Consider the following 57,671-nt stretch of genomic DNA (forward strand, 5'->3'; position numbering starts at 1 on the left):
GGGTGGGGCCTGGGCGGGCGCACCTGATGGTGGCGCTGCGCTCGGCGCGCGTGAAGGGCGCGAAGGCTCGGCTGTTCGTCGGCGTGGGGCTGGTGGCTGGCTCCAACGCGGACTCGGAGTGGCGGGAGACGGAGATGAAGAGCCTGGCCATGTTGCGGGCCTTGGGAGGCGGGGATGTCGTCCGACGCTAACCTCAACGTGCTGTGGGCGCGCGCGTTGCTGGAAGAGCTCGTGCGCGGTGGGGTTCGTCACGCGGTGGTGTGTCCGGGGTCCCGGTCATCGCCCCTGGCCCTGGCCTGTGCCGGGACGGAGGGGCTGCGCACGTGGTCCGTCATCGACGAGCGCAGCGCGGGCTTCTTCGCCCTGGGGCTCGCGAAGCAGTCGCGCGCGCCGGCCGTGGTGGTGGCGACCAGCGGCACCGCGGGCGCGCACTTCTACCCGGCGGTCATCGAGGCCGCGCTGTCTCACGTGCCCCTGGTGGTGCTGACGGCGGACCGGCCCCTGGAGCTTCAGGGCTGGGGCGCGCCGCAGACCGTGCCACAGGCGCGCTTCTTCGGAGAGCACGCGCGCTTCTACGCGGACCTCGGTCTGCCCGAGGCGCATGACGCGGTGTTGATTCACATGCGTGCCACCGTTGCCCGCGCGGTCGCCACCGCGTGTCGCGCGCCGCGGGGCACCGTGCAGCTCAACGTCCCGTTCCGCGAGCCGCTGGCCCCCATCGCCGAGCCCTTCCCCGAGTCATCCCTGAGCGCGCTCGCGAAGTCGGGCCGCGCCGGTGCGCCGCTGACGCGCATCGTGCCGCCCGAGCCGGTGCCGGACGCGGCCACCTTGGACGCGGTGCGCCGCCGGATTGCCGAGACACCTCGCGGCGTCATCGTGTGCGGGCCGCGCGATGAGATGGATGGATTCGCGGCGGCCATCAGCGCGCTGTCGCAGGCCACGGGATATCCCGTGCTGGCCGAGTCCACCTCGCAGGCCCGCTACGGCGGCGGCCCGCTCACGCTGTCCTATTACGACGCGATGTTGCGGCACGCGCCGTTCGCGAAGGCGCACCGTCCGGAGCTCGTGTTGCGCTTCGGGGGCGGGCTCACGCCGAAGGTGCCTCAGCAGTGGCTGGACGGCTCGGGCGCGGACATCGTCCTCTTCAGTGACGGCGGCGGGTTGTTCGACCCGGCGCACCGTGCGTCCACGGTGGTGGAGGGCTCGGCGGTGGCGGCCTGTGAGGCCCTGACGCGAGGGCTCGCGCGCGGCGCGGGGCCGTGGGCACGAGGCTTCCTGGCCGCGGAGCAACGGGTGCGCACGGCGCTGGAGGCCGCGTTCGCGGAGCAGCCCGACGTGCTCTCCGAGCCGCGTATCGCTCGCGAGGTGGTAGCGGCGCTTCCCGCGGGCGCGCCGCTCTTCGTATCCAGCAGCATGCCCATCCGTGACGTGGACGCCTTCGCTCCGGCGGGCACGGTGCCGCTGCGAGTGCTGGCCAATCGAGGGGCGAACGGAATCGACGGCATTGTCTCCAGCGCGCTCGGCATGGCGGCCGCGGCGGGCCGGCCCGCGGTGCTGCTCACGGGGGACCTGGCGTTGCTGCATGACGTGGGAGCCTTCGTCACCGCGTCGCGCACGCGAGTGCCGCTCACGGTGGTGGCGGTGAACAACGATGGTGGCGGCATCTTCTCGTTCCTCCCCATCGCGCAGGTCGCGCCGCGGGACACGTTCGAGACGCTCTTCGGTACGCCGCACGGTGTGGACCTGTCCCACGCGGCGGCGCTGGGGGGCGCCCGGCTCCACCGGCCGGAGACGCCCGTTGCGCTCAGGTCGGCCGTGCGCGAGGGCCTGGAGGGCGGTCTCCACCTGGTGGAAGTGCGCGTGGACCGCAACGCGAATGTGGATGAGCACCGGCGGCTGTTCGCTCGAATGGCGGCCTCACTGGGAGAAGGACCATGGGCGTGAAGCTGGCTTACGAGACGTGGGGTGAGGGCTCCCGGCCGCTCGTGTTGCTGCACGGCTTCACCGGCAGCCGCAGGGCCTTCGACGGGCTGCGTCCGCTCCTGGGCCGCGACGTGCGCGCGGTGGCGGTGGACCTCCCCGGTCATGGGGCCACGCCGCTGCCGGACCAGCGGGGGCGTGAGGCCTTCGTGGAAACGGTGGACGCGCTCGTCGCGCTGGTGGACTCGCTGGGGCAGGGGCCCGTGGACCTGCTGGGCTATTCGCAGGGGGCACGCGTGGCGCTGGCGGCGGCCGTGCGCGCGCCGGACCGCTTCGGCCGGCTCATCATGGAGAGCGGTTCGCCAGGGTTGCATCGGCGTCAGGAGCGCGCGGCCCGGCGTGAGGCGGACGGACAGCTGGCGGCCTTCATCCGTTCGCGAGGCGTGGACGCCTTCGTGGACCGCTGGGAGCAATTGCCGCTGTTCGATGGCCTGCGCCAGCTCCCGCAGGAGCGCAAGGACGCGCTGCGCTCACAGCGCCGCGCCTGCACGGCGGAGGGGCTCGCGGGCGCGCTCGAGTGTCTGGGGCTGGGCGTCCAGCCGGATTTCTGGCCGGAGCTGCATGCCCAGCGGCTGCCCACGCTGCTGCTGACGGGCGCTTTGGATTCGAAGTTCACGCAGATCGCCCGCCGCATGGCCACGGAGCTGCCGGTGGTCTGGCGCCACGCCTTCGAAGGCTGTGGCCACGCGCCGCACCTGGAAGCGCCGGAGGCTTATGCCCGTGAAGTCCTCGGGTTCCTCCAGACTCCCTGGTACGAGGCCCCGCAGTTCGACAGTCCCATGACCGCGCGCGAGGGAAGGGTGGCGTCGTGAGCACATCGGTTCCGGCGCCGGGCCCGCTGTCGGTGAAGCCCCGTCCCGGGGTGAAGCACTGGGTGATGGCGGCGCGTCCCAAGACATTGACGGCGGCGCTGGTGCCGGTGTTGGTGGGCACGGGGCTCGCGTTCGGCTCGGGCGTGGGGCGCCTGCTGCCCGCGCTGGCGGCGCTGCTGGGCGCGGTGCTCATCCAGATTGGCACCAACTTCATCAACGACTACTACGACTTCAAGAAGGGCGCCGACACGCATGAACGGCTGGGCCCTCAGCGCGTGACGCAGAGTGGCCTCATCGCGCCGGGCACCGTGCTGGCGGGCGCGGGCGTGTGCTTCGCGCTGGCCACGGCCGTGGGCCTGTACCTGGTGGCGGTGGGCGGCTGGCCCATCATCGCCATCGGCCTGGCGTCGCTGCTGTGCGGCTACGCATACACGGGCGGTCCCTTTCCCCTGGGCTACAATGGCCTGGGAGACGTGTTCGTCTTCATCTTCTTCGGCCTGGTAGCGGTGACGGGGACCTACTACGTGCAGGCGGGGACGGTGGACCCCGCGGCGTGGTGGGCGGCGGTGCCCGTGGGCGCCAGCGGCACCATGCTCATCGTCGTCAACAACCTGCGCGACGTGACGACGGACGTGAAGGCTGGCAAGCGCACCCTGGCGGTCCGTTTCGGCACGGGCGTGGGGAAGGCGGAGTACCTCCTCCTGCTGGTGCTGTCGTATGCCACGCCCTTCGCGATGTACGCGCTGAAGCTGGCCAGCCCCTGGGTGTTCCTGTCCCTGCTGAGCCTGCCCCTGGCGGTCCCCCCGTTGCGGCGGGTGTTGAATCAGGAGGGGGCCGCGCTGAATCCGGCGCTGGGGGCCACGGCCAGACTCCAGCTCGTGTTTGGAGTGCTGTTCGCGTTGGGCCTCTACCTGCGATGATGTGAGGCCATGCGGATTGCCCAGGTTTCGCTCATTCCCCTCCGGTTGGAGCTGCGCCAGCCCCTGAAGACGTCTCACGGGGTGCTCGCGGTGCGAGAAGGCTTCCTCGTCCGCGTCGTCGACGAGGAGGGGCGCGAAGGTCTGGGCGAGGCGATGCCGCTGCCCGCGTTCGGCACCGAGTCGCTCGAAGACTGTGGCGTGACGCTGAACGCCTGGCTGTCCGAGCTGAAGGGCCAGTTCCTGGGCGACTCGGTCCGAGCCATCGAGGACACGTTGTCGCCGTTCCCCCCTGCCGTGGCGCGAGGCGACGGCGTGCGCATCCGTGCACGTCAGGTGACGCCAGTGGGCGCCATGCCGGCCGCGGAACACGCGCTGGAGCTGGCGCTGCTGGACCTGCTCGCGCAACGCCAGGGTGTACCGCTGTGCTGGCTGCTGGCGGAGGAGGCGCGGACGGAAGTGGCGGTGAACGCGCTGCTGGGCGCCGACACCCCCGAGGCCCTGGCGGAAGAGGCCCGGCAGGCCGTGGCCGAGGGCTTCGGCACGTTGAAGCTGAAGGTCGCCGGCCGGCCGCTGGACGCCGACGAGGCGCGAGTGAAGGCTGTGCGCGACGCGGTAGGGCCGGACGTGAAGCTCCGGCTGGATGCGAACGGCGGCTGGTCCGAGCCCGACGCGAAGCGCGCCCTGGACCGGCTGGGCTGGTACGGCCTGGAGTTGGTGGAGCAGCCCACGCCGCCGGAGGACCTCGCGGCGCTCTGGCGTGTTCAGCGCCGCGCCCCCTGCACGGTGGCGGCGGACGAGTCCCTGGCTTCTCCCGATGCGCTCCGGGCGCTGCTGACGGTGGATCCGTTGCTGGGCGGTGGCCCGGCGGTAGGCGCGGTGGTGCTGAAGCCCATGGTGCTGGGCGGACTGTTGCCGTGCCTCGTGGTCGCGATGCGCGCGGCGCGGCTCGGAATGCAGGCCTATGTCACCAGCGCCATTGATGGCGTGGTGGCGCGGGCTGGCGCGGCACACCTCGCGGCGGCGCTGCCATCCGGAGCGCTGGCCTCCGGGCTCGCGATTGGGCGCTTGCTGGCGAAGGAGCCGGAAGGTCATCCGTACCATCCGCAGCGAGGCGTCATTCGCCTCTCGAGCACCCCGGGGCTCGGACTGAGCTCCGAGTCGCTGGTGTGACGGCTCGACGCATGGGAGCCCATGGATTGGCCTCCGTTGATGAAGCCCCAAGGTGACGGAATGTCGGTCCTGCTGTGTCCCATTCGAGTAGGCGCTCGTCATCAGCCCCAGGCGGAGGCCCTGACGTTCGCGGGCCGCTCCTGGTCCTACGAAGCGCTGGATGCGGAAGTCTCCCGATGGGTTGCCGCACTCGAGGCGGAGGGCGTCGGCGCTTCGGACAGGGTGGCGTCGCTCGCGACGAACCACGCCGCCTCCGTGTGCCTCTTCTGGGCGCTGGGCCGGCTGGGCGCGGTGTTGGCGCCGCTCAACGCCCGGCTCACGTCCGCGGAGCTGGCGCCCATGGTGGAGGACATCCAGCCCCGTTTGAGCCTGGCGCTGGGAACCCTGGTGGAGCGGCTCCCTGGAGCCCGGCCACTCGAGTCCTTCGCGGAGGCCGTCTCCACGGGGGCTTCCACGTGCCAGCCACTGGAGGCGTCGTCGCCCCGGGTCGTGCTCTTCACCAGCGGGACAACGGGCCGGCCCAAGGGCGCGGTCCTCACCGAAGGTAACTTCCGGGCGTCTTCACGAGCGTCGGCGGCCAACCTGGGGGCGCATCCAGCCCCGCGTTGGCTGGGCACATTGCCGCTCTTCCATGTGGGGGGCATCGCCATGCTCACTCGCACGGCCTACGAGGGAGGCTGCCTCGTCCTGCATGAACGCTTTGACGCCGATGCGGCCAACCGGGCCATCGACGGGGAGGGCGTGTCCCACGCGAGCCTCGTGGCCACGACGCTGGAGCGAGTGCTGGACGCCCGAGGTGACCGGCACATGCCGGACTCCTTCGCATGGGCGCTGATTGGCGGAGGTCCGGTGCCCGTGCCCCTCCTCGCACGAGCGAGGGCCGCGGGCCTGCGAGCCCTCCAGACGTACGGCCTGACGGAGGCCTGCTCGCAAGTCACGACCGAGCGCCCGGACAACGCGGACGGCCGCACCGCTGGCGCCCCGTTGCCGGGTGTCGAGGTGCGCATCGTCGGCATGGGGGGGGAAGTCCTCGGCGCAGGGGCGGAGGGCGACATCGAAGTACGCGCGCCCACGGTGATGGCCGGGTACTGGCAGCGTCCGGAGGCCACCCAGGAGGCGGTTCGCGACGGCTGGCTGCGCACGAAGGACGTCGGTGTGCTGGATGGAGAGGGGCGGCTCACCGTGCTGTCACGCCGCACGGACCTCATCGTCCGAGGTGGGGAGAACATCTACCCCGCGGAGGTGGAAGCGGTACTCGTCAACCACCCCGCCGTGCAGGAAGCCGCCGTGGTGGGCTTCCCGGACGACCGCTGGGGCGAACGGCCCGTGGCCTTCGTCGCGCCGCGCCCGGGGCAGCCGCACCCCGGGGAAGAGGAACTGGCGGCGTGGTGCCGACAGTCCCTGGCGGGCTTCAAGACGCCCGCGCGTTTCGTGTGGGTGGACGCGCTGCCTCGCAACGCCATGGGGAAGGTCGAGCGCACCGTCTTGAGACGGCACGCCCTCCGCTGACCCACGGGGGGGCGGGCGCCCTGTGTCAGCACTCCGAGGTCGGGTGGCCCCAGGGATTGGTCCGCGGGAACTGCCGCAGGACGGTGCTCAGCCGGCAGGTGGCCGACACGGTGGTGGCAGCCCCGGACTGACGGGAGGCCTGCGGGCCCCGGTGCTCGAAGGTGCCCAGTCGGGCCGCCTGCATCGCCAGCTGCTTTTCGACCTCCGGGGACCAACGGGAGAACTCAAGCCATTCCATGTGCGTGCTCCTTCGCGCCGCAGTGTTCGGGCACATCCGACCTCTTCAAGTCGCGAAAATCACGACGCCATGCGTTGACGCGGGCGGTCAGTGGCGATTTCCCGACAAGGGTCGCCGTCTCAACCCGCGGACGTGGTCGCCATCTTTCAAAAGCCACTCCGGGATGTCGTGTTCCCGCGAGGCCGCCTGCCCGCCGAGGAGGGGTCTGCATTTCCTGCGCGGACCTGGGACGCGTGGACATTCTTGCGCCGTCCGCGCCGCGCCCCCGGCGTGATTGCTGATACGGCTGCAACCTTTCACTCCCAAGGTCAAAACTCAAACATGCAAGGATTTCCACGCGCGACGTTGAAGGGTTGAAGAGACAACGCAGGGGGAGGGTAGGGAATGACGCCGGCTTCCGAGTGAAAACAGGACATTCCAGGTCGTGGCTGATTTTGATATCGAAATGACTCAAAGGCAGCTCAGCGCACGTACTCGCATCGGGAGGGAGAGATGGCTCCGGAGTCCGTTGATGTCATCATCGTGGGCAGTGGTCCGGTGGGAGCGATGGCGGCGAATCTCCTGGGACAGCAGGGGGTTCGGACGCTGGTGGTGGAGCGTGAAGTCACGCCTCATGGCCAGTCCCGCGCCATCAGCGTGGATGACGAGGGGCAGCGCATCTTCCAGTCCGCGGGGCTGGTGGGTGACCTGGGCGCGGGCTTCTATCCGTGCAAGCGGCTGCAGTACCTGAATGACTCGCTGCGCTCGTTGGCGGAGGTGGACTTCACCCGGCTGGACCGGCCGTTCGGCTACGTGCCCGCGGCCTTCTTCCAGCAGCCGCGAATGGAGGCGGTGCTTCGTCAGGGACTGAAGCGCTTCCCGCACGTGGACCTGTGGCTGGGCCACGAGGTGGAGTCCTTCGTCCAGGACGAAGACGGCGTCACCGCCCGCGTGAAGGAGGTCGCGGGGGAGCGTGCCGTCAACGTGCGCGCGCGCTTCCTGCTCGCGTGCGACGGCTCGCACAGCTCCATCCGCCGGCGGCTGGGCCTGAATCTCGTGGGGACGACGGCGCTGGAGCACTCGCTGGCCATCACCGTGAAGACGCCCTCACCCGAGCCCGACTTCACCAGCTACCTGTGTGGCCCCGTGCGCCGGGGATTCATCGCGCGCACCGCGCCGAACGAGATTCGCTTCGACATCATCCTGGAGCCGGATGCGGACCTGAAGGCGGCGCGCTCGCTCGAGAACGTGCTGCGGCTGATTGGCTACTACCTGGACCCGGATTCGGTGGAACTCGACTCCGTCAAGATCTTCTCGTACCACAGCCGCATGTCAGAGAAGTGGCGGGTGGGCCGCGTGTTCCTCCTGGGCGACGCGGCGCACCTGATGCCGCCCTTCCTGGGGCAGGGGCTCTGCGCGGGCCTCCGGGACGCGGCGAACCTGACCTGGAAGCTCGGGCTGGTGCTCGCGGGCGCGGCGGATGCGTCGCTGCTCGACACCTACGAGGAAGAGCGGCGTGGCCACGTGTCGGAGGTGATTCGCGGCTCGGACGCCATGGGCCGGGTGATGATGTCGGGCGGGCGGGTGATGGCTCGCGTCCGCAACGCGCTCATCCAGGTGATGTACCGGCTGCCGGTGACGGGCGACTTCATCCGCGACTACAAGGTGAAGCCGCAGATGCCGCTGCGCCGGGGCTTCATGCACGGCGCCCAACGCGAGAAGGGGGACGTGCCGGAAGGCTCCTACTTCCCCCAGCCGCGCGTGGAGCGGCCCGACGGGGAGACGGCGCTGCTGGATGACTGCCTGGGGGAGGGCTTCGTGGTGCTGACGCGTCCAGGCGCCTCCCAGGAGGTCCAGCGCGAGGCACGGGCCCTGGCGGACGAGCTCGGGGCACGCTGGTGGCAGGTGGCCGCGGCGGACCGCGCGGGAAATGGCGGGCCGGACACGCTGGTGGACCTGGACGGCCGGCTGGGCGCCTGGTTCGTGCAGTACGCGGCCGACCTCGTGGTGCTCCGGCCGGACCGCTACGTGTTCGGCATCGCAGGGGGTGGCAAGCGGGGCCACCTCCTGGGCTCGCTCAAGGGCCGCGTCCGCCCTCACTCACGCCCGAATGGCGCGGAGGTCCGGCGGGCGGGCTGAAAGGCGGGGGAACGGAAAAACAACAGGCGCCCGGGCCGGGGCGCCCTGCGACCGCGAAGTGGGGCGGCGGGGAGGCTCAGGCCGCGGCGGCGGACTGGACCAGCTTCCCGGCGCGCTCCACGCAGTCGCCCATGAAGCGCAGGTAGATGTCGAGCGCGCTGGCGCCCGTCTTGGCGATGATGGGCGCCTTGTCCGGCACCTGCGACAGGAGCTTGTTGAGCATCACCTCGTTGAGCGCGGTGTGACCCACGTCAATCTCCGTGTGCTCCTTGAGGAAGGACATGCCCTGGAGGATCTCCTCGCCACAGACGCGCTTGGCCTGCTCGAGAATCACGGGGCCGAGCACCGTCGACAGGCCCTCGATTTCGTACTCGATGGCCACCTGCGCGGCGGGCATCTCACCGGCGATGGTGTTCTCGTGAATCTCCCGGTACTCCTTCATCGCCTGCGTGGGCGGCTGGGCGATGAGCTCCTCGGCGTTCAGCTTGGGGTTGCGGCGCTCGTTCCACCGGGCCACCAGGTGCTTGGTGTCCTCGACCATCATCAGATGGTGGCCGGCCTCGTGCTTGGCGTGGGCGATGAGCTTCTGGCCCACGTCGTCCAGGCCCGCCTTCACGGTGGCCTCACCGGCGCGGCGAATCCACCCGTCCACCGGCTCCGTCATGTAGACGCCCAGCGAGTTCCAGGTGATGAGGAAGGCCTCGAAGAGCGCGGGGTCTGCCTTGTCGTCCAGCAGCACCTTCAGCCGGGGATCCGTCTTGATGCGCTCACGGGTGGCAGTCAGGTTCGGCGTGTACAGCTCCTCCACGAGTTGCTTGCTCATGTTCATTACCCCTGGCGAGAGTTGGGAGCGCTTCGGCGCCCGATGGAGACTTCACTGATGTGTTCGAGATAGTCGGGGATCAACTTCGCGGAGATGATCCACATGTACGGGTCCGGACCTGCGTGAATCCCGGCTTCCTGTACGTACTGCCCACCGTCGTCCTCACAGAGATAGTGGAACGAACGGCGGTGGCGGGCGGCGTACCAACGGCGTGCCGCGTCCACCAGGGCGACGTAGGTGGAAGGCCCCGCGTCGCTCAGGGGGAACAGCCGTGCCATGTCGAGCAGGCTGTAGAGGTTGGTGCCCTGCTGGCCCAGCTCCAGGACGGCGGCGGCCAGGGCCACGCCGTTGCGGCGCGCGATGAGGACCTCGCGCTCGCGCTCCAGGCCAAAGGTGTTCCACTGTCCCTGCACCGCGCGCATGTCGATGCGGTCGCGCGTGAAGTCGAGCGCCTCCACGTAGCAGGAGGGACGCGAGTGGGCGATGTGGTCCGTCAGCAGCGTCAGCTCGGCGGACGTGGCGGGGCTGACGGTGATGCCCTCGTGCAGCCGGCCCGTCAGCTCGGCCGTGTAGATGTCCATCATGTGGACCTTGCGCGTGAAGGCCAGCTCCGGGTTCGCCGCCATGTGGCGCTCGCCGTAGCGGACGTGCGCGCGCGCGATCCACGGGTTGAGGCCCTCCACGTAGGCCACGGCCCAGCGGAAGTCGGCGTCGCTCTGCGGGTGCTCGAAGCAGCGCACGTACAGGTCGTGCATGATGCGGCCCGGCTCCAGCCCCTTGATGGCGGGCTTGCCCGGGCGCTTCGCCACCTGGTGCCCCATCCAGGTGTGCCGGTACGACTTCATGATGGACAGCGTCGCCTCGGGGCCGCGCTCGGACGGCCAGACGGCCTGGCAGAAGAGCTGCGGAACTTCCGCGGCGCGCTTGGCCATGTGGCTGAAGGCTTGCTTCAGCGCGTCGAATTCCTGAGAGGACTTGTTCGCCAGGCTGAAGAAGCCAGACAGCGTGAAGACATCCCAGAGCCCCTCTTCCTGCACATCACTGGTGCAAGTGTTGGGATTGGTCGTCTGGGAGACGAAGCGCACCCAGCGCGCCTCGTCGGAGGAGTAGGGCGACACGCTCAGTCCACACAGCACGGTGCCGTCAGCGCGCGCGCTGGTGACGTAGCGGATTTCACCGCGCAGGCTGATGGACTGGCCGTCCGGCGTGTGGAGCTCGAGCAGGGGCGGCAGCAGGCCCGGGAACAGCAGGTCCTCCGGGCGGCAGCGGATGCACATGCCGGAGAAGGACAGGTCCAACACCGCGCGCTCCATCTCCCCCTGCTCGCGCCACAGCGGGTGGTGGAAGGTGACGCGCACGCCCTCGGGCGCGGGCGAGCGGCGGTGCCAGCGGTGACGGATGCGGAAGAGGACGTCGGGCAGCGGCGACGTGAAGCGCTGGCCGTCCGGCGTTCCCGCCTCCAGGCGCATGCGGTAGGCGCTGTTGTGGCCGATGACGTCGATGTCGTAGGGCGCCTCGCCCCAGTCGGTCACCGGGTCCTCGGCGTGCCACTCCAGTTGCTCCGTCTCCGCGTTGTAGCGCTCCAGCACCAGGCGGACGGTGCGGCCCATGCGGCGCAGCACACCCTTGTTGCCCGCGGTGCTGATGGCCAGGAGGATGGCGCGGATGCGCTCGGCCTCGTCGATGGTGTCCTGCACCGGAAGGGCAGACGCGGCCGGCTCCGCGACGCCACGCTTCAGCGCGTCCGCCAACAGTGTCAGGATTTGACGGCCCTGCTCCAGGGAGACGTTCGCCAACTGCAGCCCCACCGGGGCCCCGGCCGTCTCCGCGTCCGTGCGGATGAATGCGCCCCGGATGGGGCCCAGCGTCACGCCACAGCCGGTCAGATAGACAGGCAGGCCGCGCGCGTCGGAGGTGTCCACCTCACCCTTGGGCATCACCCACACCACGGTGGGGCTCAGCCGCGTCACCGCGCCAATGGCGCCATCCGGCGTGCCCACGGAGCAAGTGATGGCATCCGCGCCCGTCCCGTGCAGGGAGTAGCCCGAATCATCCAGCGCGGCCTCGGCGGGCGGCAGCGGAATCACGTTGAACAGCGCGTCACGGCTGCGGAACTCGACCGACCGACGGTCGGAGAGCGGGTTTCCCCCTTCCATAATCAGGCGCCCCCTTCTCCGGTGCTGAGGAACCCCTGATGCAGTCGTCGAAATTGCAAGCACGGTTGTTCCTCCCTGCTCCAGCGGTGCTGCGTTAGGCGGCGAATCGCTATAGGTCCGTATCATACGGATTTCCGAGGAACAGTCAAATCGGATTTGTGCAGTCAGGCTGTTTTCTGGCTGGCGGAATGGACGTCCGTGGGTCGTAGGTGACAGCAGTCCACTTCCAAGTCTTACGAAGCGATTCGCCGCGACGGCACACTCATACGGCCAAGATGCTGCGCGGCTGTAATGTCATAAGTCTGGCAGGCTGTGCGTACTTTCTCGCAGTGAAATGGCGTTCGTCAGACCCGCTCGTTAGAGTTTCCTCAGTCCAGCGAGCGGGAGGTGTGAGGGATGAGTGCTATCGTGAGCGCTGTGGGAGGAACGCAGGCCCTGGAGCAACCCCAGGCGCCTGTTCACGGCCGCGCCGCGGGCCTGATGTCGGTGGACTCGCCAGACGTACTCCGGGTGGATGTCGCGGAGGTCGTTGGTGGCGCCGTGGAGCTCCTCTCAGTCACGCGCCGCTTGCGAGGAGTGCAGGTTTCCCTGGAGCTTCCAGATGATCCGGTCCCCGCTAATGTTAGTCACCGGCGGCTGCAGCAGGTGCTGCTGCTGTTGCTGGCGCACGCGGCGGATGCATCGAACGGGCAGGGTGTTCGTGTGGTGGTGGATTCCGCTGACGACTTCGGGGACCTGCCGCCCCGCTTCCAGGTCGAGGTCGCGGGGGCGTCGCTGTCCTCGCGGGAACTCCAGGCTGTCTTCCTGTCACCCATGTTGGTGGGGCCGCTGCACCGCAAGCTGGCCCGGGCCCGGGAGCTGGCGGAGTCCATGGGTGGCACCTTGGAGGTGGCCCGCGGCGCGGTCGCCGGCATCACCGTGACGGTGGAGTTGCCCGCACCGGGGATGTCCAGCTGGTAGTCCGGGCGGGGCGCCAAGCCCGCCGCTGATCCACGACTTGAAGAGGAAGGGGAGGGCGGGCCGCCAGTGCCTGGCCCTCCTTTTTCGTTGGGCCGCCGGGGAGGCCGGACGCGTCGTTTCGTGCTCGCGCGGGGGCTGGCCGTTATTCCGCGCCCGGCCTTTGGCTCCGATAAGTCGATCCGCGTGAGCCCGTGGCCAAACTCCTTGACGTCTCGGGGCGGGTTCTCGACTATCCCCCGCCGATTCTTACACGGTCACACCTTCTCAGGAGCACATCCATGGCGCCCCCGTCATCCGGAGAAAAGATCTCCCTGCAGAGCGGCAAGCTGTCCGTCCCGGACAACCCGATCATCCCCTACATCGAGGGCGACGGCACCGGCCGCGACATCTGGCGTGCGTCCCAGGCGGTGTTCGACGCCGCGGTGGAGAAGGCCTACAAGGGCAAGAAGAAGATCGCCTGGTACGAAGTCCTGGCCGGCGAGAAGTCCTTCAAGGCGGTCAACAACTGGCTGCCCGATGAGACGGTCGAGGCGTTCCGCACCTATCTGGTGGGCATCAAGGGCCCCCTGACGACGCCGGTGGGCGGCGGCATCCGGTCGCTGAACGTGGCCCTCCGGCAGATGCTGGACCTGTACGTCTGCCTGCGCCCCGTGCGCTACTTCAAGGGCGTGCCCAGCCCGGTGAAGACGCCGGACAAGGTCGACATGACCATCTTCCGTGAGAACACGGAAGACATCTACGCGGGCATCGAGTTCGAGGCCGGCACGGCCGCCGCGGAGAAGTTCCTGGGCCTGCTGAAGCAGGAGTTCCCGAAGGAGTTCGGGAAGATCCGCTTCCCGTCCGACGTGGGCCTGGGCATCAAGCCGGTGTCCCACGAGGGCAGCGACCGGCTGATCCGCGCCGCCATCCAGTATGCCGTGGACCACAAGCGCAAGAGCGTCACGCTGGTCCACAAGGGCAACATCATGAAGTTCACCGAGGGCGCCTTCCGCAAGTGGGGCTACGAGCTGGCCGCCCGGGAGTTCGGTGACAAGGTCTACACCTGGGACCAGTGGGAGGCCACCAAGGCCGCCAAGGGCGAGGAGGCCGCCAACGCGGAGCAGAAGGCCGCGCTGGCCGCCGGGAAGATCCTGATCAAGGACTCCATCGCGGACATCACCCTGCAGCAGGTCCTCACCCGTCCGGATGAGTTCGACGTCATCGCGACGCTGAACCTCAACGGTGACTACCTGTCGGACGCGCTGGCGGCGCAGGTGGGCGGCATCGGCATCGCGCCGGGCGGCAACATCAACTACGTCACGGGCCACGCGGTGTTCGAGGCCACGCACGGCACGGCGCCCAAGTACGCCGACCAGGACAAGGTGAACCCGGGCTCGGTCATCCTCTCCGGTGAGATGATGTTCCGGCACCTGGGCTGGCACGAGGCGGCCGACCTGATGATCCAGGGCATGGACCGCGCCATCGCCAGCAAGACGGTGACCTACGACTTCGCCCGCCTGATGAAGCAGGAAGGGCAGAGCGGCGTTTCCGAGGTCAAGTGCTCCGAGTTCGGGCAGGCCATCATCAAGAACATGTAGTCCCCGGTCGGGGATCTGGAAGAGGCGAATCCATGGCTCAGAATGGCAAGAAGAAGATCGGCCTCATCGGCGGCGGTCAGATCGGCGGCAACCTGGCGCTGCTCGCCGTGCAGAAGTCGCTCGGTGACGTGGTGCTGTACGACATCCCGGCGGCCGAGGGGCTGGTCAAGGGCAAGGCGCTGGACATCAACCAGCTGGCCGCGGTCGACGGTTACGACTGCCGCGTGAAGGGCACCACGGACTGGAAGGACGTGGCTGGCTCGGACGTGATCATCATCACGGCCGGCATGCCCCGCAAGCCGGGCATGTCCCGCGAGGACCTGCTCGAGATCAACCTGAAGATCATGACGGACGTGGCGGGCAACATCAAGCAGCACGCCCCCAACGCCTTCGTCATCAACGTGGCCAACCCGCTGGACGCGATGGTGTTCGCGCTCCACAAGATCGCCGGTCTGCCCAAGCACATGGTCGCCGGCATGGCGGGCGTGCTGGACACCAGCCGCTTCAAGTGCTTCGTCGCCGAGGCGCTCGGCTGCTCCATCCGCGACGTGGAGGCCCTGGTGCTGGGCGGCCACGGCGACGACATGGTCCCGCTCGTCCGCCACAGCACGGTGGGCGGCGTGCCCCTGACGGAGCTGATCGCCAAGGACAAGCTGGACGCCATCATCAAGCGCACCCGTGAGGGCGGCGCGGAGCTGGTCGGTCTGTACAAGACGGGCAGCGCCTACTTCGGCCCCGCGGCGTCCGCCATCGCCATGGCGGAGAGCTTCCTGCAGGACCGCAAGCGCGTGCTGCCGGCCGCCGCCCTCCTGGAGGGCCAGTACGGCATCAACGGTTACTTCTTCGGCGTCCCCGTGCAGATCGGCGCGGGCGGCGTGGAGAAGATCCTCTCGGTCGAGCTGAACGACGGTGAGAAGGCCGAGCTGGAGAAGTCCTTCCAGTCGGTCAAGAAGACGGTCGACTCGGTCAAGCTGTAGTCGCTGGACAGTCACGTGCGGCCCGCTGGGGAAACCCGGCGGGCCCTGTGCCTGATGCTGTGGATGACGCGGGCTAATTGCCCCGGACGCCATCGTTGCAGCGCGTTTTCACCAAGTTAACTAGCCTGTAGAACTCGCACGGGACGTCCGGGCCCTGGCGCGCCACGTGGCGGGCCGGCTCAACCGAGCAGTGTCCGACGTCCGGCAGTCAAGGAGACGATGATGGCACCAGCAGCGCGGTTCACGGTGGTGGGCGGCGGCCTCGCCGGGCTGATGACGACGATCAAGCTCGCGGAGGCGGGCCACCAGGTGGATGTGCTCTCGCTCGTCCCGGTGAAGCGTTCCCACTCCGTTTGTGCCCAGGGCGGCATCAACGGCGCGGTGAACACCAAGGGCGAAGGCGATCACCCGGACATCCACGTGAAGGACACGCTGCGCGGCGGCGACTTCCTCGCGGAGCAGGTTTCGGTGAAGGGCATGTGTCATGCCGCGCCCGGCATCATCTACCTGTTGGATCGCATGGGCGTGACGTTCAACCGCACGCCGGAAGGTCTGCTGGACTTCCGCCGCTTCGGCGGCACGCTCCACCACCGCACGGCCTTCGCCGGCGCCACCACCGGCCAGCAGCTGCTCTACGCGCTGGACGAGCAGGTCCGCCGCTATGAGGCCGAGGGCAAGGTCACCAAGTACGAGTACTGGGAGTGGCTCGGCACGGTGAAGGACGACAACGGGCGCTGCATCGGCAGCGTGGCGGTCGACCTGCGCACCATGGAGATCCGCACCTTCCCGGCCGAGGCCGTCTGCCTGGCCACGGGTGGTCCGGGCATCGTCTTCGGACGCTCCACCAACTCCATCATCAACACCGGCACCGCCGCGGGCCGCGCCTACATGGAGGGCGCGCACTACGCCAACGGTGAGTTCATCCAGGTGCACCCGACGTCGATCCCGGGCGAGGACAAGCTCCGCCTGATGAGCGAGTCGGTGCGTGGCGAGGGCGGCCGGGTCTGGGTGCCCCGCAAGAAGGGTGACACGCGGGCGCCTCAGCAGATCCCGGAGGCGGAGCGCTGGTACTTCCTGGAAGAGAAGTATCCCAAGTACAAGAACCTGGTGCCGCGCGACGTGGCCACCCGCGAGATCTTCATGGTCTGCCGCGAGCTGGGCATGGGCATCAACGGCCGGGACGGCGTGTACCTGGACGTCACGCACATCCCCGCGCCGGTGCTGGACGCCAAGATCAAGGGCGTCATGGAGATCTACGAGAAGTTCGTCGGTGACGACCCGCGCAAGGTGCCCATGGTCATCTTCCCGGGCATGCACTACTCCATGGGCGGCCTGTACGTGAACTTCGAGGCCGACCCGAAGACGCTGACGCCGGCCGAGGGCAGCCCCAAGAACCAGTCCACCACCATCCCTGGCCTCTACGCCGCGGGCGAGGCGGACTACGCCTTCCACGGCGCGAACCGCCTGGGCGCGAACTCGCTGCTGTCGTGCATCTACTCCGGCATGATCGGCGGCCCGGCCATGGCGTCCTTCGCCAAGAGCCAGGGCACCAGCGCCGCGGCGATGCCGGAGAAGCACTTCCAGGCCGCCCGGCAGTACTGGCAGGACCGCTTCGCCACCATGCTCAAGATGAGTGGCACGGAGAACCCGTACGGGCTCGCCAAGGAGCTGGGCGACACCATGACGGAGAACTGCACCGTCGTGCGCTACAACGACCGTCTGAAGAAGACGATCGAGAAGATCCGCGAGCTCAAGGACCGCTGGAAGAACGTCAACGTGCTGGACACGGGCAACGTGGCCAACCGCGCGCTGTCGTACACCAACCAGCTGTGGAACATGTTCGAGCTGGGTGAGGTCATCGCGACCAGCGCGCTGCTCCGCGACGAGAGCCGCGGCGCCCACTACAAGCCGGACTTCTCGCTGCCCGAACCGAAGACGAAGGACCCGACGCAGGACCCGGAGTGGATGAGCCTGTGGCGCGCGCGCCACGAGAAGTGGGCGAAGACGACCGTCGCGACGTACAGCGAGGCCGGCCCGAAGATCCACTACGAGGACATCCCCACGCCCGTGCTTGACCCCGAGCCGCGCTGGTACGCCTGAGACGGGAACCACTCAACCGATTTGGAAGTGAAGGGTCGAGCCACATGGACACTGCACAAGCATCCGCTGTCACCACCAAGACCATCACCTTCCGCATCTGGCGGCAGGATGATCCCGCGAAGCCAGGTCACTTCGATGAGTTCAAGGTTCCCTATGTGAAGGGCGCCAACGTCATCTCGTGCCTGATGGAGATCCAGCGCAACCCCGTCACCGTGGAGGGCAAGCGCGTGGCCCCGGTGATCTGGGACGCCGCATGTCTGGAGGAGGTCTGTGGCAGCTGCGCCATGAACATCAACGGCCGCGTGCGCATGGCCTGCTCGGCGCTGATCGACAAGCTGGAGCAGCCGATCACGCTGGAGCCCATGAGCAAGTTCCCCGTGGTGCGTGACCTCACGGTGAACCGCGACCGCATGTTCGACGCGCTCAAGCGCATCAAGGGGTGGGTGCCCATCGACGGCACGCACAACCTGGGGCCGGGCCCGCGCCAGGCGCCCGTGGACCAGTCGGTGATGTACGTGCTCTCCACGTGCATCACCTGCGGCAGCTGCCTGGAGGCGTGCCCCCAGGTGACGCAGGAGAACGACTTCGTGGGCGCGGCGGCCATCAGCCAGGCCCGCCTGTTCAACATGAACCCCACGGGCAAGATGAACTCCGAGGAGCGCGTGCGCTCGCTCATGGGGCCCGGCGGCATCCAGGACTGCGGCAAGGCGCAGAACTGCGTGAAGGTCTGCCCGAAGGAGATTCCGCTCGTCACCTCCATCGCGGTGATGAACCGCGAGGTGACCAAGCTCACCATCAAGGACATCTTCTTCCAGGACGAGGCCCCCAAGGGCCACGGCAGCGGTCCGGGGTAGGGCGCTCGCCAGCGACTTCCCGGCGTTCTCTGGCTTCAAGCGGCCCCGGGCCGGCGTCCATTCGAGTCGCCGGGCGGGGCCGCCGCTGTTTGGGTGTCCGTGGAAAACCCTGCGGTGAAGGCAGGCTCATCTTCGCGGACATCCTTGATTATCTGCCGTGCACCCTGTCGGACGATGCAGGTGTACCGGGGTCAAACGGTCTTGCACTCCGTCCTTTTCTGCGCAATGAGGGCCCGGCGCTGACGCCTCTGTTCAGGCTGTCTCCCTCGTCTCCACCGGAGCCTCGATGAAGATCCACGAGTACCAGGGCAAGGAAATCTTCCGGAAGTACGGCGTGCCCACGCCGAAGGGCATCCTCGCCATTTCCGCCAACGACGCGGAGGCCGCCGCGAAGGAGCTCGGCACTCCTGTGGTCGTCGTGAAGGCACAGATCCACGCGGGCGGCCGTGGCAAGGGCGGCGGCGTGAAGCTGGCCAAGAGCCCCGCGGAAGCCAAGGAGCTGGCCAAGCAGATGCTTGGCATGAAGCTCAAGACCATCCAGACCGGGCCGGAAGGCCAGACGGTCCACAAGGTCTACATCGAAGAAGGTCTCGCCATTGGCCAGGAGCTGTACCTGGGCGTGACGCTGGACCGCGCCACCAGCCGCATCACCTTCATGGCCTCCCGCGAGGGCGGCGTGGAGATTGAAGAGGTGGCGGAGAAGCACCCGGAGAAGATCCTCCGCGAGTCGGTGGACCCGGCCGTGGGCTTCCAGGACTTCCAGGGCCGCAAGCTGGCCTTCGGGCTGGGCCTGACGGGCCCCACGGTGAACAAGTTCACCCAGTTCTGCTCGGCGCTGTACCGGATGTTCATCGACACGGATGCCTCGCTCGTGGAGATCAACCCGCTGGTCATCCTGAAGGATGGCGGCGTGGTGGCGCTCGACGCGAAGGTGACCTTCGATGAGAACGCGCTCTACCGGCACAAGGACCTGCTGGAGTACCGCGACCTGGCCGAAGAGGAGCCCCGTGAGATCCAGGCCAAGGAGTGGGACCTGGCCTACATCGCGCTGGATGGCAACATCGGCTGCATGGTGAATGGCGCCGGTCTGGCGATGGCCACCATGGACACCATCAAGCTGGTGGGCGGCAGCCCGGCCAACTTCCTGGACGTGGGCGGCGGCGCCAACAAGGAGAAGGTCACCGCGGCCTTCAAGCTCATCCTGGCGGACCCGGCCGTGAAGGCGGTGCTGGTCAACATCTTTGGCGGCATCATGAAGTGCGACGTCATCGCCGAGGGCATCATCGCCGCGGCGAAGGAGGTCCAGCTCAAGGTTCCGCTCGTGGTGCGCCTGGAAGGCACCAACGTCGAGAAGGGCAAGGCGCTGCTGAGCAACTCCGGCCTCGCCATCACCCCGGCGGACAACCTGCGTCAGGCGGCGGAGAAGGCCGTCGCTGCGGTGAAGTAATCCCGCGCACTCTTTCCTGAAAGAACGCCATGGCCATCCTCGTCAACGAAAACACGAAGGTCCTCTGCCAGGGCATCACCGGCTCGGCGGGGTCGTTCCACGCGAAGCAGATGCTCGAGTACGGCACGAAGCTCGTTGCCGGTGTGACTCCGGGCAAGGGCGGCACCACGTTCGAAGGCAAGGTCCCCGTGTTCAACACGGTGGCCGAGGCGGTGAAGGAGACGGGCGCGAACACGTCCGTGGTCTTCGTCCCGCCCCCCTTCGCCGCTGACTCCATCATGGAGGCCGCGGACGCCGGCGTAGCCCTCATCATCGTCATCACCGAGGGCATCCCGGTCAACGACATGGTGCGCGCCAAGCGCTACCTGCAGGGCAAGCCGGGCATCCGGCTGGTCGGCCCCAACTGTCCGGGCGTCATCACCCCGGGCGCGCTGTGCAAGATCGGCATCATGCCGGGCCACATCCACAAGCCGGGCCGCATCGGCGTGGTGTCCCGCTCCGGCACGCTGACCTACGAGGCCGTGCACCAGCTCACCCAGCTGGGCCTGGGCCAGTCCACCGCCGTGGGCATCGGCGGTGACCCGGTCAACGGCACGGACTTCGTGGACGTGCTGAAGCTCTTCAACGCGGACCCGGACACCGACGCCGTCATCATGATTGGCGAAATCGGCGGTGACGCCGAGGAGCGCGGCGCGGAGTACGTGGCGCGCGAGTTCACCAAGCCCATCGCCGGGTTCATCGCGGGCCAGTCCGCGCCCCCGGGCAAGCGCATGGGCCACGCTGGCGCCATCATCTCCGGCGGCAAGGGCACGGCGACCGAGAAGATCAAGGCCATGGAGGCCGCGGGCATCCTGATGGCCGCCAGCCCCGCTGAGCTGGGCACCACCCTTCAGGAGGCCCTCAAGCGGGGCGCTCCGAAGAAGCGCTAAACCCCAACGGAAACACGAGAAGGAGCCAGTCACATGGCCATCGAGCGTACGCTGTCCATCATCAAGCCGGACGGCCTGGAGAAGGGCGTCATCGGGAAGATCATCAGCCGCTTCGAGGAGAAGGGGCTGAAGCCGGTCGCCATCCGCCTGCAGCACCTGTCCCAGGCGCAGGCCGAGGGCTTCTACGCGGTCCACAAGGCCCGGCCCTTCTTCAAGGACCTGGTGCAGTTCATGATCTCCGGCCCGGTGGTCCTGATGGTGCTGGAAGGTGAGAACGCGGTCCTGGCCAACCGGGACATCATGGGCGCCACCAACCCCGCGCAGGCGGCCGAGGGCACCATCCGCAAGGACTTCGCCACCAGCATCGACAAGAACACGGTGCACGGCTCCGACAGCCTGGAGAACGCGAAGATCGAGATCGCGTACTTCTTCCGGGAGACGGAGATCCACTCCTACCCGTACCAGAAGTAGCCGGCCGGCCCTTCGCGGGGCCGCCGTTCCAGGCCCGGTGTCCGCGCTCTCAGAAGGCGCGGGCCCGGGCCGCTGTTCATTCAAGGGACACAACCGGATAGTGTCCACGAGGCGGGCAGGGGAGCATGGGCTCCTTTGACTTGCCGTGCCCAGGTGTGGGAAGGGACGCCCCTGGGCCCTCCGTTAAGCGCTACGACGATGTCAGAGACCTCCGCCACCTCCCTGCCAGTCACCGAGCCCTTGCCGGCTCCCGCGCCCGCCAGGCTGGTGGACGTGGCCAGCCTGTCCATGGAGGCGCTGACGCGCTTCGTGACCGAGGAGCTGGGTGAGCGCGCCTTCCGTGCCCCGCAGATCTACCGCTGGCTGCACCAGCGCGGTGCCACCTCGTTCGACGAGATGACGGACCTGTCCAAGGTCCTGCGCGAGAAGCTGCGGGCGCGAGCGGAGATCATCCCGCTGGTGAAGGACGTGGAGCTGCGCAGCATCGACGGCACCATCAAGTACCGGTGGAAGACGCGGGACGGGCGCTACATCGAGTCCGTCTACATGCCCTCCGAGGACCGCCGGACGCTGTGCGTGTCCACCCAGGTGGGCTGCGCCATGGCCTGCGGCTTCTGCATGACGGGCACCATGGGGCTCAAGCGCAACCTGACCCCCAGCGAGATCGTCGCCCAGGTCCACGCGGTGAACCGCGAGGTCCGCAAGAACGAGGGGCACGAGACGCTCCGCCCGCTCTCCAACCTGGTCTTCATGGGGATGGGGGAGCCGCTGCACAACTTCGAGAACCTGAAGACGGCGCTCGCCATCCTCCAGTCCCAGGATGGACCCAACTTCAGCCACCGTCACATCACGGTCTCCACCGTGGGCCTGGTGCCGATGATTGAGCGTTTCGGCAAGGAGACGGACGTCAAGCTGGCCATCTCCCTCAACGCCAGCACGGACGAGCAGCGCAGCAAGACGATGCCCGTCAACCGCAAGTGGAACATCGCGGCCTTGCTGGACGCCTGCCGGAAGTTCCCGCTGCGTCAGGGCCGCCGCATCACCTTCGAGTACGTCCTCATCAAGGGCTTCAACGACGCGGATGAGGATGCGCACCGGCTCATCGAACTGCTCAAGGGCATCCCGGTGAAGGTGAACCTGATCCCCTACAATGAGAATCCCGGCCTGGGGTTCCACACCACCGGCGAGGAGCGGGCGGAGGAGTTCCGCGCCATCCTCGCGGACGGCCACGTCGCCGCCTACATCCGCAGGAACCGGGGCCGGGACATCGCCGGCGCCTGCGGGCAGCTCGCCAATCGCGGCGAGACACAAGCCGGGGCCGATAGTACGACATAAGTTCCCGAACTTCCTTGACAATCCAACGGGAGCGGCGTTAAGAGCGCCACCCCTTTCCTAAGACGTTTCCTGTTCGTTGGAGAGCATTCAATGGCCGTTGTCCTCCGTCTTGCCCGCGCGGGCGTCAAGAAGAAGCCGTACTACCACGTGGTCGCCACCGATTCCCGCAACCCCCGGGACGGCAAGTTCATCGAGGCCGTGGGCGCGTACGACCCGAACCAGGAGCCGCCGAAGGTGGAGTTCAACGAGGAGCGCCTCAACTACTGGCTGAAGACTGGCGCGACGCCGTCTGAGACCGTTGCGGACCTGATCAAGGTCGCCGGTAAGGCCAAGCCCGCTCCCGCGGTCTGAGCCACGCCCGAGTGGACGTGGAGCAGCTTCTCAACTATCTGGCGCGGGCCCTGGTCGATCATCCTGACCAGGTCAGCCTGCGCATTTCCGAGGCGGAAGGGGCCCGGCTCTTCGAGCTGAAGGTCTCCGCCGAGGACGTCGGCAAGGTCATCGGCCGTGATGGGCGCACCGTGAATGCCCTCCGGACGCTGCTCAATGCCGCCGCACAGAAGTCCGGGCAGAAGGTCCGCCTGGAGATTCTCGACGACCGGCGCAATGCAGCAGGCGCTCCGGTCGCGCCGGACTCCTCGCAGTGACGGCCACCAGCCCCTATCTGGAGTTGGGATACGTCGCGCGCGCCCACGGGCTGCGTGGCGAGGTCGCCATTCGCGCATTGGATCCGGCGTCGGAGACGCTCGACACCGTCGTTCGCATCTGGGTGCGGACGCGCGCCGGTGTGGAGCGGGAAATGCGGCTGGAGGCGCTCCGGCCCACGCCCAAGGAGGACATCGTGGTCCTTGAGGGCGTGGCGTCGCGGAACGACGCGGAGGCGCTCGTGGGCGCCAAGGTGTTCGTCTTCCGCGAGGATCTGGAGCCGCCCGCGGAGGGTGAGTTCTTCCAGGGGGACCTGGTGGGGCTCGAGGCCGTGGACGCCAGCGGGAACGCGTTGGGCCGGGTGGAGGAGATCTGGACCACCGGCGAGGTGCCCAACCTGGTCATTCGCGCTTCCGGGCGCGAGGAGCTGGTGGTTCCCTTCGCCGACGAGTTCGTCCCCACCGTGGACCTCGAGGCGCGGCGCATCGTCATCCATCCGCCCGAATACGTGGAGGCGGGACGCAAGGGCGCCGAGTCAGGTGGAGGCCCGGAGGACGCGGAATGAGCCCACCGTATCCGGTGGAGATCCTCACGTTGTTCCCCGGCATGGTGACCGGTTACCTGGGGGCCAGCATCCTCGGGAAGGCTCAGGAGAAGGGCCTGCTGGCCACCACCATCACCGACATCCGCGAGTACGCCGAGGGCAAGCACCGCGTCACCGACGACGCGCCCTACGGCGGTGGCGCCGGAATGGTGATGAAGCCGGAGCCACTGGTCGCCGCGATTGAGGCGGCCAAGGCGCGGCATCCGGGCGCACGGGTGCTTCTCATGAGCCCCCGAGGGCCCACCTTCACCCAGGCCACTGCGCGTGAGTTGGTCCGTCACGAGGCGGGCCTCGTCCTGGTCTGCGGCCGCTACGAGGGCGTGGACGAGCGGGTGATGGCGCACCTCGACGGGGAGCTGTCCCTGGGGGACTTCGTTCTCACGGGCGGCGAGCTGGCGGCCATGACGGTGGTGGACGCGGTGGCGCGGCTGGTGCCCGGGGTGCTGGGCAACGTGGACTCGTCCGTCACGGAGAGCTTCGAGGAAGGCCTGCTGGAGCATCCTCAGTACACCCGACCGCCTGTCTTCCGGGGCGTCGAGGTGCCGGCTGCCCTGCAGTCCGGCGACCATGCTCGGATTGCCCGCTGGAGGCGCTGGAAGTCGTTGGTGCTCACCCATGAGCGCCGTCCGGACCTGTATGCCCGCGTGGTGTTGTCGAAGGCCGACCAGAAACTTCTGGCCCGGCGGGAGGAAGAGCTGTAACCCTGAGCGTTGCTAGCGGGTTGGATCAACAGGGCTTGTCCGACACCGCTCTCTCTGTTAGTACGGCCCGCTCTTCACGCGACCATCGCGTCAGTTCAAGTTTTCCGGAGTTTGTCATGCGCAACGCCGCCATTCAGCACATCGAGGCCAAGTTCCTGCGCCAGGATGTCACCGTGTTCAATACGGGTGATTCCGTGCGCGTCCACTGGAAGGTCAAGGAGGGCGAGAAGGAGCGCGTGCAGGCGTTCGAGGGCATCGTCATCCGGAAGACCAAGGGCAACCACCGCGCGACGTTCACGGTGCGCAAGCTCTCCTTCGGCGTCGGCGTGGAGCGCGTGTTCCCGCTGCACAGCCCCCGCTACGAGAAGATCGAGGTCCTGTCGCGCGGTGACGTGAACCGCAAGCGCCTGTTCTACCTCCGCGACCTCAAGGGCAAGGCGGCGCGCGTCGACGTCATCGAAGAGCCGAAGCCGTCCAAGAAGGCCGCCTCGGCCTCCTGAGCGCTTCCAGCGCCTGTGCAGTGAAAAGGAGCGTCCGATCCCGGACGCTCCTTTTTTCATTCGCGCTAACATGCGCGAGCCATGCAATTCGCCGAAGTCGCCGTCCAGAACGTCCGCGGTTTCTCCCCCGCGGGGCGCTTTGCCCTGAAGGCGGGATACCTCGTCCTCAAGCCGCCCTCGGCGGAGTCGAGTCCCCTGGCGGGCCTCTCCCTCGCGCTGCTCTTCGCGGATGGGCGTGGCACTGACGCCAGCTTCATCGCCGCCGGTGCGAAGTCAGGCAAGGCGGCCCTGACGTTCATCGGAGTGGATGGCGTGACGTACCGCGTGCTGCGCGACCTCGGCGGCTCCGGGACGTTGCACCGGATGAGTCCCACGACGCAGCAGCCGGAGCTCGTCTCGTCGGATGCGTCGGAGATCAGCCAGTTCCTTCGCGGACAGGCGGGGCTTCCACCCAAGACCACATTCGAGCAGGTGTACTGCCTCCAGCCCGGGCAGTTTCCCTCGCGGCGCCCGAGGAGGGCCGCTGCCGCCGCGGTGAAGGTGGACCCCAGGACGTCCGGCCGGTACCCGTCCCTGGCGTCCGCGTCCACCGTGTTGCCCGCGGAGGACATCCCCGCCGCCGAGGCGAAGCTGCGCGCGCTGGAGCAGGAGCTGGCAGCCAGCACGGAGGTGGACGGCCTTCAGTTCAAGGCGGACGGCGTGGCGTCCCAGCTCTTCGACGCCGAGCAGAAGCTGAAGGGTACCGAGGGGCTCAAGGTGGCCATCTCAGAGGCCCAGGCCGCCTGGCGCGCGGCGCCGACGCCCGAGTCCCTGGGGCTGCCTCAGGACATCGTGAACCGCCTGAAGCGCCACCCCAAGGTGATTGCCCGTCGTGACGAGGCCCTGGCGCGCCTCAACGCGGACCGGGAGAATGAGGCCGAGGCGCGTCCCGCGTCGGTGCCTCCCCTGACGAAGAACATGGGGTTCTGGGCTGGCCTGGGGGCTGGCGTGTTGTTCCTGGCGCTGGCAGTGGGGCTGGGTTTTGGGGTGGACCGGACCTTCCGCTACCTGGCGCTGCTGGACATCCCGGCCTTCGGCGTCGCCGCTTTCCTGGCGCTTCGCTACGTGGATGACCTGCAGAAGGCCACGCGACAAGGCAGCAAGGAGAGTCGCTTCGACATCCGGGAGAAGAAGATCCTCGAAGAGTACGAAGCGGAAGCCGCGCCGCTGCGCATGGCGCAGAAGGCACTCGACGTGGAGGAAATGGACGCCATCGCGCCGGCCCTGGAGCGCAAGGAGCTGCTGGCCGCGCGGGTGGCCGAACTGCAGGACCAACTACAGACGATGGAGTCGGATCCGGACTACCTCGCGGCGGCCGCCCAGGTTCAGTCGCTGAAGGCGGAGGCGGAGGCGCTCAACGAGGAGCTCACGCAGAAGGGGACGTACGTCCGCGACGTACGCGAGGTGGAGCGCGAGATGGGCCGGCTGAAGGAGTCCATTGCCCTGGCCAAGGCGCCGCCGCCGCCGGCCGCGCCGGGCCCAGATGGCTCCGTGCCCGTGGAGACGCTGGAGGATCCGTCGCCGGTGTTGCTGTCGCAGGCGGCGGACGTGTTCACCACGGACATCCTGTCCGTGCAGGCGATGCTGAAGGAGCGCTGCGTCCAGTACCTCACCGCGCTCACGGACCGGCGGTACCAGGGCATCGAGTGGGACCGCGAGGGCAAGGGCTTCGCCCTGGCCGCGGGCCGGCGGGTGCCGGTGGGCGAGCTCCCCGCGAAGGACCTGGACCTGTACTACCTGGCCCTGCGGATGACGGTGGTGGAGAAGGCGAGCGCCCGCGTGAAGCGTCCCTTCCTGCTGGAGGACGTCTTCACGGGAATGGAGGAGGTGAAGCTGCCCCTCATCGCCCGCATGCTGAAGCACCTGGGCACGCTGACGCAGGTGTTGCACGTCACCTCGCACCCGGGCTTCGCGCAGATGTCGGACGGGCCCGTTAACGTCTGAGGCGACGTGGCGGGTTGCCTCCAGGGGGGAGGTCCGTCAGGGGAGGGGTGGATGCGACGGGCGGCGCCGGCTGAGCGACGGGCGTATGGGAATGCGGGGGAGGAGGCGGCGGTGCGCTTCCTGGAGGCACAGGGCTGGCGGGTGCGGCATCGCAACTGGACCTGTCGCTTCGGGGAACTGGACGTGGTCGCTGAACGTGACGACCTGGTGTGCTTCGTGGAAGTGCGGATGCGCTCCACGGCCACCTGGGGCGACCCCTCCCACAGCGTGTCTTTCGCCAAGCAGCGCCGGGTGGTGAAGGCGGCGCTTCGGTACCTGTTCGCGCATGACTTGCGTGGACGGATGTTCCGTTTCGACGTGATTTCGGTGGTGGGGCGCGGGGAGCGCGCCACCCTAGAGCACATCCCTGGCGCCTTCGACGCGGGGATGTGAGAGGACGACGCCATGGCTGGAACGCTCTATCTGGTGGCGACGCCCATCGGGAACCTGGGGGACGTCACGTCGCGCGCGTTGGAGACCCTGCGCGCGGTGCGCTTCATCGCGTGTGAGGACACGCGGCACTCACGGGTGCTGCTCGACCACTTCGGCATTGGCGGGAAGGACCTGGTGAGCCTGCCTGCCTTCGCGGAAGGGCAGCGAGCCGGACGCATCCTGGACCGGATTGGGGAGGGGGAGGACTGCGCGCTCGTCACTGACGCGGGCAGCCCCGCCATCAGTGACCCGGGCGAGAAGCTGGTGGCCGAAGCGCTGGAGCGCGGATTGAACGTCGTGCCGGTGCCAGGCCCCACGGCGCTGGTCGCGGCGCTGAGCGCCTCTGGATTGCCCACGGGGCGCTTCCACTTCCTGGGCTTCCTCCCGCGCAAGGGCGCCGAGCGCCGGGCCATGCTGGAGGAGGTGGCGCAGCTGTCGGCCACCCTGGTGCTCTATGAGTCCCCACGCCGCCTGTCGGAGACGTTGCCGGACCTGCTCGACGCCTGGGGCGACCGGCGCGCGTGCGTGGCGCGGGAGCTGACGAAGCTGCACGAGGAGTTCGCCAGGGGCACCTTGTCCGAACTGGCCGCGCGCTATGCGGCGGAAGAGCCCCGCGGCGAGGTGGTGGTGCTGGTGGAGGGCCGCACCGGCGAGACGCGCTGGTCCGAGGAGGAATTGCGCCGGGCCTTGGAGGAGGGGTTGTCGCGCGGCGAGAAGCTCAAGGCGCTGAGCACCGAGCTGGCCCGCCGCGCGGGCTGGGCCGGTCAGGACGTCTACCGGCTGGGGCTCTCGTTGAAGCGCTGAGGCTCCTGGTGGGCGCCGTCATCGGCGCCCACCGGGCCGCGCTAGAAGCTGAACGTGGCGCTCAGGTCGAAGCGGAACGTGGTGCTCTCCACCGCGAGGAAGCGGCGAGACACCAGGTCATAGCGCCAGTCGAAGTTGGGGTTGAGGTCGGGCGAGCCGGGCTGCGTGTCCACGCCGCCGTCGTTGTTCGCGTCACGCCCCGGCTCCTCGGCGGTGAGGGCGTGGTTGGTGTTGTAGAGGAACATGCCGGACGCGCGAATCTGGAAGGCCTGCGACGCGTTCGCGGTGACGCCCAGCATGCCACCCACCTGGAAGTAGTCCTCGGAGGTGAGCAGCTTGCGCAGGGCGGCGCTCAGCTCGTTGTAGTAGCGGCCGCTGCCCACGTAGTTGCCAATGCCTCGGACGTCCAGGGCGAAGCGCTGTGACTTCGCCGGCCGGTTGAAGGGCACCAGCTCCACGCCGAAGAGCATGCCCGCGGTGTGGGGGGCGTTGATGCCCGTCTCCTTGCGGTTCCACGGGCCCGTGAAGCAGTTGTCCGGGGCGCCCAGGTTGTCCGGGTTGGAGTCCTTCTGGGCGCAATTGGAGTAGGCGCCCGGACCGCGCACGGGGATGGTGTAGTGCGCCTTGAAGTACGGCTCGGCCGCGCCGATGCGGCGCGAGAAGGCCGTGTAGAGCTGGTACTTGTGGACGCGGTCGCCAATGTTGCCGCGGCTGTCCGAGTTGGTGGTGTCCGCGGCCGCGTCACGCAGCTTCGCGGTGGGGGCCTCGTACTCCAGGCCGACAATCCAGGTGGGCTTCGTCTCGTCCTTCTCCTGGTTGAAGAAGGCGTAGGCCAGGCCGAAGCGCATGTTGCCCAGGCCGCCGCGGAAGCTCTCCTGCGGTACGTCGAACAGGGCGCTTCCCGGTGCCGAGCCCTCCAGGCACCCCGGGATGACGGAGCCGTTGGCGTTCAGGCAGTTGTTGGTGATGGTGGACGTCTCGGGCGACGAGTTGGACGTGAAGTCCCAACGCTCGTTCTGCGAGAAGACGACGGGCAGGGCGAAGGAGAACTCCAGGTCCCTGTAGAGGCCGACGGACAGCTCCAGGTTGAGCCGGGCGTCCACGCCCTTGTACCAGAGCTCCGACGCATCCCGCCGGCCCGCCGGTTGCCCGGCGGGGGCCAACTGCTCGCGGACGATCTTCGCGCGGTTCTGCGTGCGCTCGAAGCCGACGTCGATGAAGAGGTCGAACGGGTCGTCCTCCTCGAGCGACGACGCAATCCGGGTGATGTCCGCCGCGGTGGCCGCGAACGGCGCGCCCAGCGTCAGCGCGGCAAGTACGACGCGAAGCCTGTGCATCCGACCTCCGACGGCAAATCTCCCCGGCCTTCCGGCAAGCCCGGGGGGCTTCCAGCTAGCCGTGCCGTCGAAGGAGTGTCAAGAAACGGGTGGCTTTTACTTGCCGGCCACCACGGACCCGCTCAGCAACCCGTCCATCCGGCGCACCTCCGCCTCGAAACCCGTCCGGTGCTGCGCGGCCAGTGAGCGGCGGTAGGTCTTGTGCTGGTCGTAGGGGTCCAGAACCCGGTCATCCTGCGTCATGAGCTGGTAGTGGAGGTGGGGTGCGAAGCTGCGGCCCGTGTTGCCGCTCTTGGCGATGACTTGCCCCACGGAGAACCGGGTGCCCGGCTTGACGCTCTTGTCCACTTCGTCCAGGTGGAGGAAGAGCGCGCGGCGCCCCTTGCCGCCCGACTCCACCAACTCAATGCAGTTGCCGTTGCTGCTGAAGTTCCAGTTCTTCCGCTTCACCACGCCGTTGAAGGGGGCCTTGATGGGCGTGCCGACCGGGGTGCGGAAGTCCACGCCCTTGTGCTTGCGGCCGTCGCGAAGCAGGGACGTCACCTGCTCGTAGTCGTCGATGGGGGAGCGCTCCAGCCTCAGCTCCAGCTCGTCGCCGCCGGGCAGGTAGTACCGGGCATTGGGCTCGCCGTTGGCCTGGTAGCGGTACGCGCTCATCGTCTTGCCCAGCTTGGCGCTGGTGAAGCGCACCGCGTGCACCAGGGGCTCCTCGTTGGTGCGGCGCTGGTAGAGCACCTCCAGCGTGTCGCCGCGGAGAATCTCCCCGGGCACGGAGACCCACCACACCAGGGTGCGCGTCACCACCTGCGCCAGCGCCGGACCCACATCCGAGCCAGCGGCGTTGACGAGCGCGGTCTCCAGGGGGCCGTTGATGCTCACCGATACGCGCTCCAGGCCCGCGGCCTTCACCGGGTCCGTGGCCACGGGCGCCGGCGTGGGCGCCGCGGCGACGGTGCCCGCGTCGGGGACTGCGTCGGGCATCTGCGCCGCGGCCTCTTCCGTCGCCTGAACCATCCGCTGCTTCCACCACCACACCCCGCCGGCGGCACCGCCGAGGATGAGTGACACGGCGACCACCGTGCCGAAGGGACTGCGCTTCGGAGGGGCACCGAGTGTGGGAAGGTTCGGCCGCATACAAGCTCCCTGAGTTGGAATGGGTGGGCGGGCCCGGAACCGACGCGCGCGAAGCGGAATTCCGCTTCCTCGCGGTCTATTCGTCCGGACCGTCTTCCTGCCCGTCTGGTGTGGTGTCGCGCAAGCCAAACTCCTTCATCTTCGTCTGGAGTGACTTGCGGCTGATTTGAAGCAACCGGGCGGCCCGGGTGACATTGCCACCCGTCTCCTCGAGCTTCTTCACGATGAGGTCCCGCTCGAGCTCGGCGGCCTTCATCCGGACGATGTCCTTCAGGCCGACTTCCCCCGTGGGAACGTCGATGGAGGCCACCGCGCTGGCCAGGTTGGCGCTCGCCTGGACGCCCGTGCCCTGGCGGACCGGCTCTGGCAGGTCGCGGGCGGTGATGAGAGGCCCGTCCGCGAACAGGAGCACGCGCTCGATGAGGTTCTCCAGTTCGCGGATGTTGCCCGGCCACGCATAACCCTGGAGCAGGGCCATGGCGTCGTCGGCGATGCCTTCAATCTTCTTGTTGAGGCGCCGGTTGTACTTCTCCACGAAGTGCCGGGCGAGCATGGGGATGTCGCTGCGGCGCTCGCGCAGGGCGGGCAGGGAGATGGGGACCACCGCCAGGCGGTAGTAGAGGTCCTTGCGGAAGCGGCCGGCTTCAATCTCCGCCTGGAGGTCGCGGTTGGTGGCCGCCACGAGCCGCACGTCCACGCGCGTCGTCTTGATGCCGCCCACGCGTTCGAACTCGCCCTCCTGGATCGCGCGCAGCAGCTTCACCTGCATCTCCACCGGAATCTCGCCAATCTCGTCCAGGAAGAGGGTGCCCTCGTCGGCCAGCTCGAAGCGGCCAGGCTTGGACGTGACGGCGCCGGTGAAGGCCCCGCGCTCGTAGCCGAAGAGCTCGCTCTCCAGCAGCGTGTGGGGAATGGCGGCGCAGTTGATCTTGATGAACGGCTTGTCGCGGCGGCTGGAGGCGCCGTGCAGCGCGGTGGCGATGAGCTCCTTGCCAGTGCCGCTCTCCCCGGTGATGAGCACCGTGGACGGCGTGTCCGCCACCTTGTCGATGATCTTGTAGACCTCTTGGATCGTCGACGAGTCGCCGATGATGGCCGCGCGCGCCTTCACGTCCGGGCGCACGGAGCGGCGGGCACTCTCGTTCGTCTTCGCGGCCTTGGCGACGACGGAGGACAGCTCCGCCTGATCGAAGGGCTTGGTGATGTAGTCGAACGCGCCCGCCTTGATGGCGTCCACGGCGGAGTCCACCGTGCCATGCGCGGTGATGATGATGACGGGGACGTCCGGGTTGGCGGTACGGATGGTGCCGAGCACCTCCATGCCGCCCACCTTGGGCATCACCAGGTCCGTTACCACGATGTCCGCGCCGTTCTTGTGGAACTCGGCGAGCCCTTGCTCGCCGTTCTCCGCCACGGTGACGTCAAAACCGTCCCGGCGCAGCATCGCGGCGAGCACCTTGCGGAGGTTCGCCTCGTCGTCGATGACCAGGACCTTGGCCATGGTGGAAGTCGTGACCGCGGGCGACCGGAACTAGCGACGTTCCGTGGCGCCGGCGCCCTCCAGGGTGCAGATGGCGTCCGGGTGCTTGATGCGCAGCAGCAGCGCCTCCAGCACGCGGAACGGGTGGTTCATCCGCGACGCGCCCAGGTACGCCGCCACCATGTCCATGGACACCGCGAGGTCCATGTTCTCCCGGCCGGTGGACACCACCACGCCGGAGTCGCCGCGCAGGCGGTTGGACTGGTAGACGCCGTCCGACGCGAGCTGGCGGATGGTCTCAATCTCCAGGACGCCCGTCTTCTCGTAGATGCGGTGCAGCTGCGAGTACAGCCGCGGCGACAGGACGACGGCGTAGGGGCCGAAGTGGCCCTGCTCGTTGAGCTTGCGCGTGGCCTCGACGATGGCCTGGAAACCGCCACCCGGCGACGTCCAGTCACCCAGCGGCACCGTGAGCCGGCCGTTGGCCGTCATCAGGCCTTCGTAGCCCAGGCGCGCGTCGCCGTAGAAGATGAGTTCGTCTTCCTGCTGCGCGCACAGCGCGGCGGCGCCAGCGGCGGCCGACACGTCCAGCGGCATGTTGTGCGTGCGCGCGGCCTCGATGTCGCGCCAGTGCAGCAGGAAGTCCTTGTAGATGATGGGGATGGTCTTGAACTTGCGAGCATCGGTGAAGACCATCGCGGTCTCCTGCTCGCCGACGATGTCCACGGCGCCGGGGGAAACGCCCTGGAACTCGTCGTAGGGAACCGTCTGCACCCCGGCGCCCAGCGGCCCGTAGATGTCCAGGATGCGCCGGCCTACCAGCGAACGCCGGGCGACCTGGATGACGGTCTCGTTCAGACGCGCCCACTCCTCTTCGCGGAGCGGGTTCTCGGCATGTCCAAGGAAGTCAGGCATGAAATGTGGCTCCAGAGGCATCGACTAGAGAGGGGGGAGGAGAGCTTCAGCGACCGCCGCCGGAAGCACCGCCACCCCGGCGCAGTGAACCTACGGTGAGCGGGTGCGACTCCACGGCGGGCGGCGGCGCAGGCAGGCCGTACAGCAGCCGCTGGGGCGGTAGGGACGTTGGCGGCTCGGAGGGGAGCCGGCCGTTGCGGTCGTTGACGGAGAACGACGGGCCGTCCGCTGTGGGCACATGGACGGCGGCGGGGGCCTCGGAGGCCTGGAAATGACCGGGGACGAAGGGCTTGGCGAAGTGGTCGTTCTGACCACTGTCCAACATGCGAAGCATGTGGACGGCCTCGGAGACGTGCTCCTTCTCCTCGGCGGCCAGGTGCTGGAAGAACGCGCGGACCTCGGGGTTCGAGGAGGCGCGAGCGTAGGCTTCGTACTCGTTGATCGTCTCCAGTTCACGTGCCAGCACGAGGCGGATGCGCGCCACGTCGTCCAAGTCACTGTCGGGAGGGCCGGCCATTGGAACGGACCCTTGCAATCCAGGGGGTTCGGCGTCAAGCGAAACAGGGGGACGGGGTTTCAGGCTTCATGACACCGGACGGCCCGCGTAGAGTCCGCCGCTCTCGTGACCACGTCTTCGCCCGAGTCTCCACCCCCGCCGATCGCGCCGGTTGCGCCTCCTCGTCCCGAGCGTTCCGGAGGAGGTGCCGCGCTGGTGGCGGCCGGCATCCTTGCTTCCCGGCTGATGGGCCTGGTGCGCGAGCGCGTCTTCGCCCACTACCTGGGGAATACGGAGGTCGCGGCCGTCTTCAAGGCGGCGCTGCGCATTCCCAACTTCCTGCAGAACCTGTTCGGCGAGGGCGTCCTCTCCGGCTCGTTCATTCCCGTCTACGCGCAGCTCTTGGGCCGCAAGGACACGGAGACGGCGGACCGGGTCGCGGGCGCCGTCTTCGGCATCCTGTCCCTGGTCACTGCGGTGGTGGTGGCGCTGGGCATGGTGTTCACCCCGCTGCTGGTGGAGGCCATCGCGCCCGGCTTCCAGGGGCAGGAGCGGGAGCTGGCCGTCCACCTGGTGCGCATCCTCTTCCCCGGCACAGGCATGCTGGTGCTGAGCGCCTGGTGTCTGGGCATCCTCAACAGCCACCGGCGCTTCCTTCTTTCGTACCTGGCGCCCGTCGTCTGGAACCTGGTCATCATCGCCGCGTTGGTGGCCGCGGGCGGCCGCTACGAGGAAGAGGCGTTGGTTTCGGTGCTGGCCTACGCCGTGGTGCTGGGCAGCTTCCTCCAGTTCGCGGTGCAGGTCCCCTCCGTCCTCAAGTTGATGGGCCGCTTCCGCCCGACGCTGTCGCTGGCGGCCGAGCCCGTGCGGCAGGTGCTGAAGAACTTCGGGCCGGTCGTGGTGGGGCGCGGCGTGGTCCAGTTCAGCGCCTGGGTGGACACGGCCTTCGCGTCACTCATCTCCAATCGGGCGTTGTCCTCGCTGCTCTACGCACAGACCATCTACCTCATCCCGGTGAGCCTCTTCGGGATGGCGGTGTCCGCGGCGGAGCTGCCGGAGATGTCGCGCGCCACGGGGGAGGGCGCGGACGTAGCCGCCAGGTTGCGCCAACGCATCGACGGAGGCGCACGCCGCATCTGCTTCTGGGTCGTCCCGTCGGCGGCGGCCTTCCTCTTCCTGGGGGACATGGTGGCGGCGGCGTTGCTGCAGACGGGGCGCTTCGACGCGGCGGACTCGCGCTACCTCTGGTACCTGCTCATGGGGGCAGCGCTGGGGTTGGTGGCCTCCACGGTGGGGCGCCTCTATGCCTCCGCCTTCTATGCGCTGAAGGATCCGAAGACGCCGCTGCGCTTCGCGGTGGTGCGCGTGCTGGTGGGCACCCTGGGCGCATGGGTGCTGGGCCTGCGGCTGCCAGGATGGCTCGGTGTGCCGCAGCACCTGGGCGCGTTGGGCCTCACCCTGGCCAGCGGCCTGGTGGCCTGGCTGGAGGCGGGACTGCTGCGCCGCAAGCTGGTGAAGCAACTCGGACCGGTCGGCGTCCCGTCTGGGCTGCTGCCTCGCTTGTGGGGCGCCGCGGTGGTGGCTGGAGTGGTGGCGGTGGGCATCAAGGTGGGCCTCACCGCGCTGCTCGGGCCGATGCCCGGTGTGACGGCGGAGTGGGGGGGAGGCTTCCTGATGCCGCCGCGCCTGCACCCCGTTCTGGGCTTCGCAGCGGTGGCGCTCCCGTTTGGCGCTGTTTATTTCGGGATGTCCGCGGCCCTGGGCATCCCGGAGGCGGGAACGGTGTTGCGCAAAGTGGGGCGGAAGCTGCGTCTGGTGCGCTAACCACCTGGGATTGCTTGGCTCCCTGCCTGCCGAGCAGCCACTATTTGGCGTTGCAAGCATTGGGTCCGGGATGCTCTGACGGGGGGCCTCCGTTATGGACGGATCGTTGGCGTCAACGACATGTGCGTCATCTGGCTTCCTCCGGACATGGCGCGCGTGTAGAGTGCGCCGCCTTTTTCACCGGGGCCCAGCTTCTCGGGAAGCCAGGGTCGAATTCGCTTCAGGAAGGTCTCGCAGTGAGCGACGAGAAGAACGGTTCCAATTCTGGCGGGATGGGTCCCAAGAAGCCGAAGGCCACCTTCGGTGACGTGATGCTCGGCATCCCTTCCGGGGGAGCTCGCAGCGAGGGCGGTCGGGGCGAACAGCGTGGCGGTGGCCGAGGCGGCGAGCGCAGCGGCGGTGGCCGCGGTGAGCGCGAGCCCCAGCCGCGTCCGGCGGGTGGTGCGCCGCGCGACGATCGGGGGCCCCGTGGCGGGAGCGAGCGCCGTGGCGGTGGCGACCGTCGTCCGTCGGGCCCCATGGTCGTCGTGAAGCGGGCGTCGGGTGCCATCGAGACGCGCGGCCCGGTGGGGGAGGCTCCCGCCGAGGCGACCGCGACGGCCGAGGCGACGACCGCCGCCGCCGAATCCTCCGCCGCGACGCCGGCCCCCACGCCGCGTCCGGTCACGCCGACGCCGGCGCCGACCAGCGCGCTGTATGAGGAAGTTCCCGAGGCGCAGTCCTTCGCCGAGATGTTCGAGGCGCAGGCCAAGGAGGGTGGAACGCCCAGCCGCAAGGGCCTGCGCGTGGGCGAGAAGGTCCGTGGCACCATCTTCCAGCTCGGCGCGGATACCGCGTTCGTGTCCGTGGAAGGCGCTGCCAAGAGCGAGGCGATGATCGAGCTTCGCGAGCTGAAGGACGACGAGGGCATCCTGCGTTTCGGCGTGGGAGACACCATCGACGCGCACGTGGTGGAGGTGGGGGCCAAGGGCATCCTGCTCAGCCGCGCGCTGGCCAAGGGCAGCGCGAACCTGGCCCTGCTGGCCGAGGCCCGCGCTTCCGGCATGCCCGTCGAGGGCATGGTGCTGAGCGTGAACAAGGGCGGTGTGGAGGTCGCCATCGGTGACATCCGCGCGTTCTGCCCCATCAGCCAACTGGACCTGCGCTACGTGGAGAAGCCGGACCAGTTCATCGGCGAGAAGCTCCAGTTCCGCGTGAGCGAGGTCCGCGAGCGCAACGTCGTGTTGTCGCGCCGCTCGCTGCTGGAGGACGAGCAGCGGCAGCTGGCCGCGGAGACGCGCAAGAACCTGGCCCAGGGCAAGATCGTCAAGGGCAAGGTCACCGGCGTGCGCGACTTCGGCGTGTTCGTGGACCTGGGCGGCGTGGAGGGCATGATTCCCGTCTCCGAGCTTTCGTACACCCGCGTCGGTCACCCGAGCGACGTGGTGAAGGTCGGCGATGACGTCGAGGTCGAGATCCTTCGCATGGAGGCCGGCCAGCCCAACTCGCCGGACAAGTCCAAGCAGAAGGAGCGCATCACGCTGTCCATGCGCTCGCGCCAGGAGGATCCGTTCCAGAAGGCGCTATCCGAAATCAAGGAAGGCGACCGCCTCCAGGGCAAGGTCGTCCGCCTGCAGCAGTTCGGCGCCTTCGTGGAGCTGCGTCCGGGCGTGGACGGTCTGGTCCACATCTCCGCGCTCAGCGACCGCCGCATCGCGCACCCGCGCGACGTCGTGAAGGAAGGGGAGATCATCTGGGTGTCGGTGGAGAAGATCGACACGCAGGAGAAGCGCATCGGCCTGCGCCGCATCTCGGAGGAAGAGGCGCAGCGTCCTCCCGAGGAGCGCACGGCGCCCGCCGCGGAAGCCGCCGCTCCGGCGCAGCCCGCCGCGCCCCGTCCCAAGGTGGGCCAGGTCGTCATGGGCAAGGTGGACCGCATCGAGCCGTACGGCGTGTTCCTCGCGTTCCCGGGCGGCAAGGGCTTGCTGCCCGCCAGCGAGACGGGCACCGAGCGTGGCACCGACCTGCGCAAGCACTACTCGCTGGGCCAGGAGGTGAAGGTGGCCATCCTGGACATCGACGCGTCCGGGAAGATCCGCCTGTCCGTCACCGCCGCCATCCGCGCGGAGGAGCGCGCCGAGGTGGAGGCCTGGCAGAAGACGCAGCAGCCGCAGGGCGCGGGCAAGAAGGGCTTCGGCACCTTCGCGGATCTGCTCAGCAAGGCGCGCAAGTAATTCCCTGTCTCCAGCGCTGACTTCGTTGATGTGGTCAGCGCTGGAGAAAGGTGTTGACGCTACAGGCGAGGGACGGTACTTACCGCCTCGCCTCTCTCTGCCGCGGGGTGGAGCAGCCTGGTAGCTCGTCGGGCTCATAACCCGAAGGTCGCAGGTTCAAATCCTGCCCCCGCAACTCGTTGTTTTTCGAAACCTGGCTGGAGTCGCAGTCTGGTTTCGAGTAGTTGAGTCTCAAGACATGTCGCGGGGTGGAGCAGCCTGGTAGCTCGTCGGGCTCATAACCCGAAGGTCGCAGGTTCAAATCCTGCCCCCGCAACTCGTTGCACGTTGAGTCGCTGAACCCAAACATGTCGCGGGGTGGAGCAGCCTGGTAGCTCGTCGGGCTCATAACCCGAAGGTCGCAGGTTCAAATCCTGCCCCCGCAACTCAAGTCGGCCCGGTCATTCTCATGGAATGGCCGGGCCGATTTCTTTTGCACGTCTCGACACTGCGACCGTCCTCCGGCGCGGCTGCACTGCGTCCAGCCGAGCGCGTCGTGTTCGCTGGTGAAGGCGTACCCGGCACCACGGTCCATCTTCCTCGTAGGGGATTGCTCCCCACCGGTGATGCGCGGCTCACGCTGCCGACAACGACGAGGAGGAGTCCATGGACGCCGACATCACGCATGTCCTGCTGGTTGGGGGTACGGGGCGTTTTGGCGGCAGGTTGGCGTCGGCGCTGCTGGCGCGTCCCGGCATTCACCTGCACGTGTTGGTACGTCCGGGCGCGCGTAGCGACGCGCTGGTGAGCCTGGCGGAGCATGGGGTGACGTTGGTGAGCGGGACGCTGGATGACATGCGCTCGCTGGATACGGCCTTGGAGGGCGTGGACGCGGTGGTCTCCGCCGTGAGCGGGCCACCCGAAGTTCAAGTGGAAGGGCAGCTCCGGTTGCTGGACTCCGCGCGGCGGCATGGCGTCATCCGCTTCATCCCTTCGGACTACTCACTGGACTACACCGACGCGGACGCGGGGGACGCCTTCATGGATGCGCACCGCCGTGTCGCGGACGCCGTGGTGAAGAGTGGCGTGCCGTACAGCTTCGTCCTGTGCGGCGCGTTCATGGAGACGGCGCTGTCGCCGCAGGCGCAGGTGTTCGACTTCGAGCGCGGCGTTGTCTCGTACTGGGGCACGGGAGACGAGCCCTTCGACGTCACCGCGATGGCGGATGCGGCGCGATGGGTGGCGGAGGTCGTGGTGGATCCCCACGCCGCATGCCGGCGGTTGGAGTTCGTGGGGGACGTGGCGACGGTGAATGACGTGGCCGCCCTGTACGAAGCGCTGACCAGTCAGCGCCTGCGTCGTCTGTGCAGGGGAAGCGTGGAGGACCTTCGGCGGCAGCTCATGCGCGCGCGGCCCGAAGGCGTGTCCGTCCAGGTGTCTTCCGCGCAGCTGAGTCTGCTCGCTCAGCTTGCGGGGACGGGGAGACTGCGCGAACCGGCGAATGCCGAGTACCCGCAGCTCCGGCCCATGACGCTGCGCGACTTCCTTGAAGCACGGTGGTTGCTGTCGACATCCGCGCGGGCGACGTTGCCACTCGCTTCACAGCCGTAGCCCGCGCGCATCGCGGACACTCGGTGGTGTCAGCGCGCCTCGACGGTGGTGCGCTGCGGGCTCGGGTCGCACGCCAGCAGGGCGCACTGCGTCGCTGGCGCGCACTGAACATCACGGCAGCGCAGCTGTCCCCAGGGGTAGCCACGGGATGTGGCCGCGCTGTTTTTCTCCCCGGTGGCGGATTGCGCCGCGCTTCCTGAGTCCTTCGCGCCTCCGTTGCCGCGCGGCATGGACTCAGGTGTCGAGCCACCCAGGGCCATGGTGGCTTCGGCGCCCGGGAACGGGCGTTCCGCGGTTCCCAGGCACCCAGTCGCGCCAGGCACAAGTGCCCCAAACACCACTCCCCGGGCCCCTGCGCGTCCATAACCCGCGCTCATGGCTCCCCCATGTTCGACGCAACCTGCCGTAATTGCGGAATTCTGCGCTCCGTTGGAAAAAATGCGGCGTGTCGCCTTTTAACTTACATCCGATCGGGCACTAATCTCATCGCCAGGTGACAATTTGTCACTTGGTCGCCTTCTGAGCGTGACTGGGAGTTTCGGCGATGGGGCCGGAACCTTGGACCCAGGCTGTAAGGAGGGCGACTACCCCCGCCGTCGTAAATGGAGTTTCCCCACGTGAGAAGGTTGGTTGCCACGCTGTCCGGGCTTGCCCTGGTACTGTCCGGTACCAGTTCCGTCGCCCGGACGCTGCCGAACTATGATGCCCTCCAGGACGCGAAGCCCGCGGGTCGTGCCACCGCGGGATTCAAGCCGGTCAACAGCAGCCTGAAGGGGGCGCGGGTCGCCCACAAGGACTCGCTGACCGGTTCCCCGACGTTCGTCTGGACGCACCCGACCGCGGAGCAGACGAAGCGCCGCGGCGAGTACGCGAAGATGTCTCCCGCCAAGGCGGCGCTGGCGCAGATTTCTGCCCACGCTCCGCTCTACGGTCTCGCTTCGTTTGAGGCCGCGGGCGCGACGGTCACCAACGTCAGCACCAACACGCAGGGCGTGAAGGTCGTGACGCTGGCCCAGGAGTCCTCGGGAATCGAGGTCTTCCGCCAGTCGCTGAAGGTGCTGCTGAACAAGCACAATCAGGTGGTTGCCCTCTCCGGCAGCCTCTCCAAGCACGGTTCCGCGGAGATGCCCAGGGGCAAGGCGCGCTTCACCGTGCCCGCGACCGAGGCGATCGCCGTGGCCTACAAGGACCTCACGGGCGCCGCGCTGGATCGCAACCTGCTCACCCGCGTGAGCGACGCGAAGAGGGGCGACAAGTACTCGCACTACACGCTGGCCAGCTACGCGCGTCCGCTCGAGGAGGGGTTTGTCATCCCCGCCCGCGCGAAGCAGGTCTACTTCCCGCTGCCTGGCAAGCTGGTCCCCGCGTACTACGTGGAGATCAACACGGGCCGCGCGAACAGCCTGGACTCGGACTACTTCGCGTACGTCATCTCCGCCACCGACGGTCAGTTGCTGATGCGCAACGACCTGACGGCGCACGCGGAGTTCAGCTACCGCGTGTTCTCGGACACGACGCCGCCGTACACCCCGCACGACGGTCCGATTGGCAGCGGTGGTACGCCGCACCCGACCGGCAACCCGGACGGGTACCAGTCGCCGTACGTTCCGGCGAACCTGATCACCCTCGAGAGCCTCCCGTTCAGCCGGAACGATCCCTGGCTGCCGGACGGCGCGACGGAGACCACGGGCAACAACGTGGACGCGTACGCGGACATCACCGAGCCGGACTACTTCAACCCCGGTGACCTCCGCGCTTCCGTCACGGCTCCGGGCGTGTTCGACCGGGCGATTGACTTCGGCATCCAGCCGAACGCCAACAACGAGCAGATCGCCGCGGCGACGACGAGCCTGTTCTTCCTGAACAACTGGCTCCACGACTGGTACTACGACGCCGGGTTCGACGAGGCCTCCGGCAACGCCCAGCATGACAACTTCGGGCGTGGCGGCGTGGGCGGTGATCGTCTGCACGCGCAGGCGCAGGACCACAGCGGCACCGACAACGCCAACATGCGCACGCCGGCGGACGGTGCGTCGCCGCGCATGCAGATGTACCTGTTCTCCGGCCCGCGCAACTCGCGCCTGACGGCGAACGCTCCGGCGCAGGTCGCGGGTGACTACCAGGGCGGCGTCTCGTCTTCCTTCGGTCCGCAGACCTTCGAGGTCACCGGGGACGTGGTGGCGGCGCTCGACGCGGCCAACGCCGAAGGGCCGACTGACAGTGACGGCTGCACCGCGCTGACCAACGCGGCCGAGGTCGCTGGCAAGATCGCCATCATCAACCGCGGCACCTGCGGTTTCGTCGCGAAGGTGACCAACGCGCAGAACGCGGGCGCCATCGGCGTCATCATCCACGACAACGTCGCGGGGCCCACGATCGACCTGGGCGGCGACTCCACCGACATCACCATCCCCACGCTCCGCGTGAGCCTGGCTGATGGCAACGTGCTGCGCAGCGGCATGCCGGCGCTCAACGTCACCCTGTGGCGTGGCCCGACCGCGTGGATCGACGGCACCATCGACAACGCCATCGTGGCGCACGAGTGGGGCCACTACATCAGCAACCGCCTCATCGGGAACGCGTCCGGTCTGGTGAACAACCAGGGGCGCTCGATGGGCGAGGGCTGGGGTGACTTCACCGCCCTGCTGATGATGGTTCGCGCCGAGGACATCAACGTCCCGTCCAACGCGAACTGGAACGGCGCCTACGCCGCCGCGGGCTACGCCACGCGCGCGGACGCGGACTCCGAGTTCTTCGGTATCCGCCGTGGCACGTACTCGTCGGACCAGACCAAGAACGCGCTGTCGTTCCGTCACATCATGGACGGCGTGGCGCTGCCCACGGGCGTGCCGTTCAACGGAAACACGGGTCTGCCGAACTCGCAGGTCCACAACTCCGGTGAGATCTGGGCGACGATGCTGTGGGAGTGCTACACGTCGCTGCTCCGCGCGCATCCGTTCCAGGAGGCGCAGAACCGGATGAAGAGCTACCTGGTCAACGGGTACAAGCTCACGCCGTCCGCCCCCACGTACCTGGAGGCGCGTGACGCCGTCATCGCGGCGGCCTTCGCCAACGACCCGGCGGACGCCGAGCGGTTCTGGGCGGCCTTCGCCAAGCGCGGCGCGGGCGTCGGTGCCCAGGCTCCGGACCGCTACTCCACGAACCACGCCGGTGTCGTGGAGAGCTTCGAGGTCGGCTCGGCCGTTCAGATCGTGTCGGCCGAGTTCATCGAAGACATCGAGTCTGGCGCGTGCGACTTCGACGGCATCCTGGACAACGGTGAGACGGGCCGCATCGAGGTCACCGTGCGCAACGCGGGCTCGCAGCCTGCGTCCGCCGCCAGCGTCAACCTGTCCTCCGCCTTCTCGGGGCTCTCGTTCGGCAACGGTGGCCAGGCGAGCTTCCCGGTCATCCCCGTGTTCGGTGAGGCCAAGGTCTCCATCCCGGTCTCGCTCACGGGCGCGACGGGGCAGCAGGAGGTGGCCATCGACATCGCGGCGCGTGATGCGGGCCAGGCGATCCCCGGCGACGTCACGGACAGCATCGTCCTCACGACGCACTTCGACGAGCGTTTGAACTCCTCCAACATCGAGGACGTTCAGATCACCCCGTCCAAGCTGCCTTGGGAAAACGAGTACGACGAGGCCCTGACCCCGGCCGCGTTCAGCGTGGTCACGTTCGCGGACGGCAACCGCACGTTCTACGCGGAGAACACCGCTTCCTACGCCGACGTTCGCCTCATCTCGCCGGAGCTGCACGTCAGCGAGACCGAGCCCTTCGTGATCAACTTCATGCACGCTTGGGACTTCGAGGATGACTACGACGGCGCCACGGTCGAAATCTCCGAGGACGGTGGCCAGACCTGGGTGGACATCGGCGAGCCGATCCACAACTCGGTTCTTGAGACCTACCCGGGCAACCTGAACCCGCTGGCTGGCAAGCCCGCGCTGTCCGGCTTCAACCCTGAGTTCCCGGGCATGCTCCCCGCGACCATCGACCTGGGCACGGCCTACGCCGGCAAGACGGTGCAGGTCCGCTTCCGCGTCGGTACGGACGAGAGCGGCGGCTACACGGGCTGGCTGCTGGACGACCTCGAGTTCAACGGCATCACGAACACCCCGTTCGCCAGCATCGCGGCTGAGGATGGCGTCTGTGTGAACCCCTGGCCCATCGCCAACGCCGGCCCGGACCGGTCCATCGCGCCGGGTGAACTGGTGAGCCTCTACGGTTCGGCGGCCGATCCGGAGGGCCAGCCGGTGACCTTCTCGTGGGCGCAGACGTCGGGCCCCGCGGTCACCCTGGCGGGTGCCGACACCCTGACGCCGTCGTTCATGGGGCCGCAGGTCACCGCGTCCACCGCGCTGGTGTTCACGCTGACTGTCTCCGATGGCCTCAAGACGTCCACGGACTCGGTGACCGTGACGGTGGCGCCCCCCAACAATCCGCCCACCGTGAACGCGGGCCTCGACGGCATGGTCGAGGAGCGCGCTGAGTACACGCTGAGCGGCTCCGCCAGCGACGCGGACGGCCATACCCTCACGTACCTGTGGACCCAGGTCTCCGGTACGCCGGTGGCGGTGAAGGACTACACCACGCCGACGGCGACGTTCATCGCGCCCGAAGTCACGGTGGATGACACGCTGGTCTTCCGTCTGACGGTCAGCGACGGCATCGCCACGGCGAACGACACGGTCACCGTGACGGTCACCAACGCGAACCGCGCGCCCATCGTCTCCGACACGTCCGTGGCCTTCGCCGCGGGCACTGTCACCGTGACGGCCTCCGCGGTCGACCCGGATGGTGATGCGGTCAGCTACAGCTGGGAGCAGACGGGTGGTTCGACGGTCGCCATCAATGGCGCCGACACGTCCGCCATCTCCTTCGCCACCCCGGTCCCGGGCTCGTACGAGTTCACCGTGACGGCGACGGACGGCTCGGCCTCTGCCTCCAAGGCGGTGCCGGTGACCATCATCGATGGTTCTCTGCCGGCGAACTCGGCGCCGACCGTGAACGCGGGTATCGACGCCACGGCGAACGCTGGCGACACCGTGGCGCTCAGCGGCTCCGCGAGCGACGCCGAGGGTGACACGCTGACGTACCAGTGGGAGCAGATCGGTGGCACGCAGGTGACCCTGACGGGTGCCGACACCCTGACGCCGTCGTTCACCGCGCCGAGCACGGCCAACGGTGACACGCTGGGCTTCATCCTGACGGTCAGCGATGGCACCTCGACCACCAGCGACGTCGTGCGCGTCGTCGTGGCGGCGGACCCGGGGGCCAACCCGAGCAACACTGCTCCGGAAGCGGACGCGGGCGAGTCGGCCATCGTGGCGGAGGGCGCCACCGTGACGCTCAACGGCACGGCGACCGACGCTGACGGTGACACGCTCGTCATCGTCTGGACGCAGATCGGCGGCACGCCCGTGACGCTGTCTGACGCGTCCTCGCTGACGCCGACGTTCACCGCCCCGGCCTCCTCTGAGCCGCTGACCTTCCTCCTGCTGGTCAACGACGGTACGGCGACTGTCGTCGACGTGACGTCCATCAGCGTGACCGAGGAGAACGTCGCGCCGGTGGCGACCGCTCGCGCGGTGCTCTCTGGCAACCAGACGTCGGCCACGCTCGACGGCTCGGCTTCCAGCGACGCGAACGGTGATGTGCTGACGTTCCAGTGGACGCAGGTCTCCGGCCCGAACGCGACCATCTCCGGCGCGGACCAGGCGGTTGCGGTCGTCAACCTCCCTGACCTCGACGACAAGACGGCGTCGTTCTCGTTCCGCCTGACGGTGAAGGATGCCGCGGGCGCCGAGAGCAGCACCACCGTGCAGTTCTCCGCCCGCAACGGCGGTGACAGCGGTGGCTGCTCCGCGACGGGCGCGGGGGCTCCGGTCGGCATGATCGGCCTGGCGCTGCTCGGCCTGCTGCGCCGCCGTCGTCTGAACTGAGACGCGCGGGTCCTCCTCCTGCCTCTGGGTGGGAGGAGGCCTCCGCGGGGCCCGGATGAAGTGAGTGTCCGGGCGTCGCGGAACGCCGACTGAAGATGCACTTCCTGGCGGCCGGCTCCCGGATTCAAGGGGGCCGGCCGTCGACTTTTCCGGGCCGAGGGGCCGCGGACCTCAGAGGGGCCGCACGTGCTCCACGAGGCGTCCGGTGACCACCAACTCGTGCAACTCGTCGCCCATGCGCTCGCTCTCGGAGACCACCTGATTCCAGGCGCGCATGCGCTCGGCGTCCTTCATCCGTTCGAAGTCGACCCGGTCTGGGATCCGGCCGCCAGGAAGCCGGGCCACCAACTCCGGAGACGGGGCGATGAGCAGCGCCCGGCGGAAGTTCTGGGGCCGTGCCCGCCGCCACCGCAGCGACTTGTCGAACCAGCCCGGTACCACGTACGGGTAGAAGTGCGGGTACAACACCAGGCCCGTGCCCGGGCCGAAGTCCAGGTCCAGGTGATAGTCGACCACGCCGCCGTCGCGAAACACGCCCGTGGGCGCGCCGGGAATCCGCACGCCGCTGAAGAGCAGGGGGATGGAGCCTGACGCCAGCAGCGCCAGCCGCAGGTTCTCCCGCGTCAGTGGCAGGTGGATGGAGGGCAGGTCCTTGAGCCCGGCGAAGGGGCTGGTGTCCCCGGCCGTGTGGAAGATGACGCGCTCCATGTGGAGCCCCAGCGTCCGTCGGCTGACCAGGTTGCCGAGGGCGCAGAGCACGAGCCCGAAGAGCTGCGCCTGTGGGCCTTCCATTCCCACCGCCCCCCGGCACAGCGCGGTGACGACATGCAGCCGTGCCCAGGGGTGGCCCAGAATCTCCGCTTCACCGTCCTCGCCCAGCAGCGCATCCAGGATGCGCTCGCAGGTCTCGCTCACCTGGGTGGGCGAGGGCTTGGGCGGATAGCGTTGGTCGATGTACGCCGCCTCGAAGCGGCGCAAGGCCAGCACCGGGTCCTTCTGGGCCAGGCAGGCGAGCCGCCAGCTTCCAATGGAACTGCCGATGAGGTGGAGGGGACGCGATCGGTTCTGGAAGAGGCTGGCGAAGAGCACCCGGTCCAGTCCCGCCAGCACCAGCCACTTCGGACCGCCGGAGGCGCCGGGGACGACGTCCACGTCGTCTCCGCGCAAGCCTCGTTCGCGAATGAGCCGGAGCGCGTCCGGACCGGCCAGGAGCGTGAGGTGGGAGGCCATATCGACCCGCCAACCTAACGAAGCCCCACCGGGGTTGCGACTCTTCGCGTGCCGCCGGGGTGCTGTAGCCTCCCCTCCATGAAGAAGACCGCAGCCGCTCCCGGCTCCTCGGCGGGCCTCAGCCGCCGCACCCTCCTGCGCGGAACGGCCGCTGCCACGGCGCTCGCCTCGCTGGAGGTCCCCGCCCATGCGGCGCCGACGCCCGCGCGGCCCTTCGAACTGGCCGAGGCCACCGTGGTGGACCTCCAGGCCGCGATGAAGGCAGGCGAGCTCACCGCGCAAGGCCTCGCGGAGCGCTACCTCGCGCGCATCGCCGACTGGGACTCGTGCGGGCGCCTGCCGCTGCGCTCCGTCATCGAGCTGAACCCGGACGCGCTCGCCACGGCCGCCGCGCTCGACCAGGAGCGCCGCGAGAAGGGCGCCCGGGGCCCGCTGCACGGTATCCCGGTGCTCCTCAAGGACAACATCGCCACCGCGGACCGGATGCAGACGACGGCGGGTTCCCTGGCGTTGGTGGGCGCGCGGCCGCCTCGGGACGCGTTCATCGTGGAGCGCCTGCGCGCCGCGGGCGCGGTCATCCTGGGCAAGACGAACCTGAGCGAGTGGGCCAACTTCCGCTCCACGCGCTCGGCCAGCGGCTGGAGCGCGCGAGGGGGCCAGACGCGCAACCCGTATGCGCTCGACAGGACGCCTTCGGGTTCCAGTTCGGGGGCGGGCGCGGCCACGGCGGCCAACTTCTGCGCCGTGTCCGTGGGCACGGAGACGGATGGTTCCATCGTGTCGCCCGCGGCGGCCAGCGCGTTGGTGGGGCTCAAGCCGACGGTGGGGCTGGTGAGCCGCTCCGGCATCATCCCCATCTCCCACAGCCAGGACACGGCCGGGCCCATGACGCGCACCGTGGCGGATGCCGCGGCGCTGCTGAGCGTGCTCGCGGGCGTGGACCCTTCGGACGCGGCGACGGCGGTGAGCCGGGGCAAGGCCCATGCGGACTACACCCGGTTCCTCGACGTGGATGGGCTGAAGGGCGCTCGCATCGGCGTGCCCCGGGAGCGCTTCTTCGGCTACCACCCGGCCACCGACGCGCTCGTTGACGAGGCCCTGGCCCTGATGAAGTCCCACGGCGCCATCCTCGTGGACCCGGCGCCGATTCCCGCGGTGGCGCAGGTGGACGCCCCCGAGTTGGAGGTCCTCCTCTACGAGTTCAAGGCGGGGCTGGAGGCCTACCTTGCGACGTTGGAGGAGGGGATGGCCCCACGCACACTCGCGGAGCTCATCCGCTACAACGAAGCGCACGCGCCGTCGGAGCTGCCGTACTTCGGCCAGGAGCTCTTCCACATGGCTCAGGCCAAGGGGCCCCTGACGGACAGGGCCTATCTCAAGGCCCTCCAGGCCTGCCGCCGGCTGTCGCGCGCGCAGGGGCTGGACGCGGTGATGAAGAAGCACAAGTTGGATGCGCTGGTCGCGCCGACGCAGGCGCCCGTGGGGCTCATCGACCCCATCAACGGTGACCACTGGCTGGGCGGCAGCTCCACGCCCGCGGCTGTATCAGGCTACCCCTCCATCACCGTGCCCGCGGGGTTCGTGTACGGCTTGCCCGTGGGGCTGTCCTTCATCGGCGCGGCCTGGAGCGAGCCCATCCTCTTGAAGCTGGCTCATGCCTATGAACAGGCGTCGAAGCACCGCCGCCCACCCACCTTCCCGGAGACGGCGGACCTGCGGGTGCCCGCTGGCTCCGGAGGCCCACCCGCGAAGCCCTGACTCAGGGCTCCGGCGACGTGGCCCAGGGCGTGGTGGCCTGGAGCACGGCTTCTTGGAGTGCCTCCGTGCGCAGGTGCGCGATGTGCTGGTACGCCGGGTCCGCCACCATCTGTAGGAAGGCGGCGCGGCTGGGATAGCGGACCAGGAGCACCGCGTCCCACGTCTGTCCGGGCTCGGCCACCAGCGCCGTGGAGCCGTCTCCGGCGTAGAGGGGCTGGGCGCCCACCTTCTGGATGAAGGGCATTACCGCGCTTACATAGGCCTCATAGGACGCGCGGCCGCCTTCCTTGAAGCGCACCAGGTTCAGGATGACCACGGGGCCTCCCGGATCCTCCTGCATGAAGCGCTCAACGTCGGTGGGCTGAGGATCGACGGCCATGGTGCCTCCTCGGTTCGGGATGAAAGCTATTCCAACGTGCCAACGGAGCCGCCACCGGGCTGCTCGCGCTGGTGGTCGAGATACGCGGCGAAGCCTGCCTTGGATTGGATGCGGAAGGCGGAGATTCGGGCGAGCGCCTCGGGCGGGAAGACGTATTGCTCACACACGAGGCTGGCGCGGGTCGCGCCTTCCTGGCTGCCAGTGAAGGGCCGCACCTCGTGTTGGAGGTCGCCGCGGAAGTGCACCAGCAGGCCCTCGCGTGGGCGGATTTCACCCACGGGGGTGTCATTCTGGAGAAGGCGCAGCTCACCCCCCCGGGCGCGCTCGGGGACCTGGAGATACAGCACGCTCACGTGCCGGGGCGTCGCATCGGGGACGCCGCTGGGCTCCTGCAGCGTCGCGTCGATGTGTCGCCCCACGCCGCGCCCCGCATCGAGCAACAAGAGGTTGAGATAGAATGCATTGGGGACGGGCCGCTCCCGCCGCGAACCCCAGAGTCGCTCATGCCAAGGCAACAATCCTGTCGCATGGCTCGGGTCCAGCACGTGGGCCAGGTAGGGCACCAGAAAGGGGAAGCGGGCCTCCAACGTGGCGCGGCCCTCGTGCGTGAAGATGAAGGCAAACCCCCGGCTGGCCTGGAACGTCCCCATCAACGGACTGCGTGCCACGAAGCGCGAGCCGAGCAGGGCGGTCCGCAGCTCATGAAGCGCGCTGCGGGGCAAGGCCTCTCGGCGGGTGATGTATGCGCGCACGGGGAGACTCGGACTTCAGGGTGAATAAGAGAACCGTAGCAGTTTTACAGCCTACCTTATAGGTTGCAGCCTTGCCGATGCTACTCAACTCCTTGGAGACGGACCCATGAGCCAGCAACCTCGAGCCTCGCACGCGCCTCCGCCCGCCGCTCTGCAGATGACGCAAATGGTCTATGGCTTCTGGGTTTCCCGAAGCCTTCAAATCATGGCGGAGCTCGAGCTCGCGGATACCATCGGTGATGCGCCCAAGACGGTCGAGGAGCTCGCCGAGGCGAGTGGGACTCATGCGCCCACGCTGCGCCGGCTGTTGCGGTTGCTCAGCGGCCTGGGTGTGCTCGTGAAGGATGAGTCCACGCAGCGCTGGGCCCTCACGGAGCTGGGCGGAATGCTCCGCAAGGACAACCCCGGATCCGTGTATGGCTCGCTCCGGGCGCATGGACACATCCTGTCGTGGCAGGCGTGGGGAGACCTGGCCACCGCCTTGAAGACGGGCAAGCCCACGGTCGAGAAGTTCATGGGCGACACGTTCTTCAACTACATGACGACGCATCCCGACGTCGCCGCCATCTTCAATGGCAGCATGGCCGCGTACCAGACGCTGAACGCGCCCGCCGTGGTGAACGGATATGACTTCTCCTCCGCGCGCAGCATTGTCGACGTGGGCGGCGGTACGGGCATGCTGCTGACGCACATCCTCAAGGCCAACCCCGGCGTCCGCGGCACCGTCTTCGAAATGCCACACGTGGCGGAGGAAGCCCGCGAGCGAATCGCCGAGCAGGGGCTGTCGCCGCGGTGTGACGTCGTCGCTGGTGACTTCTTCGAGCGCATCGTTCCCGAAGGCAAGGACGTCTACATCCTGTCGCAGATCCTCCATGACTGGGATGACGAGCAGAGCCTGCGCATCCTCAAGGGCATCCGCGCGGCGATGCGTCCCGACTCGCGGTTGCTCATCGTGGAGACGGTGCTGCCCGGCGACAACGTGCCCCACTTCGGCAACCTCTACGACCTGGCCATGCTCGTGCTCGTGGGCGGCCGGGAGCGCACGGGGCCGGAGTACACGGCGCTCTTGGAGAAGGCGGGGCTGAGGCTGTCCAACGTCTTCCCGACGACGATGCCGCCCAGCGTCGTCGAAGCCGTGGTGGCCTGAGCCACCCATGGTCGCCGTGAGGCGGGGGCTCAGTGGCCTGCCCGCCTCCGCGGTGTCTCCGGCGCGCTGGGGCCGTGCTCTCGCGCTGGAGCCGCTTGAACTGCGTCTCGGGCCGGGCTGCTGGCCGGGGACGGGACTGCCGGGCTGGTTCCGCGTGAGGGGCATGCGCCTTGCGTCAGGGGAATCCCGCCCACCCCATGTGCGCCGTCCTCCTGTCGTGCTCAGGGTGGGGCCGCGCGGCAACGCAGGTGCCGCCTGGCCGCCCCCCCAGGGATGGGGCAGAAAAGCGCAAGGCGCGTTTTCGACGGGAATGACATTCGATTAGAGTGGTGCGCAAGCCGTATGAGCGCCTTTCTCGACACCATTCTGGCCTTCCCGACCGCCATCTTCACCATCGTCCTCGGCGTGGTGATGACCTACTGGCTGTTCGTCATCGCGGGCGCGGTCGGCATCGACCTGTTCGATGGGGACATCACGCTGGAGTCGGGCGGCAAGGCGCTGAGCGGGGCCATCGAGGGTGGGGGCAAGGCGCTGAGCGGCGCCATCGAGGGCGGTGGCAAGGCATTGGGTGGGGCCATCGAGGGTGGTGGCAAGGCATTGAGCGGGGCCATCGAGGGTGGTGGCAAGGCATTGGGCGGCGCGAAGGCGCTGGGCGCCCATGACTCGGATTTCGACGTCGACGGTGGCGGAGTCCTGGCGGCCATGGGCTTCGCGGGCATCCCCATCACCGTGTCCGTGAGCTTCGTGGTGTTCATCGCCTGGCTCCTGTCGGTGGTGAGCGCGCAGCCGCTGCACGAGGCGCTGGGCGGGATGATGCCGTCGTGGCTGCTGAGCAGCGGGCTGGGGCTGGCGTGCTTCGCGGCGGGGACGGTGACGGCGGGCTTCGCGGTCCGGCCCCTGCGGCCGGTGTTCGTGACCAGGCGCGCCCCGGGGCGCGACGCGCTGATGGGCCGCGTGTGCACCATCTCCAGCGGCAGCGTGACGGCCAAGACGGGCCACGCGACCTTCGAGGACGGCGGCGCGGGCGTCATCCTCAACGTCGTCTGCGCGAAGCCCAATGAACTCAAGCGAGGCCAGCCGGCGCTGATCCTCGCCTACGACGCCGAACGGCGCGTCTACGAAGTGGAGCCGGTCGACTGGCTGCTGCCGGAGGAGATGGAGCAGCTCCAGGATCCGGCCCGCGCAGCGGCGTTGGCTCGCGTGAAGGCACGAGGCTGAGTCTCACCGGTCGCGCCGAGGGGGCGACCGTCACATTCGACGCCGGAGGGCTTTTGCGGGGGATCTCCGGCGCCTGATACAAGGCCCGCTGTCATCATCAATCAGGAAATGGCCATGGACCCCATTACCGCGGTCGCTGCCGGCATCGGTGGCATCATCCTTCTCGGAGGCATCCTCCTCACCATCGTCCGGCTCTACCGGCAGGTGGACCAGGGCAAGGTGCTCATCGTCAACACGCTGAAGAACGAGCCGGTCGTCACCTTCACCGGCGCGGTGGTGTTCCCCATCATCAACCGGGCCGAGGTGATGGACATCTCCTTGAAGACGGTGGAAATCGACCGCCGTGGCAAGGAAGGCCTCATCTGCAGGGACAACATCCGGGGTGACATCAAGGTCACCTTCTTCGTCCGCGTGAACAAGACGCGCGAGGACGTACTGAAGGTGGCGCAGACCATTGGCTGCGCGCGGGCCTCCGACCAGGAGACGCTGGAGAACCTCTTCGAGGCCAAGTTCTCCGAGGCCCTCAAGACGGTGGGCAAGAGCTTCGACTTCGAGGAGCTCTACACCAAGCGCGAGGAGATCAAGGACCAGGTCGTCAACGTCATCGGCCGTGACCTCAGCGGGTACATGCTGGAGGACTGCGCCATCGACTTCCTGGAGCAGACCCCGGTCGAGATGCTGGACAAGGACAACATCCTCGACGCGCAGGGCATCCGGAAGATCACCGAGCTGACGACGAAGCAGAACGTCTTCACCAACGAGCTGCGCCAGGACGAGCGCATGGCCGTCACCAAGCGCAACGTCGAGGCGGATGAGGCCATCTTCGCCCTCGAGCGTCAGCGTGAAGAGGCCGCCGCGAAGCAGAAGCGCGAGATCGACAGCATCCAGGCCCGCGAGACGGCCGAGGCCGAGCGCGTGAAGCAGGAGGAGTACGCCAAGGCTCAGCTGGCGCGCATCAAGGCCGAGGAAGAAATCAACATCAACGAGCAGAACAAGGCCCGGCAGATCGAGGTCGCGCAGAAGAACCGCGAGCGCGTCGTGGGCGTGGAGACCGAGCGCGTGGAGAAGGACCGCGCCCTGGAAGCCATCAACCGCGAGCGTGAGACGGAGCTGCAGCGCATCGCCAAGGAGAAGGCGCTCGAAGGCGAGAAGAAGCTCATCGCCGACGTGGTGCGCGCCCGCATCGCCGTGGAGAAGACGGTGGCGGAGGAGGAGGAGCGCATCAAGGACCTGCGCGTGAAGGCCGAGGCCACCCGCCGCAAGGACGCGCTGCTCATCACCGCCGAGGCGCAGGCGCAGGAGAAGCTGGTCAAGGACATCAAGGCGGCCGAGGCCTCCAACGAGGTGGCCAAGTTCACCGCCAAGGAGAAGCTGACGCTGGCCGAGGCCGAGCTGGAGGCCGCTGACAAGACGGCGAAGGCGAAGGTCCGTCTGGCCGAGGGCGTCCAGGCCGAGGCCGCCGCCGAGGGGCTGGCCGAGGTCCGTGTGAAGGAGGCCGACGCGCAGGCGCAGGAGAAGCTCGGCATGGTCAACGTCCGCGTGAAGGAGGCCGAGGCGGGCGCCATCGAGAAGCAGGGCCACGCGGAGGCGAACATCGTCCGCGAGAAGCTGCTGGCGGAGGCCGCGGGTGCGCAGGAGAAGGGCCTGGCTCAGGCGCGCGTGCTGGAGGCGGAAGCCAGCGCCATCCAGAAGCGCGGCGAGGCGGAGGCCATTGCCACGCGTGAGAAGCAGCTGGCCGAGGCCGCTGCCATCCAGGAGAAGCTGCTGGCCGAGGCCCGCGGTCTGGCGGAGAAGGCCGCGTCCATGAAGCTGATGGACGGCGTCGGCCGCGAGCACGAGGAGTTCCGCCTCAAGCTCAACAAGGAGCGCGACGTGGAGCTGGAGGCCATCCGCGCGAAGAAGGACATCGCGCACGCGCAGGCCGAGGTGCTGGCCAAGGCGTTCGCCAACGCGAAGTTCAACATCGTCGGTGGCGACGGCCAGTTCTTCGAGCGCTTCGTCAAGGCGGTGTCGTTCGGCACCGCGGTGGACGGCGCGCTGGACCACGGCGAGGCGCTGAAGACGGCGCTGGGCGGCTACCTCAACGGCGAGAAGGACCTGCCGGCCGACCTGAAGGAGATTCTCTCCAAGCCGGGCCTGAGCAACGACGCGCAGAACCTGGCCGTGGCCGCGCTGCTGCACAAGATGGCGGCCAGCCCCGTGGCCGCGACCTCCGCCGGCCTCAAGGCGCTGGTGGAAGACGTGGCGCGTCCGGGCACGGTCGACAAGCAGGGCTGACAGTCCCAATGGGCCACCGCCGTGAGCAGGCGGCGGTGGCACGGCCGTAAGACGATCCTCACTCGGGCCTCCCCTCCGGGGTGGCGCCCCTCCGCTCGGGAGGGTGCGGGGGTGGGGGTCTTCGCATTTCCGGTGAACACTCATGGCAACTGACGGTGGCAAGGGCGCGGCGCCCGCGGGCGAGGCGGCGCTGGAAGGCGGCAGCTACGAGGTCATCCGTTCGCGGCTCCTGTCGCAGGCGGATGTGCTGGGCGCGAAGGCGACGGACCTCAACGGGCGGCGCAAGGCGCTCTTCGGTGGGACCGAGCTGACCGTCATCGGCAACGAGCGGGTGCGCACCGAGCACAACTGTGTCCCGTGCGACATCGCCAGCGTCGGCAAGTACCTGCTCTTCGGCTACAACGTCTTCATCGGTCTGAAGCGGGAGACGTCGGTGTCCGACGTGTTCTCCCTGCACAAGTTCGAGAAGACGGCCGACGGGTACGACTTCTCCGCGGTGCCCAGCTCCGAGGCCGGCGGGTTCCTGGCGGACCCGCGCTTCGTGAAGGACTTCGGCGAGCTCTACAAGTACTACAAGGACGCGAAGCTCCTTCAGATTCGCAAGCTGGACTCGCGCCTGCTGGCCGTCTTCCAGACGGGCCAGTCGCTGCGCGACATCAAGGTCTTCCGCTTCAGCCTGGACCTGGAGGGCCGCGCCACCTACCTGGACAACCAGGGCGAGCGCGACCACGTCTTCCCGCCGTCGCACGACTTCGAGTGGACGGTGGCCACGCGGGACAACTACGTCACCGGCCAGCACCCGCACGTCAACGTGCTGGACCAGGTGTTCGTGGAGACGGTGAAGGGCGACCTCACCATCAAGGTGGAGGACAACACCTCCACCGGCATGGGTATCTACAACGAGCCCGTGGACGACCCGGACCAGTCGCTGGACGACGCCGAGTTCGCCTGGGCCCAGGTGGGCACGCTCATCCTGCTGCGGGTGCTGCCGTTCCGGGAGAAGGCGCACCGCTACCTCGTCTTCAACTCGCGCACGCAGCACGTGGTGCGCATCGACGCCATGGGGCAGGCGTGCGTGCGGCTGCCGGAGGACCAGGGCATCGTCTTCCCGGGCGGCTATTACCTCCAGACGGGGGACTTCAAGGTCTTCGACGGCGCCGCGGCGTCGGAAGGCATGGAGTTCAAGCGCGCCATCCGCTCGCCCAACGGCGAGGACGTGCTCTACATCTTCCACCGGCGGACGGACGGCTGCTACGTCCTCTTCCCGTACAACCTGGTGCGCAAGGAGGTGCAGAACCCCCTGGTCGCGCACGGCATGAGCCTGTTCTCCGACGGGCAGCTCGTCATCTTCCGCTCCGCGTCGGATGAGCCCACGCGCGTCCACCCGATGCAGGTGTGGCAGACCCCGTTCGTATCCGCGGAGCACGCGGCGGGGACGCCGCCAGCCCCGGGCTACCTGGGCAAGGTGGGCAACGCGGAGCTGGTGCGCGGCATCTCCGACGCGCTGACGATTCAGCGGATCGCGAAGTCGGAGAAGCCCACCCGGCGCACGTATGAGGACCTGGTGTCCTCGGCCACCCGCGCGCTGGACGCGTACTACTGGCTGGGCCATGAGGAGACGGGCCTCCAGGAACCGGTGGAGACCCTGCGGCGCACCGCCGAGCTCATCATCGATGAGTTCGAGAAGGTGGTCGCGATGCAGAAGCGCGCCACCGAGGCGCTGGCGGCCGCGGAGGTGGAGCAGGAGACGCTCCTGCTGCGTGTCCAGCCAGAGAACCTCACGCACGCGGAAGCCTTCATGCAGGCGCTGGCGGACCTGCGCAAGCAGCGCGGGCACCTGATTACGTTGAAGGACATCCGTTACATGGACCTGGGACGCGTGGACGTCCTGGAGACAGCGGTGGTGGAGGCGTCCGACCGGGTCAGCACGGCCTGCGTGGAGTTCCTCCAGACGGGCGAGGCGCTGGCGCCGCTGGCCTCGCGCCTGGACGAGCTGTTGGCGCAGCTGGAGCCGGTGCAGACGTCCGTGGAGCTGGCGCCCCTGGGCGAGGACGTGGAGCGGACGGCCCACGGCCTGGAGGTCCTGGGCGAGGTCGTTGGTGGTCTCCAGGTCGGTGACCCGCTGGCCCGTGCGCGCATCCTGGAGGGCATCTCCGAGCTGTTCAGCCGCCTCAACCGCGTGCGCGCCAGCCTCGCGGCCAAGCGCAAGGAGCTGTCCGGCCGGGAGAAGCGCGCGGAGTTCGGCGCGCAGTTCAAGCTGCTGGGGCAGAGCATCGAAAGCTCGCTGTCGCAGGCGGACAGTCCGGAGCGCTGCGACGAGGCGATGTCCCGCCTCACCGTTCAGTTGGAGGAGCTGGAGGGCCGCTTCGGCGAGTTCGATGAGTTCCTGGGGCAGATCACCCAGAAGCGCGAGGAGCTGCTGGAGGCTTTTGGCGCGCGCAAGCAGTCATTGTTGGACGAGCGGCAGCGCCGCGCGCAGAGCCTCTTCGGGGCCGCGGAGCGCATCCTCCAGGGCGTGCAGCGCCGGGCCAAGTCCTTCAAGACGGATGACGAGCTCAACGGCTACTACGCCTCCGACGCGATGATCCTCAAGCTGCGCCAGCTGGCCGACCAGCTGATGGAGCTTCAGGACAGCGTCCGCGCGGACGAGGTGATGTCGCGCGTGAAGTCCGCCAAGCAGGACGCGCTGCGCGCCCTCCGGGACCGGCAGGACCTGTTCGCGGATGGCGACAACGTCATCAAGCTGGGGACGTACCGTTTCAACGTCAACACGCAGCCGCTGGACCTGACGCTGCTCCCGCGCGACGGCGAGCTGTACCTCCAGCTCACCGGCACGGACTACGCGCAGAAGGTGGAGGACGCGGAGCTGCTGAAGTACCGCGACCTCTGGGATCAGCACCTGGTCTCCGAGTCGCCGGCCGTCTACCGCTCCGAGTACCTCGCGGGCTGCCTCCTGGCGGATGCGGAGGATGGCAAGCGTGGCCAGTCGCTGGCTGCGCTGCACGAGGCGCTCATCAGCGGCACGCTGCTGGAGAAGGTGCGCGCGTACGCGGCCGACCGCTTCGACGAGGGCTACGAGCGCGGCGTCCATGATGCGGACGCGGTCTCCATCCTGGAGAAGTTGCTGGGCCTGCACCAGGGCGCCGGCCTGTTGCGCTTCGCGCCGGCGCCGCGCGCCTGGGCGGCGCTGTACTGGGCCTTCGACGCGGACGAGGCGGCACGCACCGTGTTCCAGCGGCGCGCGCGCAGCCTGGCGCGGCTGCGCACCACCTTCGCGTCCGGCGGCAGCATGGCGGAGGTGGGCGAGGCCCTGGGCGAGCGCATCGCCACGTTCCTCACCGCGAACGGCCTGGCGCATTCGCCGGCTGAGCCGCGGCAGGCGGGCCGTTACCTCGTCGAGGAGCTGGGCGCGGAGCACCCGCGCTTCACCACCAGCGGCGAGGCGGTGGCGCTGCGGGACGCGTTCCTGCATGAGCTCGACCGGCACGGGACGCGGTCCGCGTTCGAGGACGACCTGCGCGGCCTGGAGAAGGACCTGGGCGCCCGGCTGGAGCTCGCCCGGGTGTGGCTGGACGGCTACCTCGCGCAGCGCGAGGGCGGCCCGGGGGATTCCGTCCACGTGGCGCTGGAGACGGCGGTGCTGCTGCTCACCGGCTCCAAGCTGGACCGCGAGACGGCGGGCGCGCTGACGGCCACCGAGGTCTCCGCGCTGCTGGGCAACCATTCGCGCATCCAGGACCGGAAGCTGCCGCTGCGCCTGGACGAGTTCCTGGCGCGCCTGGGCGAGTTCCGGCAGGTGCGGGTGCCCCAGTACCAGGCGTACCGTGCGCTGCTGAGGGACTTGCTGGAGCGCGAGCGCCGAAAGCTGCGCCTGGAGGAGCTGACGCCGAAG

At 68.5% G+C, this 57,671-nt stretch carries 44 protein-coding genes and 3 tRNA genes (1 of these 47 running past the window's edge); 36 read left to right on the forward strand and 11 right to left on the reverse strand.

Features of this window, described 5'->3' with window-relative positions; translation table 11 throughout:
* The 6 genes from HNV26_RS06590 to menE form a co-directional block, all read left to right on the forward strand.
* On the forward strand, positions 1–191 hold a 191-nt coding region (locus HNV26_RS06590; protein ID WP_171452779.1), incomplete at its 5' end, for a chorismate-binding protein.
* The gene (menD, locus tag HNV26_RS06595) at positions 175–1,944 is read left to right on the forward strand and encodes a 2-succinyl-5-enolpyruvyl-6-hydroxy-3-cyclohexene-1-carboxylic-acid synthase (protein ID WP_171439669.1); all 1,770 of its coding nucleotides are present in this window, start codon (positions 175–177) and stop codon (positions 1,942–1,944) included. The genes HNV26_RS06590 and menD, both read left to right, overlap by 17 nt.
* Complete coding sequence (gene menH, locus HNV26_RS06600; protein ID WP_171439668.1) at positions 1,935–2,792, forward strand: 2-succinyl-6-hydroxy-2,4-cyclohexadiene-1-carboxylate synthase; 858 nt, start codon at positions 1,935–1,937, stop codon at positions 2,790–2,792. Before menD ends, menH begins: the two co-directional genes overlap by 10 nt.
* Entirely contained in the window at positions 2,789–3,712 is a 924-nt protein-coding gene (locus HNV26_RS06605) for a 1,4-dihydroxy-2-naphthoate polyprenyltransferase (protein WP_171439667.1), read from the forward strand. Before menH ends, HNV26_RS06605 begins: the two co-directional genes overlap by 4 nt.
* A gap of 9 nt (positions 3,713–3,721) precedes the next feature.
* Positions 3,722–4,882, forward strand: coding sequence for an o-succinylbenzoate synthase (gene menC / locus HNV26_RS06610; protein ID WP_171439666.1), 1,161 nt, complete (start codon positions 3,722–3,724; stop codon positions 4,880–4,882).
* 60 nt (positions 4,883–4,942) lie between these two features.
* Positions 4,943–6,391, forward strand: coding sequence for an o-succinylbenzoate--CoA ligase (menE, locus tag HNV26_RS06615; RefSeq protein ID WP_171439665.1), 1,449 nt, complete (start codon positions 4,943–4,945; stop codon positions 6,389–6,391).
* 25 nt (positions 6,392–6,416) lie between these two features.
* Here the strand turns inward: menE and HNV26_RS06620 are convergent, their stop codons facing one another.
* Positions 6,417–6,629 (reverse strand): hypothetical protein, encoded by a 213-nt coding sequence (locus HNV26_RS06620; protein WP_171439664.1) that lies wholly within the window; start codon positions 6,627–6,629, stop codon positions 6,417–6,419.
* A 492-nt stretch (positions 6,630–7,121) separates the two neighbouring features.
* Here HNV26_RS06620 and HNV26_RS06625 point away from each other — a divergent pair, with 492 nt between their 5' ends.
* A complete protein-coding gene (locus HNV26_RS06625) occupies positions 7,122–8,747 on the forward strand; it encodes a bifunctional 3-(3-hydroxy-phenyl)propionate/3-hydroxycinnamic acid hydroxylase (RefSeq protein ID WP_171439663.1) in 1,626 nt (541 codons plus the stop codon).
* Between the two features lie 76 nt (positions 8,748–8,823).
* Here the strand turns inward: HNV26_RS06625 and HNV26_RS06630 are convergent, their stop codons facing one another.
* Positions 8,824–9,570, reverse strand: a complete 747-nt coding sequence (locus HNV26_RS06630; protein ID WP_253816299.1) for a hypothetical protein — start codon at positions 9,568–9,570, stop codon at positions 8,824–8,826.
* Between the two features lie 5 nt (positions 9,571–9,575).
* The gene (locus HNV26_RS06635; protein WP_253816300.1) at positions 9,576–11,726 is read right to left on the reverse strand and encodes a hypothetical protein; all 2,151 of its coding nucleotides are present in this window, start codon (positions 11,724–11,726) and stop codon (positions 9,576–9,578) included.
* A 408-nt stretch (positions 11,727–12,134) separates the two neighbouring features.
* Between HNV26_RS06635 and HNV26_RS06640 the strand changes: the two genes are divergently transcribed.
* From HNV26_RS06640 to rsmI, 17 genes are all read left to right on the forward strand, one after another.
* Complete coding sequence (locus HNV26_RS06640) at positions 12,135–12,686, forward strand: histidine kinase (protein WP_171439660.1); 552 nt, start codon at positions 12,135–12,137, stop codon at positions 12,684–12,686.
* A gap of 278 nt (positions 12,687–12,964) precedes the next feature.
* The gene (gene icd / locus HNV26_RS06645) at positions 12,965–14,263 is read left to right on the forward strand and encodes an NADP-dependent isocitrate dehydrogenase (protein WP_171439659.1); all 1,299 of its coding nucleotides are present in this window, start codon (positions 12,965–12,967) and stop codon (positions 14,261–14,263) included.
* A gap of 32 nt (positions 14,264–14,295) precedes the next feature.
* Complete coding sequence (mdh, locus tag HNV26_RS06650) at positions 14,296–15,240, forward strand: malate dehydrogenase (protein WP_171439658.1); 945 nt, start codon at positions 14,296–14,298, stop codon at positions 15,238–15,240.
* Positions 15,241–15,462: 222 nt separating this feature from the next.
* A complete protein-coding gene (sdhA, locus tag HNV26_RS06655) occupies positions 15,463–17,340 on the forward strand; it encodes a succinate dehydrogenase flavoprotein subunit (RefSeq protein WP_171439716.1) in 1,878 nt (625 codons plus the stop codon).
* A 44-nt stretch (positions 17,341–17,384) separates the two neighbouring features.
* The gene (gene sdhB, locus HNV26_RS06660) at positions 17,385–18,194 is read left to right on the forward strand and encodes a succinate dehydrogenase iron-sulfur subunit (protein WP_090491458.1); all 810 of its coding nucleotides are present in this window, start codon (positions 17,385–17,387) and stop codon (positions 18,192–18,194) included.
* A gap of 286 nt (positions 18,195–18,480) precedes the next feature.
* Positions 18,481–19,641, forward strand: a complete 1,161-nt coding sequence (gene sucC / locus HNV26_RS06665) for an ADP-forming succinate--CoA ligase subunit beta (RefSeq protein ID WP_171439657.1) — start codon at positions 18,481–18,483, stop codon at positions 19,639–19,641.
* Positions 19,642–19,670: 29 nt separating this feature from the next.
* Complete coding sequence (sucD, locus tag HNV26_RS06670; protein WP_011553571.1) at positions 19,671–20,570, forward strand: succinate--CoA ligase subunit alpha; 900 nt, start codon at positions 19,671–19,673, stop codon at positions 20,568–20,570.
* Positions 20,571–20,603: 33 nt separating this feature from the next.
* Positions 20,604–21,041, forward strand: coding sequence for a nucleoside-diphosphate kinase (gene ndk / locus HNV26_RS06675; protein WP_011553572.1), 438 nt, complete (start codon positions 20,604–20,606; stop codon positions 21,039–21,041).
* Positions 21,042–21,239: 198 nt separating this feature from the next.
* Positions 21,240–22,376 (forward strand): dual-specificity RNA methyltransferase RlmN, encoded by a 1,137-nt coding sequence (rlmN, locus tag HNV26_RS06680; protein WP_171439656.1) that lies wholly within the window; start codon positions 21,240–21,242, stop codon positions 22,374–22,376.
* Between the two features lie 90 nt (positions 22,377–22,466).
* Positions 22,467–22,727, forward strand: coding sequence for a 30S ribosomal protein S16 (gene rpsP / locus HNV26_RS06685; RefSeq protein WP_011553574.1), 261 nt, complete (start codon positions 22,467–22,469; stop codon positions 22,725–22,727).
* An 11-nt stretch (positions 22,728–22,738) separates the two neighbouring features.
* Positions 22,739–23,023 carry a KH domain-containing protein gene (locus HNV26_RS06690; protein WP_171439655.1) on the forward strand — a complete coding sequence of 95 codons (285 nt, stop codon included), beginning with the start codon at positions 22,739–22,741 and terminating at the stop codon, positions 23,021–23,023.
* Positions 23,020–23,586 carry a ribosome maturation factor RimM gene (gene rimM / locus HNV26_RS06695; RefSeq protein ID WP_171439654.1) on the forward strand — a complete coding sequence of 189 codons (567 nt, stop codon included), beginning with the start codon at positions 23,020–23,022 and terminating at the stop codon, positions 23,584–23,586. Before HNV26_RS06690 ends, rimM begins: the two co-directional genes overlap by 4 nt.
* Positions 23,583–24,326, forward strand: coding sequence for a tRNA (guanosine(37)-N1)-methyltransferase TrmD (gene trmD / locus HNV26_RS06700; protein ID WP_171439653.1), 744 nt, complete (start codon positions 23,583–23,585; stop codon positions 24,324–24,326). Before rimM ends, trmD begins: the two co-directional genes overlap by 4 nt.
* A gap of 116 nt (positions 24,327–24,442) precedes the next feature.
* Positions 24,443–24,826, forward strand: coding sequence for a 50S ribosomal protein L19 (gene rplS / locus HNV26_RS06705; protein WP_141593865.1), 384 nt, complete (start codon positions 24,443–24,445; stop codon positions 24,824–24,826).
* A gap of 81 nt (positions 24,827–24,907) precedes the next feature.
* Positions 24,908–26,809, forward strand: coding sequence for an ATP-binding protein (locus HNV26_RS06710; protein WP_171439652.1), 1,902 nt, complete (start codon positions 24,908–24,910; stop codon positions 26,807–26,809).
* A 51-nt stretch (positions 26,810–26,860) separates the two neighbouring features.
* Entirely contained in the window at positions 26,861–27,241 is a 381-nt protein-coding gene (locus HNV26_RS06715; protein ID WP_171439651.1) for a YraN family protein, read from the forward strand.
* A gap of 12 nt (positions 27,242–27,253) precedes the next feature.
* Positions 27,254–28,084: a 16S rRNA (cytidine(1402)-2'-O)-methyltransferase gene (gene rsmI / locus HNV26_RS06720; protein ID WP_171439650.1), complete on the forward strand. Its 831-nt coding sequence runs from the start codon at positions 27,254–27,256 to the stop codon at positions 28,082–28,084.
* Positions 28,085–28,125: 41 nt separating this feature from the next.
* Here the strand turns inward: rsmI and HNV26_RS06725 are convergent, their stop codons facing one another.
* From HNV26_RS06725 to encB, 5 genes are all read right to left on the reverse strand, one after another.
* Positions 28,126–29,421, reverse strand: a complete 1,296-nt coding sequence (locus HNV26_RS06725; RefSeq protein WP_171439649.1) for a hypothetical protein — start codon at positions 29,419–29,421, stop codon at positions 28,126–28,128.
* Positions 29,422–29,517: 96 nt separating this feature from the next.
* Positions 29,518–30,684: a peptidoglycan DD-metalloendopeptidase family protein gene (locus tag HNV26_RS06730; RefSeq protein WP_171439648.1), complete on the reverse strand. Its 1,167-nt coding sequence runs from the start codon at positions 30,682–30,684 to the stop codon at positions 29,518–29,520.
* The gene (locus HNV26_RS06735; protein ID WP_171439647.1) at positions 30,632–32,056 is read right to left on the reverse strand and encodes a sigma-54-dependent transcriptional regulator; all 1,425 of its coding nucleotides are present in this window, start codon (positions 32,054–32,056) and stop codon (positions 30,632–30,634) included. Before HNV26_RS06735 ends, HNV26_RS06730 begins: the two co-directional genes overlap by 53 nt.
* Before the next feature lie 30 nt (positions 32,057–32,086).
* Positions 32,087–32,950, reverse strand: a complete 864-nt coding sequence (gene encA / locus HNV26_RS06740; protein ID WP_140791576.1) for an encapsulin nanocompartment shell protein EncA — start codon at positions 32,948–32,950, stop codon at positions 32,087–32,089.
* 46 nt (positions 32,951–32,996) lie between these two features.
* Positions 32,997–33,467: an encapsulin nanocompartment cargo protein EncB gene (encB, locus tag HNV26_RS06745; RefSeq protein ID WP_171439646.1), complete on the reverse strand. Its 471-nt coding sequence runs from the start codon at positions 33,465–33,467 to the stop codon at positions 32,997–32,999.
* A gap of 105 nt (positions 33,468–33,572) precedes the next feature.
* Between encB and murJ the strand changes: the two genes are divergently transcribed.
* From murJ to HNV26_RS06780, 7 genes are all read left to right on the forward strand, one after another.
* On the forward strand, positions 33,573–35,270 hold the full coding sequence (gene murJ / locus HNV26_RS06750; RefSeq protein WP_171439645.1) for a murein biosynthesis integral membrane protein MurJ: 1,698 nt from the start codon (positions 33,573–33,575) through the stop codon (positions 35,268–35,270).
* Between the two features lie 272 nt (positions 35,271–35,542).
* Positions 35,543–37,483, forward strand: coding sequence for a S1 RNA-binding domain-containing protein (locus HNV26_RS06755; protein ID WP_171439644.1), 1,941 nt, complete (start codon positions 35,543–35,545; stop codon positions 37,481–37,483).
* A gap of 101 nt (positions 37,484–37,584) precedes the next feature.
* Positions 37,585–37,658, forward strand: a tRNA-Met gene (locus HNV26_RS06760).
* A gap of 67 nt (positions 37,659–37,725) precedes the next feature.
* Positions 37,726–37,799, forward strand: a tRNA-Met gene (locus HNV26_RS06765).
* A gap of 35 nt (positions 37,800–37,834) precedes the next feature.
* A tRNA-Met gene (locus HNV26_RS06770) sits at positions 37,835–37,908 on the forward strand.
* Between the two features lie 220 nt (positions 37,909–38,128).
* On the forward strand, positions 38,129–39,073 hold the full coding sequence (locus tag HNV26_RS06775) for an aromatic alcohol reductase (protein WP_171439643.1): 945 nt from the start codon (positions 38,129–38,131) through the stop codon (positions 39,071–39,073).
* 602 nt (positions 39,074–39,675) lie between these two features.
* A complete protein-coding gene (locus HNV26_RS06780; RefSeq protein WP_171439642.1) occupies positions 39,676–45,018 on the forward strand; it encodes a myxosortase-dependent M36 family metallopeptidase in 5,343 nt (1,780 codons plus the stop codon).
* Between the two features lie 171 nt (positions 45,019–45,189).
* On the opposite strand, the gene HNV26_RS06785 is transcribed toward HNV26_RS06780, so the two are convergent.
* Entirely contained in the window at positions 45,190–46,248 is a 1,059-nt protein-coding gene (locus HNV26_RS06785) for a patatin-like phospholipase family protein (RefSeq protein ID WP_171439641.1), read from the reverse strand.
* Positions 46,249–46,326: 78 nt separating this feature from the next.
* On the opposite strand from HNV26_RS06785, the gene HNV26_RS06790 reads away from it, so the two are divergent.
* Positions 46,327–48,006 carry an amidase gene (locus HNV26_RS06790; RefSeq protein ID WP_171439640.1) on the forward strand — a complete coding sequence of 560 codons (1,680 nt, stop codon included), beginning with the start codon at positions 46,327–46,329 and terminating at the stop codon, positions 48,004–48,006.
* A gap of 1 nt (position 48,007) precedes the next feature.
* On the opposite strand, the gene HNV26_RS06795 is transcribed toward HNV26_RS06790, so the two are convergent.
* Both HNV26_RS06795 and HNV26_RS06800 read right to left on the reverse strand, forming a co-directional pair.
* Positions 48,008–48,385: a DUF1330 domain-containing protein gene (locus tag HNV26_RS06795; protein ID WP_171439639.1), complete on the reverse strand. Its 378-nt coding sequence runs from the start codon at positions 48,383–48,385 to the stop codon at positions 48,008–48,010.
* A gap of 26 nt (positions 48,386–48,411) precedes the next feature.
* Complete coding sequence (locus HNV26_RS06800; protein ID WP_171439638.1) at positions 48,412–49,137, reverse strand: 2OG-Fe(II) oxygenase; 726 nt, start codon at positions 49,135–49,137, stop codon at positions 48,412–48,414.
* A 106-nt stretch (positions 49,138–49,243) separates the two neighbouring features.
* Between HNV26_RS06800 and HNV26_RS06805 the strand changes: the two genes are divergently transcribed.
* The 4 genes from HNV26_RS06805 to HNV26_RS06820 all read left to right on the forward strand — a co-directional run.
* Positions 49,244–50,284 (forward strand): methyltransferase, encoded by a 1,041-nt coding sequence (locus HNV26_RS06805; protein ID WP_253816301.1) that lies wholly within the window; start codon positions 49,244–49,246, stop codon positions 50,282–50,284.
* 342 nt (positions 50,285–50,626) lie between these two features.
* Positions 50,627–51,502, forward strand: a complete 876-nt coding sequence (locus HNV26_RS06810) for a hypothetical protein (protein WP_171439637.1) — start codon at positions 50,627–50,629, stop codon at positions 51,500–51,502.
* Between the two features lie 114 nt (positions 51,503–51,616).
* Entirely contained in the window at positions 51,617–53,779 is a 2,163-nt protein-coding gene (locus HNV26_RS06815; RefSeq protein ID WP_171439636.1) for a hypothetical protein, read from the forward strand.
* Positions 53,780–53,921: 142 nt separating this feature from the next.
* On the forward strand, positions 53,922–57,671 hold the 5' portion of the coding sequence (locus HNV26_RS06820; protein WP_171439635.1) for a DNA repair ATPase. The gene runs 1,818 nt beyond the window's last position; only the first 3,750 of its 5,568 coding nucleotides appear in the window; it begins with the start codon at positions 53,922–53,924; its stop codon lies off the right edge, out of view.

The organism is Myxococcus xanthus (genome assembly GCF_013116825.1).
GTDB lineage: Bacteria > Myxococcota > Myxococcia > Myxococcales > Myxococcaceae > Myxococcus > Myxococcus xanthus_B.

Coding starts and splice junctions, on each gene's coding strand:
- HNV26_RS06785 (WP_171439641.1), bottom strand. CDS start 46,248: ATGGCCTCCCACCTCACGCTCCTGGCCGGTCCGGACGCGCTCCGGCTC.
- encA (WP_140791576.1), bottom strand. CDS start 32,950: ATGCCTGACTTCCTTGGACATGCCGAGAACCCGCTCCGCGAAGAGGAG.
- HNV26_RS06735 (WP_171439647.1), bottom strand. CDS start 32,056: ATGGCCAAGGTCCTGGTCATCGACGACGAGGCGAACCTCCGCAAGGTG.
- HNV26_RS06775 (WP_171439643.1), top strand. CDS start 38,129: ATGGACGCCGACATCACGCATGTCCTGCTGGTTGGGGGTACGGGGCGT.
- rpsP (WP_011553574.1), top strand. CDS start 22,467: ATGGCCGTTGTCCTCCGTCTTGCCCGCGCGGGCGTCAAGAAGAAGCCG.
- HNV26_RS06790 (WP_171439640.1), top strand. CDS start 46,327: ATGAAGAAGACCGCAGCCGCTCCCGGCTCCTCGGCGGGCCTCAGCCGC.
- HNV26_RS06810 (WP_171439637.1), top strand. CDS start 50,627: ATGAGCGCCTTTCTCGACACCATTCTGGCCTTCCCGACCGCCATCTTC.
- HNV26_RS06625 (WP_171439663.1), top strand. CDS start 7,122: ATGGCTCCGGAGTCCGTTGATGTCATCATCGTGGGCAGTGGTCCGGTG.
- sucC (WP_171439657.1), top strand. CDS start 18,481: ATGAAGATCCACGAGTACCAGGGCAAGGAAATCTTCCGGAAGTACGGC.
- trmD (WP_171439653.1), top strand. CDS start 23,583: ATGAGCCCACCGTATCCGGTGGAGATCCTCACGTTGTTCCCCGGCATG.
- rplS (WP_141593865.1), top strand. CDS start 24,443: ATGCGCAACGCCGCCATTCAGCACATCGAGGCCAAGTTCCTGCGCCAG.
- rsmI (WP_171439650.1), top strand. CDS start 27,254: ATGGCTGGAACGCTCTATCTGGTGGCGACGCCCATCGGGAACCTGGGG.
- HNV26_RS06795 (WP_171439639.1), bottom strand. CDS start 48,385: ATGGCCGTCGATCCTCAGCCCACCGACGTTGAGCGCTTCATGCAGGAG.
- menD (WP_171439669.1), top strand. CDS start 175: ATGTCGTCCGACGCTAACCTCAACGTGCTGTGGGCGCGCGCGTTGCTG.
- HNV26_RS06805 (WP_253816301.1), top strand. CDS start 49,244: ATGAGCCAGCAACCTCGAGCCTCGCACGCGCCTCCGCCCGCCGCTCTG.
- sucD (WP_011553571.1), top strand. CDS start 19,671: ATGGCCATCCTCGTCAACGAAAACACGAAGGTCCTCTGCCAGGGCATC.
- sdhA (WP_171439716.1), top strand. CDS start 15,463: ATGGCACCAGCAGCGCGGTTCACGGTGGTGGGCGGCGGCCTCGCCGGG.
- encB (WP_171439646.1), bottom strand. CDS start 33,467: ATGGCCGGCCCTCCCGACAGTGACTTGGACGACGTGGCGCGCATCCGC.
- icd (WP_171439659.1), top strand. CDS start 12,965: ATGGCGCCCCCGTCATCCGGAGAAAAGATCTCCCTGCAGAGCGGCAAG.
- HNV26_RS06715 (WP_171439651.1), top strand. CDS start 26,861: ATGCGACGGGCGGCGCCGGCTGAGCGACGGGCGTATGGGAATGCGGGG.
- rlmN (WP_171439656.1), top strand. CDS start 21,240: ATGTCAGAGACCTCCGCCACCTCCCTGCCAGTCACCGAGCCCTTGCCG.
- HNV26_RS06620 (WP_171439664.1), bottom strand. CDS start 6,629: ATGGAATGGCTTGAGTTCTCCCGTTGGTCCCCGGAGGTCGAAAAGCAG.
- sdhB (WP_090491458.1), top strand. CDS start 17,385: ATGGACACTGCACAAGCATCCGCTGTCACCACCAAGACCATCACCTTC.
- ndk (WP_011553572.1), top strand. CDS start 20,604: ATGGCCATCGAGCGTACGCTGTCCATCATCAAGCCGGACGGCCTGGAG.
- menE (WP_171439665.1), top strand. CDS start 4,943: ATGTCGGTCCTGCTGTGTCCCATTCGAGTAGGCGCTCGTCATCAGCCC.
- menH (WP_171439668.1), top strand. CDS start 1,935: ATGGGCGTGAAGCTGGCTTACGAGACGTGGGGTGAGGGCTCCCGGCCG.
- HNV26_RS06780 (WP_171439642.1), top strand. CDS start 39,676: ATGGAGTTTCCCCACGTGAGAAGGTTGGTTGCCACGCTGTCCGGGCTT.
- HNV26_RS06725 (WP_171439649.1), bottom strand. CDS start 29,421: ATGCACAGGCTTCGCGTCGTACTTGCCGCGCTGACGCTGGGCGCGCCG.
- HNV26_RS06815 (WP_171439636.1), top strand. CDS start 51,617: ATGGACCCCATTACCGCGGTCGCTGCCGGCATCGGTGGCATCATCCTT.
- HNV26_RS06630 (WP_253816299.1), bottom strand. CDS start 9,570: ATGAGCAAGCAACTCGTGGAGGAGCTGTACACGCCGAACCTGACTGCC.
- HNV26_RS06710 (WP_171439652.1), top strand. CDS start 24,908: ATGCAATTCGCCGAAGTCGCCGTCCAGAACGTCCGCGGTTTCTCCCCC.
- HNV26_RS06755 (WP_171439644.1), top strand. CDS start 35,543: ATGGGTCCCAAGAAGCCGAAGGCCACCTTCGGTGACGTGATGCTCGGC.
- mdh (WP_171439658.1), top strand. CDS start 14,296: ATGGCTCAGAATGGCAAGAAGAAGATCGGCCTCATCGGCGGCGGTCAG.
- HNV26_RS06635 (WP_253816300.1), bottom strand. CDS start 11,726: ATGGAAGGGGGAAACCCGCTCTCCGACCGTCGGTCGGTCGAGTTCCGC.
- menC (WP_171439666.1), top strand. CDS start 3,722: ATGCGGATTGCCCAGGTTTCGCTCATTCCCCTCCGGTTGGAGCTGCGC.